This window comes from Pseudomonas sp. B707 (genome assembly GCF_022496685.1).
GTDB lineage: Bacteria > Pseudomonadota > Gammaproteobacteria > Pseudomonadales > Pseudomonadaceae > Aquipseudomonas > Aquipseudomonas paraglycinae.
This window is the reverse complement of record NZ_WTVE01000023.1, coordinates 1-57,671: the sequence shown is the minus strand read 5'-3', so window position 1 is coordinate 57,671 and position 57,671 is coordinate 1. Positions and strand designations below refer to the sequence as shown.

Genomic DNA, 57,671 nt, shown 5'->3' with positions numbered 1-57,671 from the left:
ATGCACGAAGCGCCCGGCGGCACAGGCTTCCTGTTCTCCTTCCTTGAACACCGCCAGTTCGTATTGCACCGAACTGTTGCCCAGCTTGCCGACCCGCAGGCCAATCTCGATTCGATCCGGAAAAGCGATCGACGCGAAGTAGTCGCAGGACGAACTCACCACAAATCCCACCACCTCGCCGTCATGGATATCCAGCCCTCCGACCTGGATCAGGTAGGTGTTCACCGCCGTGTCGAAGAAGCTGTAATAGGTAACGTTGTTGACGTGACCGTAGGCGTCGTTGTCATGCCAGCGCGTGGTGATCGGCTGGAAGTGTGGGTAATTGCTGCGTTGCGGCATCGGGTTGGACATCAGTGTCGATTCCTGAAGTGATCTGCTCAGTCTAAAGATAAAAACCCTTGCCGCGCGCCGCCAGCTCGCCGATCAATTGTGCCGGCCGCCAGTGATCACCCTGCCGGGTCTCCAGCGCCAGCAATCGCTTGTGAATATCGGCCAGCCCCTGATCGTCCGCCCAGGCCATCGGCCCGCCCCGCTCCGCCGGGAAGCCATAGCCATTCAGATAGACCTGATCGATGTCATGCGCCGACTCGGCAATCCCTTCCTGCAGGATCTTCGCGCCCTCGTTGACCAACGCCAGCAGGCATCGCTCAAGGATCTCCTCCGAGCCGATATCCCGCCGATGAAATCCCAACCCTTCGCTGACACTCAACACCAGCGCATCGACCTCGGGATCATGCTCGGCCTGACGACTGCCCGGCTCGTAGTGGTAATAACCGTTGCCGGACTTCTGACCGAAGCGACCCTGTTCGCACAAGCGGTTATCCACCTGAACCTCGGGCGCGTCCTGCCCCTTGCCGGCGAGCTCGCGGGCACGCCACTCGAGATCGATGCCGACCACGTCGTACATGCGAAACGGCCCCATGGCGAAACCGAAACTCTGCAACGCCGCATCGACCTGATGCGGATACGCCCCTTCGAGCAACATCTTGCGCGCTTCGAGCACATACGGATGCAGCATGCGGTTGCCGATAAAACCGTGGCAGTTACCCGACACCACACTGACCTTGCCCATGCGCTTGCCCAGCTCAAGCGCAGCCTCAAGCACAGCCGGTGATGTCTGCGCGCCACGGACTATTTCCAGCAACTTCATGATGTGCGCCGGGCTGAAGAAATGCAGGCCCAGCACTTGAGTCGGACGCCGTGTCGCGGCGGCAATGGCGTCGATGTCCAGCGCCGAGGTATTGCTCGCCAGCAGCGCTTCGGGCTTCAGCACGCCATCGAGCTCGCGGAAGATCTTCTGCTTGAGCTCAAGATTCTCGTACACCGCTTCGATCACCAGGTCGACATTGCGGATCGCCACATAGTCTGGCGCCGCACTGATACGGGCAATCCGCGCATCGGCCTCGGCCTGGTCGATCCGTCCCTGTCGCACGTTGTGCGCGTAGGTATCGGCCACGGTGGCCAGCGCCTGCTCGAGCATCTGTGGATTGTTATCGACCCACTGCACCGACACGCCGGCGTTGGCCAGGCACATGACGATGCCGCGGCCCATGGTGCCGGCGCCGATCACGGCGGCCTGCTGAATAGCGAAGGATGTCTGGCTCATGTTGTTCTCTTGTTGGCGATCCGAAGACAGCCATCACCATAGTCAGCCACCGGGCATTTTTGAAGTTCATTGCCGTGATGATCGACATTCACCAGATGGATTCGAGACCTCACAGATGCGCCTGAGCCCAGGCCCGAACCTCCGCGTAGGGATATTCTTCCAGCGCCGCAAACCCGGAAATGGCCCGGGCCTTTAGCTTGGTAAACAACGGTACGCTGATTCCGCACAGGAACCGGGTCAACCGCTCCGCCGACGGAGCGCTGCCAGCGTGCTGCTGGTGCCTGTGGATAAATTCTCCACACAACTCCGTAAAGTTTTTATCCACAAGCGCCGGCAATTCCGGCGGCGCCGGCAGCCGGGCGACTTGCCCGTGACACACCGAGCAATGTCCGCACTGCTGCGGTGCATTGTGATCGCCAAAATATTCGGCCAGCCGATATCCGAGGCATCGCTCGGTGGCGAACAGCTCGAGCATGGCGTGAATCCGCGCCACTTCGGTTTGCTCATGGCGGGTGAAATAGTCATGCAGTTCAGCGCTCAGGGCCTGGCTGTCGAAATCGCTGCGCTGGACGTTGTAGACCTCGGTCATTTGCTTGCTCTCAAGCTCGACCCAGCCCTTCTCCTGAAAGTAATCCAGCGCCTTCACCACCCGGTTGCGCTCGGCGGAATACTGCTCGTACATCGCCTCGAAATTCACCGTGGCCCAGGTGCGTGCGCGGCTTGAGGTCTGGATGATCGCGGCGACGAAATCCCTCCGTTCACCTTCGAAACGCTCAAGCAACGCCTCGGGTTCCAGCAGGTATTTGAAGCGATACTCGGCGTAGTACGCGTAGCGCGGGGCAATCAGTCCTCGCAGCTCCAGTTGCACCAGCAACGTCTTCAAAGGCAACGAACGAATGTTGCTCTGGTCCGCCAGCGGCCCGAGCAGAAATTCCCATTGGCCTTCGGGCGCGGCGGCCTGCAACTCGTCGAGCACATGACGAATGCCGTCCTGTTCCGGCGTGTCGCCATACACGAAGTTTTCCAGCACGTTGAGGCTGTCGCGGTTGGCCAGCACCAGGCAGTCGGAGGGCTGCCCGTCACGTCCGGCGCGGCCGATTTCCTGGCTGTAGTTTTCGATGGATTTGGGCAGGTCGAAATGCACCACGTTGCGGATGTCGCTCTTGTCGATGCCCATGCCGAAGGCAATGGTGGCGACGATGCAATTGGACTGCCCGCCCATGAAGCGCTTCTGGATCCCGTCCCGTTGCTCATGGGGCAAACCGGCGTGATAAGCCTCGGCCTGAATGCCATTGCGCTCAAGATGTTCGGCAATCTGCTCGGCGGTTTTCTGCAGCGTGACGTAGACGATGCTCGGCTGCCCCGCGCGCTCGCTCATCCACTCCACCAGCCGTCGGCGCTTGTCCTGCCCACGCACCGGCTCGACCAGCAGATTGAGGTTGGGTCGATAGAAACCGGTGGTCACCACATCTTCTGCCGCGATGGCGAATTTCGCCTGCATGTCGGCGATCACTTTCGGCGTTGCCGTGGCAGTCAGCAGCAGGGTTTGCGGGATGTTGAACTGGCGCTGGTAGTCCGGCAGTTTGAGGTAGTCGGGGCGGAAGTTGTGGCCCCATTCGGAAATGCAGTGCGCCTCATCCACCACCAGCAGCGAGATCGGCACCTGCTGCAAAAAATTGCGAAAGCGCTCGTTCTTCAAGCGCTCCACGGAAATCATCAGGATCTTCAGTTCGCCGGAACGGGCACGTGCCATCACATCATTGGCATCTTCGCGGCTCTGCGCCGAATCGATGCTGCCTGCCGAAATCCCGTGTCGTCGCAAAAACTCGAGCTGATCCTGCATCAGCGCCAGCAGCGGCGAGACCACCAGCGTCAGGTGTGGCAACAAGAGCGCCGGCACCTGGTAACAAAGGGACTTGCCGGAGCCGGTGGGAAATATCGCGGCGGCCGAACGCCCGGCGAGAACGGCGCTGATCGCAGTCTCCTGGCCGGGTCGAAACTGTGGATAACCGAAAACCTGTTCCAGGGTGTTGTGCATTCGCTGTCACTCCGTTGACCGCTGTGATGCCAACAGCCTAGCGGGCGATCGCAGCGCGTCGAGAAAAGGTCGGGGTCAAATCGATACGGGATGATACCCGACGACCTCCAGCCTTTGGCCAACGTCGTGACGGCGGGACTGTGACGGCGGGACTACGGCTGCAACACCGCCACTCGCAATTGCTCGTTCAATAGTTGCTCGTGCACGCCCTGGCTTTTGCTGGCCCACAGTGCATGGGCCGGGCTGATATCACCAGTGAATGCCGCCGCCAACTGACGCAGGTCGGCGACACTGCGCACCCGAGGACAGAACGCTTGCTCGTCGCAGTTCTGGCTGGCGTTGCGATAGGTGGTGAGCAAACGATCCCATAGGCCGTCACGCACCTGGCGGATCGACTTGAGCTGCACATGCGGCACGCCCAGACGTTGTTTCAGCCCGGACTCATCCAGGCCTTCGCTGGCCAGCAGTGCCTTGCCGAACATCAGCACTTCGGCGCGGGACGCCGTGTCGATGCTGGCCTGGGTCGTGAGTGCGTCCGGCCATTCGGTGCGCTCCACTTGCGTGAGCACCAGCCCATTGCCCGCCTCGGAGGCCAACGCCAAACGACAACCACTGGCCCATAGCAAAACGATCGAGGCCATTCGTAGCCACTGCATACCTAATTCCCTTTAAGTCTGTGTCGGACGTTTGGAAACACCCCACGGATTCTGGCGCGCACCATACAGATCTTTAACGGGAATCGCCCGACAAACACGTAGGAAATTTCGCCCATCAGGGTTTGGCTGTGAAAAAGCCGCAAAAACGCGTAGGGCAAATGCCCGAACCCCGGAAAAACCCCTACGAATTCTGTCCATTGTGGCTGTCTTGTCCCACTCGACGGCGCCCTTCTATAGTGGCCGGCGCGACTGAAAACACTGTGTCGGCCCGCCGAAGCGACTTCGTAAAGGACACACCTCAATCATGAACATGTTCACACCGCTGAATACTCGTTTTCGCCCTCTCAAGACCTGCGACGGCGACAACCCGGTCATGGTCATCGACACCGCAGCATCACCGGGTGATTTGCTCAATGCCGCCGATCAACGCCTGCGTGCCGCCAGTGATCTGCTGGAAACTCTTTACTGCCTGTGTTTCAAACAAGCCGACGTGAAAGATATCCCCAACATCGTCAATGCGCTTTATTTGTTGACGCAGGACGGCTGTGACTTGTTGGAAGTTGCCAGACAACGAATAAATAGTTAAAGCCAGCTGACCAACTTACAAAGCTCGCAACAACCCATCACTTCCATTACAACAAAGATCGGAACTAGCCTGTTTGCTCTTACATCAACCAAGAGCAACAACATGACTACGCTGACTATTTTCTTTTGCGGTACGGGTTCGACAAAGTTTGATGACACCCACGAAAACTATTGGGACGGTGAATTGGTTTCCACACTTGCCTCTCATCACGTTGGCCGCGAGTTCGCCGAATGGATCGTGGTCGATGGCCCCGGCACCAGCAACCTGCAAGCTGATGAACTGTTCACAAAATCCAAGGACTACGGCCTCAGCGGTACCTTGTTCGGCAAGGGTTGGGAGGAAAACGTCCTGCACGCGATGAACATCATCAAAGGCAAGTGCGACTGGCAGCGCGAAAAACTGACAGAGGCGGAATACAACCGCCTAAAAGCCGCCGGCATTCCGATTGAAGATGTAAAAGTCGAAGGTTCCTGGCTGTGGCGCAAATATAACTATGGCGATCGCAGCGTCACGCAACAGAAGTTACAGGAACAGATTATTAAAACCTTTCGCAAGGACGGTGTTATTCCAACAAAAGTCAATCTGGTGGGCTGGAGCCGCGGCGGTATCAGTTGCCATATGCTGGCCAATGCCATGTTCAACGACAGTGCACTGAAAAACATTCCAGTGAATATCTTTGCCATCGACCCGGTACCAGGTATTGGCAACTTTCAGGACCAACGGGTAAAGCTCAACAGCAACGTAAAAGAATATGTGGGTTTCTATGCGCGGGATGAGCGCTCCAAGGGCTTCAGTTGCGTCATCCCGCAAACCGCGACCGGCACCAAGACCAGCATCTTCCCCATGCCCGGCCGTCACGCCACCCTGGTCGGCAACGCCTCCGCCGACGGCAACAGTGGTCCAAAAGTGCCGGCCTCATCGTCCGCCACTTTGCCGAGGTCTGCCTGAAACGCTGGGGCACCGCCCTCGACAAAAACCTAAACCTCACCGACGCCGACCTGCGCAACCATGCCGCCACCATCGTCAACGCGGCAGCGAAATACAAGGCGATGGAGAAGTGCTCCTACACCTGGTTCACCGAGCTGGATCAGGGCGAACGGTACGTTTCGCTGGGGAGCAAAGGCGTTCCGTTTTCCACGGTGAAAGGCACGATCTACAGCCCGGCGACCGGGCTGACCACGAGTGTGCTGGATGTTGAGGGGTATCGGGCGATTCGTTGAAAACCGTGATTGAACTGTAGGAACGGCCTGCCGGAATCTGCATCCCGTTCCTACACGCAGCGGCGCCTTGTCTTCTATCGGCGCTTGTTAGCCCAAATCTATAGTTGTGAGTGTCGCTGCCCAATCAGCGATTCAGGTTTGGTCACCTGAAAAACAGAGATAACTGATACATGCCCTTGTATGCTGCTGAGCTCTTTCTGTCGGCACGTTTTATGGCGGGCTGTGTTTGGGACGCTTCGGCGTACCGGGTTATCTCTGCCGGTTTGACCAACTTGAACACAGTCCGCCTCCACCGCTTGGTCACGGTAGCAGCGGTTCATCGATGCCTGCAGAGATAGAAAAAATGAAATCATGGAACGAGCTCCACTCCGATCGCTACCGCCCACTCGACTCCAATCTAACCGACACCAGGCCCCTGGTCATCGACACCGAGGCCAACCCGCAAGACATCCTCGAATGCGCCGTCCAGCGCCTGCGCGCCTCAAGCGACCTGCTGCAAACCCTCTACTGCCTCTGCTTCAAACACGCCGACGTAGAAGACATCCCGCACATCACGCACGCGCTCTACCTTCTCACCAAAGACGGCTATGACCTGCTCCAGGTCGCCCAGCAACGAATGCTCAACTGGAAAGCGCCGGCCTGACGAATTCCTCGGCAGGCGTGTTCACAGCTAGAACTGTCTGCCCCTATCTCGAACACTGACGCTGACATCTCCGGCGCGAAACTTAAGGATCAGAATTTTGCAAACTATTATTGATTGCGTACGATGGGAGCCATTGTTCAACCAAGGGCTTGCCTTCATGACCACTGAAACCATTGATCACAGCACTCTCACGCGGCTGTTTGAGAACGGTTCGATCAGTAGCGCACATATCGTCGCCAAACCCGGTGGCTGGTCGATTCAGATTCAGCAAGGAAGCAAAGAATACTCATTGACCGCACAACGCAGTGGCCAGGTACGTCTGTTCAAGCGGCTTGAAACACTGGTGACCTACCTGCAAGGAGTGGGCATCAATCACTTCGATGTGGACGCCTCCAGTTACGACCCCCTACAGATAAAAACCTATGCTCGCCCTGATCGCGCCGAAGCGATGAAACAAGCTCATGAAGCAGCTGCGTATGAAGAATGGGTCAAGCAACAGGTACAAATCAGCATTGATGACCCAAGACCCAGCGTCAGCGATGAAGACGCTCGCAGGATATTTGCCGCCAAACGGGATGCCCTTCGTCAGCGAGCACGTTGATGAGGTTGGTCTGGCGCCAAGAAGCGCTGGATGACCGAGACAACATCATGGAGCGTATCAGCCAGGAAAATCCCGTTGCAGCGATTGAACTCGATGAGGCCTTCGAACTGAAAGGAGAAAGCGCTCGCCAGCACCCAGCCCTGTACCGAAAAGGTATCGCGGAAGGTACCCGCGAAATCGTCGTCACTCCAAACTACGTCATCATCTACGCAATCAAAGTTGATGTTGTGGAAGTACTACGAGTGCTGCATACCAGACGGCAATGGCCATGATGGCTGGAGAGAAAATGCTCAGGGGATTCGCGGCTCCTTAAGTAGCATTATTCTGGCTCTTTAACACGGATTGTGCGGGAATAATGGCAGTTGATCTGACAATGAGATCCAACCCGTCACCCACAAAAAAGCCGCCCTCAAGAGGCGGCTTTTTCATTCGCTACAAACCCAACCTTACAACTTAGGCCCGGCAGCCTTGATCGCGTCGCTCACTTCGAACTTTTTGAAGTTCTCGATGAACAGACCGGCCAGTGCTTTGGCAGCTTCGTCGTACGCAGCCTTGTCAGCCCAGGTGTTGCGTGGGTTGAGCAGGTTGGTTTCGACGCCCGGTACGGCCAGTGGCACGTCCAGGTTGATGGTGTCCAGGTGCTCGGTGGCTGCACCGATCAGCGCGCCGCTCTGGATCGCTGCGATCACCGCGCGGGTGGTCGGGATGTTGAAGCGTTTGCCGACGCCGTAGCCGCCACCGGTCCAGCCGGTGTTGACCAGGTAGACCTTGGAGCCGAAGCCGCGGATGCGTTTGATCAGCAGTTCAGCGTATTCGCCGGCCGGACGCGGGAAGAACGGTGCGCCGAAGCAGGTGGAGAAGGTCGACTTGATGCCGCTGCCCGAACCCATTTCAGTCGAGCCCACCAGAGCGGTGTAGCCGGACAGGAAGTGGTAGGCCGCTTGTTCTTCGTTGAGGATCGACACTGGCGGCAGGACGCCGGTCAGGTCGCAGGTCAGGAAGATCACAGCGTTTGGCTCGCCGCCCAGGTTCTTCTCGGAACGCTTGGCAACGTGCTCCAGCGGGTAGGCCGCGCGGCTGTTCTGGGTCAGGCTGACATCGGCGTAGTCGGCGTGCTTGGCGTCGTCGATCACGACGTTTTCCAGTACCGCGCCGTGCTTGATGGCTTTCCAGATGACCGGCTCGTTCTTCTCGGACAAGTCGATGCACTTGGCGTAGCAACCGCCTTCGATGTTGAAGACAACGCCTTCGCCCCAGCCGTGTTCGTCGTCACCGATCAGGTAACGGCTTTCGTCGGCGGACAGAGTGGTCTTGCCGGTGCCCGACAGACCGAAGAACAGGGTCACGTCGCCTTCTTCGCCGATGTTGGCAGCGCAGTGCATTGGCAGCACGTCAGCGGCCGGCAGCAGGAAGTTCTGCACGGAGAACATGGCTTTCTTCATTTCACCGGCGTAACGCATGCCGGCGATCAGCACTTTCTTCTGGGCGAAGTTGATGATCACGCAACCGTCGGAGTTGGTGCCGTCACGCTCTGGCACGCACTCGAAGTTGGCGACGTTCAGCACTTGCCACTCTTCGCGACCGGCCGGGTTGTACTGGGCCGGGTTGATGAACAGGCAACGACCGAACAGGTTCTGCCAGGCAGTCTGGGTGGTCATCTTCACGGCCAGGTAGTGATCTTCGGCCGCGCCTACATGCACGTGGGAAACGAAATGCTCTTGCGCGTTGTTGAATGCTTCAACACGAGCCCACAGCGCGTCGAACTTGTCGGCCGGGAACTTGCGGTTGATCGGGCCCCAGGCAATGGCAGCCTGGGTGGAAGGCTCTTCGACGATGAAACGGTCGACTGGCGAACGGCCGGTGCGGTGACCGGTGCGAACAACCAGAGCGCCGGTATCGGCAAGCTCGCCTTCACCGCGGTTCAGGGCTTCTTTTACCAGATCATCAACACTCAGATCGGTGTACACGGCGTTATTGGCTTGCGTCATGAGGTTCCCCGTCGGCCAGTGGCCGAGTGTGCTCCAAACGTTTTGTAGTAGAAAGTCGTGCACTACTACCGCGAAAAAAGTGGGCCGGATTATGCCAGAAAAGCCCAAAAAGAGTAGGGCCCTCCCGTCGTAACGGCGTAATTCCGTCGTTGAGCAGTGAATTTACCTGCGCTGAACCGTTTTAGTGCCGGGTATCTGACGGCGTCTCAACGCCCGCTCCAGCGAACAATTGAGCGATATCTGCCGCATCGAACAGGTAGCGCTGGTTGCAGAACTGGCAATCGATCTCGACTTTTCCACCTTGCTCGGCCACGAGCGCCTGCGCATCTTCCAGCCCCAGGCTGACCAGTGCATTGCCCGAACGCTCGCGGGAGCAGCTGCAGTGGAAGCGCAGTTTCTGCACATCGAACAGACGAACCTGCTCTTCATGGTAGAGGCGATGCAGAACCGTTTCGTTGTCCAGGCTCAACAGTTCATCAGCGGTCAGGGTGTTGCCCAGCGCGGTGATGTGCTGCCAGCTGGCTGCGCGTTCTTCTTCGTCTTTCAGGCGATCGGCCGGCAGTTGCTGCAGCAGCAGACCACGGGCACGACGGCCATCGGCGCACAGCTTGAAGCGAGTGCCAACCTGTTGGGACATGACGAAATAGTTGGTGAAACAGTCGGACAGGGTTTCGCCGTCGAGGTCGACGATGCCCTGGTAACGCTGGCCGGCGATCGGGTCGACGGTCAAGGCCAGGACACCGTTCGGCATTAGATCACCGAGGGTCGCGTCGGCAGGAATCTGCTCGGCGTGATAGCGCGCCAGGCCGCGGATTTCGCGCTCGCTGGAGCATTCGATCATCAGCAGCGGAATCGGGCCTTCGGAACGGGCCTGAAGAATCAGCAGGCCATCGAATTTCAGGGTGCCCACCAGCAACGAGGCGGCAGCCATCAGTTCGCCCAGCAATTGCGCAACCGGCTCCGGGTACGGGTGCTTGGCGAGCACTTCGGCATAGCTGCGCTCCAGCGACACCAGTTCGCCGCGCGTGTCGCTGTCATCGAAGATGAAGCGTTGGGTGTAATCGGTATCGAGGAAATCGGTCATAGGTCTGGGTATCTGAATGTGATGACAAAATGGTTACAAAGAATGAAAATCCCGCGCTTCTGGCATCCTTTTTGATGCCGATGTTCAGCCACGGGAGGCATTTTATGAACAATCCGGGTTTGTTCCAATCAAGGTGGAACCTCGGCCGGCTGGTTCTGTGCAACGTTGTGCCATTGGCACTACTGGCTTTCTGGTTATGGCCTACGGGTCAGATGCTGTGTGTGATTTTCGACGAGTGGCTGTTCCGCTCACTCAATGCACCGCTGGCCAGCAACCCCATATGGCTCCACATCTGGGCAATTGCAAGTCTGCGACCGTTCGACATCGTCGTCGGCCTGATTCTGCTGGCGCTGCTTATCAAGGGCGACTGGGTGTTCAGGGCGATTGACGTGCGTCGCGCCTTTTTCGGATTTTTTTCGATCCTGCTGCTGATGGTGGTGATCCGCGCGCTGTTTTCCAAGTTCGCCGATCACATGGGCTGGCAGCACAGCAGCCCGTCGATGGTGCTCGAAGGTGCCGTGCATATCAGCGATTACTTCCCGCATCTGGAGAAGACCTGGGAACTGAAGGACCGCTCGAGCCAGAGTTTCCCCGGTGACCACGCCTCGGTGCTGCTGATCTGGGCGCTATTCATGGGCGTGTTCAGCCGTACGGCTGGTCAGTTTCTGGTGATCTGGGGTCTGGCACTGCTGTTCATGTTGCCGCGTCTGGTCGCCGGTGCTCATTGGGGCCAGGACGATTATATCGGCGGCATGCTGCTGGCGGTGTGGGCACTGGGCTGGGGTTACTACACGCCGTTTGCTTATCACGCGGCGAACTTCTGGTTGAAGGTCACGGCGCCGGTTTTCCGGCTGCTGGGCAAACTGCCGATGGTTTCGCGGATGAGTGTGGTGTCCGCGCAGTAATCAACGGTTACTGAAAAAAACGCAGCCGCCGGCGCGTCTTGAACCCAGGCCGGCAGGCTGCGTTTTTTTATTCGCCGCTACTGTTCCCACGAAATTTAAACAGATCCCGGCGCTGCTTCTTGCTCGGTTTGCCGTCGGTGGTCACGCCCAAGGCGCCCGCCTTGCGCATCGCCGCAGCCGCTTCACGCTTGGCAATACTCGCCTCGGTCTCGGCATACAGCGTCTGCGCCTCAGGTGCACCGCGACGCACGATCGACAGGGCCTGAACCACAACGGTCTTCTCATCGAAGCCCGTGCGGATCTCGAACTCATCGCCAATGCGTGGCTCTTTGCCAGGCTTGCAGCGCTCTCCCCGACAATGCACCTTGCCGCTCTCGATGGCAGCCTTGGCCAAAGCGCGAGTCTTGAAAAAACGCGCGGCCCACAGCCACTTGTCGAGACGGACCTTGTCGTCCTCTTCCTGTTTTTGCGCCATATGAATTCCTCGTTCAGCCAGTAGTCGGAACTGTACTACCGATTCTGTCGGGCGCAAGAATCCGGCCCTCCAGATAAACTGTGATCTTCGCCGGTTCAACGGCATGGAGTGATCGAGTGACCAAATTTCCGTCTTCATTGACCTCGCCCAAATCCGGGTGCCTGGGCTGCCAGCAAAGCGAGCCGCTGGGCTTCGATTTTTCGTTCGCTTATCAGCCCATCGTGGATCTGCGTGACGAGTCGGTGTACGCCTACGAGGCACTGGTTCGTGGTGCGGCTGGTGAAGGCGCTTTAACCGTGTTGGATCAGGTTACAGAAGATAACCGCTACCGTTTCGACCAGCTCTGCCGGACTCGCGCCATCGAAGGCGCAGCCGAGCTTAATATGCAGACACACTTGTCGATCAACTTCATGCCCAACGCCGTCTATCGTCCAGAGTTATGCATTCGCAGCACCCTGGAGGCTGCCAGAAAACACAATTTCCCGATCGACCGGCTGATTTTCGAAACACTGGAAAGCGAGCACGTAGATAACTATCGCCATTTGACCAATATTCTGCGTGAATACCGCGAATTCGGCTTCAAGACGGCCATCGACGATTTCGGCGCCGGCTATTCGGGGCTCAATCTGCTGGCCGATTTCCAACCGGACCTGATCAAGCTCGATATGGCGCTGATCCGCGATATCGACCGTGACCGTGTTCGTCAGGCTATCGTTCGGGGGATTGTCACAATCTGTGCGGAGTTGGACGTTACAGTCATCGCCGAAGGCATAGAGAGTGCGGGTGAACGGGATTTCCTGGCGGACTGCGGAATATTTCTGATGCAGGGTTACTGGTTCGCCAGACCCGCATTCAAAGCGTTAGCCCAGTTGTCCCCTGAAGCGTGGACGCGTTAATCGTTGGTTTTTCCATTGAAGACATTTGACCATTTGACCGTTATCGGTCTGCGCGAGTGGGTGGCGCTTCCGGATCTGGGAGTCGCCGGCCTTCGGGCAAAAATCGACACCGGCGCCAGCACCTCCAGCCTGCATGCCACCGACATCGAGCCGTTCGAACGTGACGGCGAGAAGTGGGTGCGCTTCACCGCGCACCTGGGCACCGTCGTGCAGTTACGCCATCGGCGATGCGAAGCGCCGCTGGTGGCACGCAAGACTATCAAGAGTTCGAACGGTCAGGCCCAGGTGCGCTACGTGATCAGCACCACCCTGGCCTTGGGTGACCGGGTCTGGCCAATCGAGTTCACCCTCGCCTGCCGCAAGTCCATGCGCTATCGCCTGTTGCTCGGTTCCAAAGCCCTGATCGACGGCCAGCTGGTGGTCAATCCGGGCATCAAATATGTACAAGACAAGCCGGTGTTCCCGGTATCTACCTCCTCCACAGGTGTTGCATGAAGATCGCTGTGCTGTCGCGGAACCCGCGTCTGTATTCCACCCGCCGTCTGGTCGAAGCCGGAACCGAACGCGGGCATGAAATGGTGGTGATCGACACCTTGCGCGCCTATATGAACATTGCCAGCCACAAACCGCAGATCCACTACCGTGGCAAACCGCTGGAGGGTTTCGACGCAGTGATCCCGCGGATCGGCGCGTCGGTGACGTTTTATGGCTGCGCCGTGTTGCGCCAGTTTGAAATGATGGGGGTGTTTCCGCTCAACGAATCGGTGGCCATCGCCCGCTCGCGGGACAAGCTGCGTTCGTTGCAGCTGCTGTCACGACGGGGCATCGGCCTGCCGGTGACCGGGTTCGCCCACTCGCCGGACGACATTCCCGACTTGATCGACATGGTCAACGGTGCGCCGCTGGTGATCAAGGTGCTGGAAGGCACCCAGGGGATCGGCGTGGTGCTGTGTGAAACCGCGACGGCGGCAGAGTCGGTGATCGAGGCGTTCATGGGCCTGAAGCAGAACATCATGGTGCAGGAATACATCAAGGAGGCCGGCGGCGCCGACATCCGCTGCTTCGTGGTCGGCGACAAGGTGATCGCGGCGATGAAGCGTCAGGCCAAGCCCGGCGAGTTCCGCTCCAACCTGCACCGGGGCGGCAGCGCCAGCCTGATCAAGATCACCCCGGAAGAACGCATGACCGCGTTGCGTGCAGCCAAGGTCATGGGCCTGGCGGTGGCGGGTGTGGATATCCTGCGCTCCAACCACGGGCCGCTGGTGATGGAAGTGAACTCGTCACCGGGTCTGGAAGGGATCGAAACCACCACGGGCAAGAACGTGGCGGGAATCATCATCGAGCATCTCGAGAAGAATGGCGGGCCGAACATGACCCGCACAAAAGGCAAGGGATAAAAAACAGCGGCGAGCTACAAGCTGCAAGTGGCGAGTAAAAGCCGCTGTAGCTTGTAGCTTGTAGCTTGTAGCTTGTAGCTTGAGACTGCCGTTAAACGGCATCTCTTGGCAGCATCAATCCCAGCGGCAACCGGACCCGTGCTTCCAGCCCGCCACCGGAGCGGTTGCGCAGTTCGACATTGCCGCCGTGCATCGACGCAATCCGCTTGACGATCGCCAAGCCCAGCCCGGTGCCCTTCCCGCCCCGGGCACGATCGCCACGGGTGAACGGGTTGAAGATCGCCTCAAGTTCGGAAGGATCGATCCCCGCCCCACGGTCCATCACGCTCAGCACCACATACGGCGCACTGGTGTCACCGGATACATACGCCGCGACGTCCACGCTGCCGCCAGCATGATTCAACGCGTTGCCAATCAGGTTGTTCAGCAAGCGCTTCATCGACACCCGACGCAACGGAAACGGCTGGATCGGCTCCAGGCGCAGGCGCACTTTCTCTTCGGTCTGGTTATAGGGCGCCGCCACTTCACGCACCAGATCGCTGAGATCCACCTCCTCCACCGACTCGTCCCGACCATCACGAATGAAGGCGAGGAACTGGTCGAGGATCGCGTCCATGTCTTCGATGTCACGCACCATGTCGTCGGTCAGGTCGGTGCGATCGCCCATCAACTCCAGTGACAGCCGCAGACGGGTCAGCGGCGTCCGCAGGTCATGGGATACCCCCGCCAGCATCAGCTCACGCTCGCGACCGGCCTGCTCGACGTCTTCGGCCATCTGGTTGAAGGCGCGATAAACCTCGGCCATTTCGCTGGGGGTGTCGCTGATAGGCAGGCGCACGCTGCGGCCCTGGCCGAGTTGCCGGGCAGCGTAGACCAGACGCTTCAGTGGCTGGTTGAGCTGGCTGACAAAAATCCACGCAGACGCCGTGGACAGCAGGCCGATCGCCAGGAACCAGCCGAGCACGTTCCAGATTTTCTGGCCACGCAACGGGTGTGGATACAGCGGGACTTTCAGCCAGCCATCCCCCAGGCTCGGCGCGCGAACCCACAAGGCCGGCGGCGAGTGCATGCGCAAGCGCACTTCGGTGTCGGCACCCAGTTCCGCCTGCATCTGCCGCTGGTAGATTTCGCTGTACGGCCAGTGCTGTTCGCCTTCCGGCACACCGGCACCGACCACGCGGATCAGGGTCGCGGCATCGGCGATTTTCGCGCGGTTCTCTTCGTCGGCGGCCCAGTAGGCACGCAACGTCAGGGCGACGCCGTGACTGTATTGGCGATCCACCAGCACGTCCTCGTTCATCAACAGATAAACCAGGGTCAATGCCTTGGAAAACAATACGACGATGAGCACCAGCCACAGGGTGCGGGAGAAAAAACTTTGGGGGAACCAGACGGGGGTTTTCATGGATAACCGCTACACACTTGCAGGAGCGAGCAATGCTCGCATATTGCGGATTGCGAGTCTGCGCTGACGGCGTTTCCGACCGTTTCCCGCAGACCCGCTCCTACAAATCACCCATCACTTGGTGGAGTTGCCATCCGGCACGAACACGTAGCCGACACCCCAGACGGTCTGGATGTAGCGCGGCTTGGACGGATCGGGTTCGATCATCCGGCGCAGACGGGAAATCTGCACGTCGATGGAACGCTCAAGGGCATCCCACTCACGGCCACGGGCCAGGTTCATCAGCTTGTCGCGGGTCAGCGGCTGACGAGCGTTCATCACCAGGGCCTTGAGTACCGCAAACTCACCGGTGGTGAGCATGTGCACTTCGTCGCCGCGCTTGAGTTCGCGGGTAGCCAGGGACAGCACGTAATCGCCGAACGTGACGTTTTCTTCTTCACTGCCCGGCGCGCCCGGCACCGGCGCGGCCTGACGGCGCAGCACGGCTTTGACGCGAGCCATCAGCTCGTCCGGGTTGAAGGGCTTGGCCAGGTAATCGTCGGCGCCCAGTTCCAGGCCCTTGATACGGCTCAGTTCGTCGCCCTTGGCGGTAAGCATGATGATCGGAATCTGATTGTTCGCGCCCCGCAGGCGGCGGCAAGCGGTCAGGCCGTCTTCGCCCGGCAGCATCAGGTCGAGGACGACCAGGTTGAACACTTCACGCGACAGCAGACGATCCATCTGCTCGGTATTCGGTACGGCGCGGGCACGGTAGCCCTTGCTGACGAAAAAGCGTTCCAGCAGGCTGCTCAGCCCCGGATCGTCGTCAACGATGAGAATTTTTTCGCCTTCAGCAGTTTGTGCAGTGCTGCTCATTGGATGCTCCTTTTAGCTCGGCGCGCATTATGGCGTAGCTGCCGTTATACGCACCGTGTGCATTGTTAGCAGATTTTTCCTTCACTGCCAGAAAACCGGGGCTTGTGCCTACAGACTGCGTCGCCCCCGAATGACAGAACGCTGGTTATAATGCGCGGCCTTTTGTGTCAGGCAACGTCTGAATCGTTACCGCAGGTGGCCGTCCCTTATTTTCATGGGCGCCGCAGTAATTGTTCGATTTCACGGGTCAATGGGATGCCTTTTGACCCAGGCAGCGGCCAGCATCAAGCCGCCCCACCAGACTCCGGGCCTTTATTTACGCGCCTGCGAGACTGCTTTCACAATTTGTCAGGTGGTTTTATGGACAGCATCAACAGCCGCATCGCCGAGGAACTCGGCGTACGCCCACAACAGGTCGAAGCGGCCGTCGCGCTACTCGATGAAGGCTCTACCGTTCCCTTCATCGCCCGTTACCGGAAAGAAGTGACCGGCAGCCTCGATGACACCCAACTGCGTCATCTGGAAGAGCGTCTGCGCTACCTGCGAGAACTCGACGAACGGCGCATCAGCATTCTTTCCAGCATTCAGGAGCAGGGCAAACTCACCCCTGAGCTGGAGCGCGAAATCAAACTCGCCGACACCAAGACCCGCCTCGAAGACTTGTACCTGCCGTACAAGCAGAAGCGCCGCACCAAGGGCCAGATCGCCCTGGAAGCCGGCCTCGGCGAACTGGCCGACGGCCTGTTCAACGACCCGTCGCTGACCCCGGAAACCGAAGCCGCGCGCTTCGTCGACGCCGAAAAAGGCGTGGCCGATGCCAAGGCTGCACTGGAAGGCGCCAAGTACATCCTCATGGAGCGCTTCGCCGAAGACGCCAACTTGCTGGAAAAACTGCGCACCTACCTGAAGCAGGAAGCCACCCTCAGTGCCCGCGTGATCGCCGGCAAGGAAGAGGAAGGCGCGAAATTCCGCGATTACTTCGAACACGACGAACCGCTGAAAAGCATGCCGTCGCACCGCGCGCTGGCGATTTTCCGTGGCCGCAACGAAGGCATTCTCAGCTCCGCGCTGAAAGTCGGCGAAGAACTGCTGGGCACCCTGCACCCGTGCGAAGGCATGATCGGCCAGCACGTCGGCATCCAGAACCAGAACCGTCCGGCCGACAAATGGCTGGGTGAAGTGGTGCGCTGGACCTGGAAGGTCAAGCTCTACACCCACCTGGAAACCGACCTGCTCGGTGAGCTGCGCGACGGTGCCGAAACCGAAGCGATCAATGTGTTCGCCCACAACCTGCACGACCTGCTGCTGGCCGCCCCGGCCGGCCCGCGCGCCACCTTGGGCCTCGACCCGGGTCTGCGTACCGGTTGCAAGGTTGCGGTGGTCGACTCCACCGGCAAGCTGCTGGATCACGCCACGGTTTACCCGCACGTGCCGCACAACAAATGGGATCAGACCATCGCCATCCTGGCCGCCCTGTGCGCCAAGCACTCGGTCGATCTGATCGCCATCGGCAACGGCACCGCCAGCCGTGAAACCGACAAACTGGCGATCGAACTGATCAAAAAATACCCAGCGATGAAAATGACCAAAGTCATGGTCTCCGAAGCCGGCGCATCGGTGTATTCGGCATCGGAACTGGCAGCCAAGGAATTCCCGGATCTGGACGTGTCGATCCGTGGCGCGGTATCGATCGCCCGTCGTCTGCAGGATCCGCTGGCCGAACTGGTGAAAATCGATCCGAAATCCATCGGTGTCGGCCAGTACCAGCACGACGTGTCGCAGCTGAAACTGGCACGCGGTCTGGACGCCGTGGTCGAGGACTGCGTGAACGCCGTGGGCGTGGACGTGAACACTGCCTCCGTGGCGCTGCTGGCGCGGATCTCCGGCCTCAACGCGACCCTGGCGCAGAACATCGTGGCCCACCGTGACGAGCACGGCGCGTTCAAGACCCGCGCGGCCTTGAAGAAAGTCGCGCGTCTGGGCGAGAAAACCTTCGAACAGGCCGCCGGCTTCCTGCGTGTGATGAACGGCGACAACCCGCTGGATTCCTCGGCCGTTCACCCGGAAGCCTATCCGCTGGTACAACGCATCGCCGCTGAAACCGACCGCGACATTCGCTCGCTGATCGGTGACGCCTCGTTCCTCAAGCGTCTGGATCCGAAGAAATTCACCGACGAGACTTTCGGTCTGCCCACCGTCACCGACATTCTGCAAGAGTTGGAAAAACCGGGCCGCGACCCGCGTCCGGAGTTCAAGACTGCCGAGTTCCAGGAAGGCGTCGAGGACCTGAAGGACCTGCAACTGGGGATGATCCTCGAAGGCGTGGTGACCAACGTGACCGCGTTCGGTGCGTTCGTCGACATCGGCGTGCATCAGGACGGTCTGGTGCACATTTCGGCGCTGTCGGAGAAATTCATCAAGGATCCGCGCGAAGCGGTGAAGGCCGGTGACGTGGTGAAAGTGAAGGTCATGGAAGTCGACATCCCGCGCAAACGCGTCGGCCTGTCGATGCGCATGAGCGACACCCCGGGCGAGAAGATCGACGGTGCCCGTGGCTCGCGTCCGGGCTCGGCGCCACGCCAGTCGCAGGGTTCGGCGCCACGCAAGGAAAGCACCCCGGCGGCTCCAGCCAATAACGCGATGGCGTCGTTGTTTGCCAACGCCAAGCAGTTGAAGAAACGCTGATGGATATGCCAGCCGGGCTCGTCGAGAGCGCGTTTTTCAAGCTGTTGGGCTGCCGCCTGCACAGCCTGGAAACCGGGGTGGCGCAAGTCGCCCTGGCGCTGGAACCCGAACTGCGCAATCGCGGCGGCAAGCTGCACGGCGGCGCGCTGTTCAGTCTGGTCGATATCGCCATGGGGCTGGCCTGCTCCAGCACCCACGGCTTTGACCAGCAGAGCGCGACCATCGAGTGCAAGATCAACTACATCCGCGCCGTCTCCGAAGGCGAGGTGATGTGCACGGCGCGGGTGATCCACCCGGGCCGGCGCACGCTGGTGGTCGAAGCCGACGTGATGCAGGGCGACAAACTGGTCGCAAAAGCGCAAGGCACGTTCGCTGTCCTGTAGATGTTGTTCATCATTTTGAGTTAATTTCGGCGCTGTGATCGCAGCGTCGGAGTTTTCCTCGCCCGCGTCTGCCAGATTCAGGGACTGAAGTTGGCGTTTCCAATGGGGCTTTCATGGCCCGAAAACCAGGCGAAAACGCCAGTTTCAACTTCACCCTTGTAGACCGTCCTGCCCACCCCCATATTGGGGCGACTGACGCGTGAAGGAATCCAAATTGAGCGAACTTCTCAACCGCCGCCTGGCTCTGCTCGGCGAGCGCGCTAACCTCTCTCTGCTTGAGCAGTGCCTTCACGGTATCGAACGTGAATGCCTGCGCGTGAACGGCGAAGGCCGCCTGGCCCAAACGCCGCACCCTGAAGCCCTGGGTTCCGCGCTGACCAACGAACAGATCACGACCGACTATTCCGAGTCGCTGCTGGAGTTCATCACGCCTGCCCTGCCAGACCCGGCCGATACCCTGGCGAGCCTGGACAAGATTCATCGCTTCGCCTACAGCAAGCTCGGCAACGAGTACCTGTGGAGTCCATCGATGCCGTGCCCGTTGCCGGCCGAGGAAGATATCCCGATCGCCTATTACGGCACCTCCAACATCGGTCAGCTCAAGTACGTCTACCGCAAGGGCCTGGCCCTGCGTTACGGCAAGACCATGCAGTGCATCGCCGGGATTCACTACAACTTCTCCCTGCCGGAAAAACTCTGGCCGTTGCTCAAGGAAGCCGAAGGCTTCATCGGCACCGACCGGGATTTCCAGTCGTCGTCCTATATCGCGCTGATCCGTAACTTCCGCCGCTACAGCTGGCTGCTGATGTACCTGTTCGGTGCCTCGCCGGCGCTGGACGCGGGTTTCCTGCGCGGTCGTGCGCACCAGTTGGAACAGCTGGATCCCGACACCCTGTACCTGCCCTACGCCACCAGCCTGCGCATGAGCGACCTCGGTTACCAGAGCAACGCCCAGGCCGGTCTGACCCCTTGCTACAACGACCTGGCGAGCTACACCGACAGCCTGCGCAAAGCGGTGGCCACGCCGTACGCGCCGTACGTCGAAGTCGGCACGCACCAGGATGGCGAGTGGGTGCAACTGAACACCAACATCCTGCAGATCGAAAACGAGTACTACTCGAACATCCGCCCGAAACGCGTGACCTACACCGGCGAGCGGCCGATCCAGGCCTTGATGGCCCGTGGCATTCAGTACGTCGAAGTACGCTGCCTGGACATCAACCCGTTCCTGCCGATGGGCATCGACCTCACCGAGTCGCGCTTCCTCGACGCGTTCCTGCTGTACTGCGCGCTGAACGAAAGCCCGCTGCTGACCAACAACTCCTGCGGCAACGCCACCTCCAACTTCCTCAGCGTGGTCAAGGAAGGTCGCCGTCCGGGCCTGCAATTGCAGCGCGACGGCCAACCGGTGGAGCTGAAGGAATGGGCCGCCGAACTGCTGGAAAAAATCGCTCCGCTGGCGGCGCTGCTGGATCAAAGCCACGGCGGCGATGCCCACAGCAAGGCGCTCGATGCGCAACTGGCCAAGGTCAAGGATTCGTCCCTGACGCCTTCGGCTCAGGTGCTGGCGGCGATGGCCACGCACAAGGAAAGCTTCGCGCAATTCTCCCTGCGCCAGAGCCAGGCCCACGCCGAGTTCTTCCGCAGCGAACCGTTGGCGGCTGAGGAACAGGCGAAGTTTGAAGAACTGGCGCGTTCGTCGCTGGCGCAACAGGCTGACCTTGAGCAGAACGAGGTGGGCGATTTCGACGTGTTTGTCGGGTCGTATCAGGCGAGTATTTTGGCGATCAGCAACTGATTGATCGGCGTTGGATCGCAGCCCCCTCACCCTAGCCCTCTCCCGGTGGGAGAGGGGACTGACCGCAGTGTTTATCAGAGCTACGCCGACTTGAAATACCGAGCCGAACTCCGATTGTGAAAAGCCCTCGATCGGCTCCCTTTCCCCCTCGCCCCCTTGGGGGAGAGGGCTGGGGTGAGGGGGTAAGGATTTCAAGTCCGAACCGATAATCCGAAAAGCCCCCACTCTCCCACGCTTAGATTTTTCCGCTCATAAGCTCATTCTAAAAAGTTATTTATTTTTAGATTCTTAGATCATTTAGTCTCCTTTCACGCCGACGCTCGGTCGCCTGATATGGAGCTCTTCAATGAAACTGAATTTCCCGCTTCGCCTGCTGGCCGTGGCCTCTCTGGCTGCTGCGAGTTTCCTGGCTCAGGCCGCCGACCTCACCGTCGCCTACCAGACCACCGTTGACCCGGCGAAAGTCGCCCAGGCCGACGGCGCCTATGAGAAAGCCACCAAGGCCGACATCAACTGGCGCAAATTCGATAACGGTGCCGACATCATCGCCGCCATCGCCTCCGGCGACGTGCAGATCGGCTACCTCGGTTCCAGCCCGCTGACCGCTGCAATCACCCGCAAAGTCCCGGTGGAAACCTTCCTCATCGCCACCCAGATCGGCGCCGCCGAAGCACTGGTCGCCCGCGACGGCTCCGGCATCAAGACCCCGCAGGATCTGGTCGGCAAGAAAATCGCCGTGCCGTTTGTGTCCACCGGTCACTACAGCCTGCTCGCCGCGCTGAAGCACTGGAACATCGACCCATCAAAAGTCACCGTCCTCAACCTCGCCCCGCCAGCGATCATTGCTGCGTGGAAACGCGGTGACATCGACGCCACCTACGTTTGGGATCCGGCGCTGGGTGTGGCCAAGGAAAACGGCAAAGTGCTGATCACTTCCGGTGAACTGGCCAAGTTCGGCGCACCGACCTTCGACGCCTGGATCGTGCGCAAGGACTTCGCCGAGAAGCACCCGGAAATCGTCACCGCCTTCGCCAAGGTCACCCTCGACGCCTACGCCGACTACCGCAAGGATCCGAAAGCCTGGCTGGCCAATCAGAGCAACGTCGACAAGCTGGTGAAACTCTCCGGCGCCAAAGCCAGCGACATCCCATTGCTGCTGCAAGGCAACGTCTACCCGCTGGCAGCGGATCAAGTCAGCGACCTCGGCGCTCCGACCACCAAAGCCATCACTGACACCGCTGCGTTCCTCAAGGAGCAAGGCAAGGTCGAAGCGGTACTGCCGGACTACGCGCCGTACGTCAGCGCCAAGTACATCACCAATTGATCGGGAGTTAACTGCGATGGCCTTGCTACAGCTGGAGCGCATCAGCGCACAGTATCCCGGCAGCCCGGAACCGGTACTGTCCGACATTTCCCTGACCCTCGGCCCTCAGCAATTGCTGGTGGCCCTCGGCCCGTCCGGCAGTGGCAAGACTTCGCTGTTGAACCTGATTGCCGGTTTCGTCGAACCGAGCGCCGGCCGCATCACCCTCGACAACGTGCCGGTCAAAGGTCCGAGCGCCGAACGCGGCGTGGTGTTCCAGGACGACGCCCTGTTGCCCTGGCAGGACGTGCTGGCCAACGTCGCTTTCGGTCTGGAACTGGCCGGTGTGGCCAAGGACAAACGCGAACAGCGCGCTCGGGAAATGCTCGCACTGGTCGACCTTTCCGGTTTTGAACACCGTCGCATCTGGCAGCTTTCCGGCGGCCAGAAGCAACGCGTTGGCCTGGCCCGCGCCCTCGCCGCCGATCCGCGTGTGTTGCTGATGGACGAACCCTTCGGCGCCCTCGACGCCTTCACCCGCGAACAGATGCAGGAGCTGTTGCTGCAAGTCTGGCAACGCACCGCCAAACCGGTGTTCCTGATTACCCACGACATTGAAGAAGCGGTGTTCCTCGCCACTGACCTGATTCTGCTCGCGCCGAATCCGGGGCAGATCGTCGAGCGCCTGCACCTCGACTTCGGCCAGCGCTACGCCGCCGGCGAATCGGCGCGGGCGATCAAGTCCGATCCGCGCTTCATCGAAACCCGCGAACACGTGCTGGCCAAAGTGTTCTCGCAACGCAGCGCCGTTCAGCGGCAGGAGCGCGCATGAGCAGTTACGACGTTTCCGCCACCGCCGTGAAACCCGCCGCCACATCGGTGGTGATTCCCGTGCGTCGCAGCCTCAGCACCCGCTGGATCAGCCTGCTGACCCTGTTCGCGTTGCTGGTGATCTGGTGGGCCGTCACGGCCACCGGTCTGATCGAACCGCTGTTCCTGCCGCCACCGTCCGCCGTGCTGCAAAAAGGCTGGTTGCTGGCGACCACGGGCTACATGGATTCGACGCTGTGGCAGCACCTGGGCGCCAGTCTGAGCCGCATCGGCCTGGGCCTCGGTTTTGCGATTCTGACCGCGGTGCCGGTGGGCATTGCCATCGGTGCCAACCGCATCGCCCGTGGCGTGCTCGATCCGCTGATCGAGTTCTACCGGCCGATTCCGCCACTCGCCTATCTGCCGCTGATCGTGATCTGGTGCGGTATCGGCGAGTTGTCGAAAGTGCTGCTGATCTACCTGGCGATTTTTGCCCCGATCGCGATTGCCACCGCCACCGGCGTGCGCACCGTCGACCCGGCCAAATTGCGCGCCGCGCAGTCACTGGGCGCCACTCGCGCACAACTGATCCGCCATGTGATTTTGCCAAGCGCCCTGCCAGACATTCTGACCGGTGTGCGCATTGGTCTGGGTGTCGGCTGGTCGACTCTGGTCGCTGCCGAACTGATCGCGGCCACCAGCGGCCTGGGCTTCATGGTGCAGTCGGCGGCGCAGTTCCTGGTCACCGATGTGGTGGTGCTGGGGATTCTGGTCATCGCCCTGATCGCCTTCGCGATGGAGATGGGCCTGCGCGCCCTGCAACGCAAACTGGTGCCGTGGCACGGCCAGGCCCACTGATTTTTCAGCACTGACTACCCCGACAGTTTCGGGGCCCCGGAATTGAAGAGAACCACCATGAGCAGCCTGAACATCACCCCTTTAAGCTCGGCCCTCGGCGCACAGATCAGCGGCGTCGACATCAGCCAGCCGCTGAACCTGGAACAGCGCGACACCATCGAGCAGGCACTGCTCAAATACCAGGTGCTGTTCTTCCGTAATCAACCGATCGAGCCGTCGCAGCAGGCGCGTTTCGCCGCTTACTTCGGCGATCTGCACATTCACCCGATCTACCCGAACGTGCCGGAACAGCCGGAAGTGCTGATCCTCGACACCGCCGTCACCGACGTGCGCGACAACGCGATCTGGCACACCGACGTGACCTTCCTGCCGACCCCGGCCATGGGCGCGGTGCTCAGCGCCAAGCTGCTGCCGGAATTCGGTGGCGACACATTGTGGGCCAGCGGGATTGCCGCGTATGAGGCGCTGTCGGCGCCAATGAAAGCGCTGCTTGAAGGGCTGACTGCGACTCACGATTTCACCCGATCCTTCCCGCTGGAGCGCTACGGCACCACGCCGGAAGCACTGGCGCAGTGGGAAGCCGCGAGGCGCAAAAATCCACCGCTGTCGCACCCGGTGATTCGCACGCATCCGGTGAGCGGACGGCGTTCGCTGTTCGTCAACGAAGGGTTCACGTCGAAGATCAATGAGCTGTCGGAGACCGAGAGCGAAGCGGTGTTGAAGTTCTTGTTCGCGCATGCGACGCGGCCGGAGTTCACCATTCGCTGGCGCTGGCAGAAGGATGACATTGCATTCTGGGATAACCGCGTGACCCAGCATTACGCGGTGGATGACTACCGGCCGGCGCGGCGAGTGATGCAGCGGGCTACGGTGTTGGGGGATGTGCCGTTTTTTCGCTGAGCCTTTAACGCCAGAGCAAAATCAAGAGCCCCCTCACCCTAACCCTCTCCCGGAGGGAGAGGGGACTGACCGAGGTGTTTTGTCGCTATACACCGACCTGAAATATCGAATCGAACTCAGGTTTGAAAAGCACGGAGATTTGCTCCCTTTCCCCCTCGCCCCCCTGGGGGCGGTCCGACGTTTCGGGAGGGCTGGGGTGAGGGGGTGGATCTATCTGACCCACCCCAGTTTCGATCACTCCGCCGTCGAAGGCTTCTCCCAAAGATTGATCCCGCCCTCCTGGGCAAACCGGTCAATCTCCGCCAGTTCCTCCGCACTGAAGCTCAGGTTCTTCAACGCCCCGACGTTCTCGACAATCTGCTCTGGTCGGCTCGCACCGATCAGCGCCGAAGTCACCCGCGGATCCCGCAGCGTCCACGCCAATGCCAGTTGCGCCAGGCTCTGGCCACGACGTTTGGCGATTTCATTCAACGCCCGCACATGAGCAATGTTGGCCTCGGACAAGTGCGAAGACAGCAACGAGCCACCGCCCGGACGATTGACCCGCGCATCCGCCGGCACGCCGTTGAGGTATTTGTCGGTCAGCAAACCTTGCGCCAGCGGAGTGAATGCAATCACGCCGGTGCCGAGTTCGTCGGTGGTGTCGAGCAGGTCCTTTTCCACCCAGCGGTTGAGCAGGTTGTACGCCGGTTGGTGAATCAACAGCGGCACTTTCCACTCTTTGAGCAACGCGGCGATTTCGCGGGTTTTCACCCCGGAGTACGACGAGATACCGATGTACAACGCCTTGCCCTGCTGCACCGCAGTGGCGAGGGCGCTGGCGGTTTCTTCCAGCGGGGTGTCCGGATCGAAGCGGTGCGAATAGAAGATATCCACATAGTCCAGGCCCAGGCGTTGCAGGCTCTGGTCGAGGCTCGCCAGCACGTATTTGCGCGAACCACCACCCTGGCCGTAAGGACCGGGCCACATGTCCCAGCCGGCCTTGCTGGAGATGATCAGTTCATCGCGGTACTGCTTGAAGTCTTCGCGTAGCAGACGGCCGAAGTTGATCTCGGCGCTGCCGTAGGGCGGGCCATAGTTGTTGGCCAGGTCGAAGTGGTTGATGCCCAGGTCGAACGCCGTGCGCAGCAACGAGCGCTGGGTGTCGATCGGCGTGCTGTCGCCGAAGTTGTGCCACAGGCCCAGGGACAGCGCCGGCAGCACCAGACCGCTGCGTCCGACGCGGCGGTAAGGGATGGAGTTGTAGCGATTCTCGGCAGCGGTGTAAGTCATCGAATCCTCTCTTGTCGGTCTTGAATCGGGTGTCGATTGCTACGCAAATCTATTGCCGGGCCGGGCGAGGCCAAGGTTCTGGCGCAAGGTCCGGCCCTCGTATTCGGTTCTGAACAGCCCACGCCGTTGCAGTTCCGGGACCACGCCATTGGCGAAGTCTTCGAGCCCGCCGGGCAGGTGCGGCACCAGCACATTGAAGCCGTCCGCCGCGCCCTGCTCGAACCACTCCTGCAAGCGGTCGGCAATCTGCGCCGGAGTGCCGACGACGCTGTAATGCCCGCGACCGCCAGCGATTCTGCGACCCAGTTCGGCCAGGGTCAGATGCTCCCGGCCGGCCAGTTCGGTCAGCAGTTTCTGTCGGCTTTGCTGGCCGCTGTCAGTCAGCGGCAATTCCGGCAGCGGCCCGTCCAGCGGGTACTTCGACAGATCGAAGTTGCCCAGCATACGCCCAAGCAGGGCGACGCCAACCTCGGGTTCGACCAATTGCTGAAACGTTTCACATTTTTCCTGCGCTTCAGCTTCCGTCTGCCCGACCACGACGAACACGCCGGGCATGATTTTCAGCGAATCGGCGCTGCGTCCGTACTTCGGCAAGCGTCCCTTGAGGTCGGCGTAAAACGCCTGGGCGCTGGCCAGTGAGGTCTGCGCGGTGAACACCACTTCGGCCGTCTGCGCCGCCAGTTCACGCCCGGTTTCCGACGAGCCGGCCTGCACGATCACTGGCTGCCCCTGTGGCGAACGCGCGACATTCAGCGGGCCTTTGACCTTGAAGTGCTCGCCGACGTGATTCAGCACGTGCAGTTTTTCCGGGTCGTAATACGCGCCGCTGGCTTTGTCGCGAATGAAGGCATCGTCCTGCCAACTGTCCCAGAGACCCGTGACCACCTGATGAAATTCCCGGGCGCGGCTGTAGCGTTCGGCATGGCCGATGTGTTCGTCGCGGCCAAAATTCTGCGCTTCGGCGGCGTTGTCCGAGGTCACCAGATTCCACCCCGCTCGCCCGCCCGACAGGTGATCGAGCGAAGCGAACTTGCGCGCCACGTGGTACGGCTCGTTGTAGCTGGTGGTGGCGGTGGCGATCAGGCCGATGTGCTCGGTCACTGCGCTCAACGCCGAGAGCAACGTCAGCGGTTCGAAGTGATCCGAACGGGCCATGCGGCTGGCGATGTCCTGGGTCGGGGCGGCGACGCTGTCGGCGACGAACAGAGTGTCGAACTTCGCCGCCTCGGCAATCTGCGCCAGGCGTTTGTAATGGGCGAAATCCAGCCCGGCGTTGGCCGGCACTTCCGGGTGACGCCACGCGGCAACGTGGTGCCCGGTGGCCATGAGGAACGCGCCGAGTTTCAGCTGTCTGCTCATCTCAGAAGTCCTTGCGCAGTTGCACGCCGAAGTAGCGCTCGTCGTCGCGGGGCACGGCGCGGTAGATGTAGTTGCCACCGCTGGCGAGCAATGGCGAATACGACTCGTCGGTGAGGTTCTTGCCGAGTAATGCCACGCGCCAGCCATTGGTGTAATCGGCCAGGGCCACACTGGCATTCCAGAGGCCGTAGGCGCCCTGTTTGGTGTCGGCGTTCTGGCTGATGTCGTACTGCACTTCGCTCTGCCAGCTGTAATCGGTGCCGAGTTCGATATCCAGGCCGTTATCCAGCGGGATCGTGTAGTCGGCCCGCACGTAGCTTTTCCAGTCCGGGCTGAACGGCAGCGGCTTGCCGTTGACGTTGCACGACGCCGCCGCGCCCGCCGGGCAGGCGAACTCGTCGATACGAGCGCGGGTGTAGGCCAGCGCGCCGGAGAACTTCAGTTGCTGGGTCGCCTGCAGGGCGAAATCAAGTTCCACGCCCTCGGTGCTGACGCTGCCGGCGTTGATCAGGCGCGTTACGACTTGCCCGGCGACAGTGTCGAAAAAGTTCGCCTGGTAGTTGTCGTAGTCGCTGTGGAAAACCGCGAGGTTGGTGGTCAGGCGATTGTTCCAGCTCGAGGCTTTGATCCCCGCCTCCCAGGTATTGGAAGTCTCCGGTTTCAGCGCTTCGGTATCGCGCGGCTGCATGTTGAAGAACACGTTGTAGGCCGGGCCTTTGTAGCCGCGCGAGTAGGTCAGATAAGTAGTGACGGTATCGCTCAGGTCGTACTGCAAACCGAGCCGACCGGACCAGCCATCCTCGTCCACCGAACCGGAGCTGCGGGTGGCCGGTTGAATGCCGCTGACGGTGGTGGCGGAAGTGGAAACGCGACGGTGATCGTATTCAAGATCGTCGTGGGTGTAGCGCAGGCCGGCGATGCCACGGAAGTCCGAGGTAAAGTTCAGCGTGCTCTCGCCGAACACTGCGTAGCTGTCGCTGGTGGTGCTGTAATCGGCGACGCCGCGATCAGTGCGCGTGGTGGTGGTCAGCGTGCGCTGATAGGTTTCCTCGTCCTTGCCGTGCATGTAGAACAGGCCGCCGACGTATTCGAGGAACTCGCCTTTCGGCGACGCCAGACGCAGCTCCTGCGAGTACTGGTCGAAGGCCAGATCGCCCTTGTCCGCCGTGCCGGGGAACGCGGCCGTCACCGTGCCGAGGCGGTCGCCGTCCTGATACTGGGTGTTGTCCCAGCCGCGCCACGCGGTGATCGAGGTCAGGGTGTAATCGCCCAGTTGCCAGTCGAGCTGGCCGGACAGGCCCTTGTTGGTGTCCTCGACGTGGGAACGGGTGTCGGTGTTGATGTCGCGATTGTGGCTGGTGGCGCCGACCGGGCTCAACGCATTCGCGAAGGCCGGGGTCAGAGCCTTGGTCACGACGCCGTTGGGGCCGTCATCGTGGGACTGCATGTAGTCGGCGATCAGGGTGAAGGTGACGTCGTCGTTCGGGGTGAATTCCAGTTTGCCGCGCACGCCGCGATGGTTGTAGCCGTTGACCTCCTGACCGTTGTGCTGGTTGTCGACGTTGCCGTCGTAAGTGCCGAACAAGGTGCTGATCGAGCCCTTGAGCGTGTCCGGAATCAGGCTGCCGCCGATGCCGAACCGGGTGCGGCTTTCGTTGCCGCTGTAATACGACTGATCGATGTAGCCGTGGGTCTGGGCTGTTGGCGCCTTGCTGGTGATGTTCAGCACGCCGGCCGAGGCGTTCTTGCCGAACAGCGTGCCTTGCGGGCCGCGCAAGACTTCGACGCGTTCCAGATCCAGCAAATCCAGAGTCGACTGACCAGGACGCGCATAAACCACACCATCAATCACCGTGGCCACCGTCGGCTCGACGCCCGGCGAGGTGGAAATCGTCCCCACGCCACGCACGAACAACGAGGTGTCCTTGTTCGATGCACCGGTGCGGAAATTCAGCGACGGCACTTGCTGGACGATGCTCGCCACGCTGTTGCGGTTATCGCGTTCCAGCTGCTCGCCGTCGATCACCGACACCGCCACCGGTACCTTTTGCAGCGACTCTTCGCGGCGGGTGGCGGTGACCGTGACGGACTTGAGTGTCGGCTCTTGATCGGTGCTTTCAGCGGCGAACGCGGCGGGCAGCGGCAGCGCAGCCAGCCCGGTGAGTAGCCAGCCCGCAGCGCGGATCGATTGCGTCAGTTTGTGTGTCGCCCCAGGAATGTTGTGCATGTTTGCCCGCTCGAAAAGTTGCCCTGAACCGCTGCCGTTCTGCGACGACAGCGCCTGTCTCGGTGTCTTGGGCATTCGCTCGAGCGAGTAGCAGACAACGCGCCTTGTTAGCGCTAACATCGCCAGTATTGGCAAGCCGGACATAGACCGTCCAATACTGAAAAATTACTTTTATATGCGTTTTGGTTTTTAAGAAGGATCGAGCCTTGAGCGAAGAAAAGCCCCGCAAACGCCGTGGCGCCGGTCGCGTGACCCTCAACGCGGTGGCGCGCCAGGCCGGTGTTTCGGCGATCACCGTGTCGCGCTACTTCAACCAGCCGGAACAGGTCTCGCCGGAACGCCGCGAACGGATCGCTGCGGTGGTCGCCGAACTGGGTTATGTGCCGAATCTGGTGGCCGGCGGGCTCGCCTCGGCGCGGGGGAAAATCGTCGGCATGGTGATCCCGAACATCTCCGGGCCGATCTTCGCCAACACCATTCAGGGCTTCAGCGACACCCTCAGCCGTCACGGCTATCAGCTACTTCTGGCCTCGAGTTACTTCAGCACTGAACAGGAAGAAAACGCCGTGCGGGCGTTCCTCGGCTGGTCGCCGGCGGCGCTGGTGGTGACCAGCCACTTCCACAGCGCGGGCACGGAAAAGATGCTCGCCGAGGCGGATATTCCGGTGGTCGAAACCTGGGATTACCAGCCGGAGCGCGAGCCGATGCAGATCGGCTTTTCGCACTTCGAAGTGGGTGTCAGCACCGCTCGTTATCTGCACGGCAAAGGCTATCGGCGAATCGCGTTCGTGCAGAACAGCGCACCCGGCGACTTCAGCGCACTGGAGCGCCGCGACGGTTATGCGGCGACCGTGCGTGAGCTCGATTTGGAGCCTTGGGTGTTCGCACCGGACGCCGATCGCGCCCCGTTCGAGGCCGGCAAGCAAGCGATGGAAGCGCTGATGAATGCCTCACCGCGCCCCGACGCGATCATCTTCGCCAACGACAACCTCGCCGCCGGCGGCCTGCTGGCCGGACAACGCGCCGGCCTCAACATCCCCGAAGACTGCGCCGTCCTCGGCTTTGGCGACTACCCGTTCGCCGAGATGCTGCTGCCGAGCCTGAGCACGATCAAACCGCCGGCGCTGGAGATCGGCGTACTGGCAGCGACGCGGGTGCTGGAAAGCCTTGGCGTGTTGCCGAGCGATGAGGTGCAGCGGCTGAACCTGCTGCAGTGCACGGTCATTGAGCGGGAAAGTACCTGACGAATATGGCGTGGGCGGGTTTGGCTATGCTCTAAATGAAACCGAGGTGGCGCCTTCGCGGGCTTGCCCGCGAAATCGTCCGATCAAACACCGCACATCCCGCAGGCACATCCATGCACACCGCAATCATCATCTTCTTCGGCCTGATCCTGCTGGCGCTGATGTTTTACATCGGCGAGCGCATCGGCTTCAGTCGGCAGACGCTGGCCTATGGTTTCGCGGCGTTGTGGCTGGCGTTGACGGTGATCAATGGTGCGGTCGGTGTGGTCCACGCCGGGCAGCCGTTGGGTTCGGAGATTGCGATCGGCAGCGCCGTTTATGGCGTGCCGCTGGCGGCGATGGTGTTGTTCATGGTGCTGAGCGCCGAGACCTGAATCGTCCCGGCGCCCTGCCCCGATCAACGCACCAGATGCAGGAACTGCATGTGCCGTTCGTACTGGTCGAGGATGTCGTTGATGATCTGCTCTTTCGTGTAACCGACCAGATCGTAGTCCTGACTGCCCTCGCTCAAGTGCACTTCAGCGCGGTAGTAGCGGCGATTGTTGAGCTGCTTGGAGCCCATGCCGCCACGGGCGAACGACGGCGTGAAGTAGCCGCGCATCTGCACCTGGTAGATGAACGGGTGCTGTTCACCGTGACCGATTTCCAGGCTGACGCTGTCGTGCGCCGGATCCGGTTGGGTGACCACGTTCAGGCCTTTCTCGGCGAACACGGCCGTCACTTCTTCGATGGCCGGTTTCACCGTGGTGTCCATGAAGCGGTACACCTCGTCGCGCGATGGGAAGTGCACGGCCTGGCTCAGACGCTGACGCCAGCCGCCCTTGCCCCGCCGTGAACCGGACACCGGCGCCAGCGAATGCAGTTGCGCGATCTGCTTCTGCGACTCCAGGTAGAACGCCTTGTGCAGGCCCCACATCATCAGCAGCAGAATCAGCGAGAACGGCAAGGAGGTGAGCACTACCGCCGACTTCAGCGCATCGATGCTGCCGGAGAACAGCAGCGCACTGGTCACCAGCGCGGTCATCGCACCCCAGAACACCCGCAGCCATTTCGGCCCGTCTTCATCCGGGTTGCCGCCCTTGGCCGACAGGGTCGAGAGCACCACGGTGCCGGAGTCGGCGGAGGTGACGAAGAACACGAAGCTGATGAACACCGTTACCGCGATGACAGTCTTGCTCCACGGATAGGTTTCCAGCAGCAGGTAAAGGGTCATCGACGGGTTGTCGAGGGCCGACATGCCAAGTGCCGACATACCGTGATTGAGCACCTGGTCGATGGCGCTGTTGCCGAAGATCGACATCCACGCCAGGGTGAAACCGAGCGGAATCAGCAACACGCCGAAGACGAATTCGCGGATGGTCCGACCACGGGAAATCCGTGCGATGAACAGGCCCACGAACGGCGACCACGCGATCCACCAGGCCCAGTAGAACACCGTCCAGCCGCCGAGCCAGTCGCTCGGTTTGTCGTAGGCGTAGAGGTCGAAACTCTTCATCGGCAACGCGCCGAGGTAGTCGCCCAGATTCTGGATCAGGGTGTTGAGCAAATGCTGGGTAGGGCCGGCGAACAACACGAACAGCAGCAGCGCACAGGCCAGCAGCATGTTGATGTCGGACATGACCCGCACGCCTTTATCCACACCCGAGACGGCGACGATGATCGCCGCGCCCATCATCAGCGTGATCAGGCCGACCTGAATCCACTGGGTGTGGGCGATGCCGAACAGATAGTCCAGACCGGAGTTGAGATGGAGCACGCCGAAGCCCATGTCCGCACCGAGGCCGAACACCGTGGCGATGATGCCGAAGCCGTCCACGGCGTAGCCGATGGGGCCGTTGATGCGCTTGCCGATCAGCGGGTACAGCGCCGAGCGCAGCGCCAGCGGCAGGTTATGCCGGTAGGCGAAATACGCCAGCGCCATGCCGACAAAGGCGAACACGCCCCAGCCGTGCAGGCCCCAGTGCAGAAAGAGAATCTGCATCGCCTGACGCGCCGCCTCCGGGGGGCCAGCCTCGCCTTGGGGCGGCTGAAGCATGTGGGTCAGCGGTTCGGACACGCAGAAGAAAAACAGCGTGATGCTGATCCCGGCGGCGAACAGCATGCCGGCCCAGGACAGGTAACTGAATTCGGGTTCGTCGTGGTCGGCACCGAGCTTGATCTTGCCGTAGCCCGATAACGCGGTGACCACCACGAAGACCAGATACAGGGTCATCGCGAGCATGTAGTACCAGCCGACCGTATTGGCCGCCCAGTTTTGCGCTTCGAGAAGCCAGGCGCCGGCCTGTTCCGGCATGGCGATGACCGTCAGCCCAAACAGCAGGATCACCGTCGCGGCGAACCAGAACACCGGCGGATTCATGCGCACCAGACCGCTGGCGGGGGTGGACGATGCACTCATGAACGGTGCACCTCAAGGGGTTGGAAAATGGCTGAAATGATCGGACTCAGCAAAGGCAAGCCTCCTGTTGTGAGCGGGCAGCGAACCGCCGGTTTAACTTGAATGAACGTTCAAGTTAAACATGGATAGTACGCTCAGGACTAATCGCAGGGCTCAGCGGTACCTTTCGTACGCTAGCTCAAGGTTGGGTATGACGGGGGTTTGGGCGGATTCGTTCAGTGGAAAAATCAAAGTCAAAAGCGCCCTCACCCTAACCCTCTCCCGGGGGGAGAGGGGACTGATTGGGGGATGCTTGAGAGTTTCGCCGACCTGATCTTGCTGTACCGAATCCATAATCGACTGGTTTTTTCAGATCGATGTATAGGCCCCCTCACCTCAGGGAGAGGGACTGATTAGGGGATATTCAAGAAATACGCCGACGTGAAAGTGCTTCGCTGAATCCATAATCGACTCGGTGTTTCAGGTCGATGTACAGCGCCAGACACCTCGGTCGGCTCCCTCTCCCTCCGGGAGAGGGCTGGGGTGAGGGTGGCTTTTGATGTTTTACTTCTGCGTCCCGTCATCATGCTGCAGGTTGGCCTGAGTCAGGTTGCACCCGGCCGGCACGCTGCGGGTCAGCCACACATTGCCGCCGATGGTCGAGCCTTTGCCAATGGTGATCCGTCCGAGGATCGTCGCCCCGGCGTAAATCACCACGTCGTCCTCGACGATCGGATGGCGTGGATGGCCTTTCTGCAACTGGCCGTCCTCGTCCGCCGGGAAGCGTTTGGCGCCGAGGGTTACCGCCTGATAAATCCTGACGCGCTCGCCGATGATCGCGGTCTCGCCGATCACCACACCCGTCCCGTGGTCGATGAAGAAACTGCGGCCGATCTGCGCGCCCGGGTGAATATCGATGCCGGTCGCCGAGTGGGCGATTTCCGAACTGATCCGCGCCAGCAACGGCAGGCCCGCGCGATACAAATGGTGAGCCAGACGATGGTGAATCACCGCCAGAATCCCCGGATAGCACAGCAGCACTTCATCGACGCTGCGCGCCGCCGGATCGCCGTGGTAGGCCGCCAGCACATCGGTGTCGAGCAGGCTGCGCAGGCCCGGCAGCGCGAGGGCGAAATCCTGGATGATCCTGATCGCCTGCGCCTCGACTTCAGTGTCGGCCTGAGCACTGTGACGGGCGACGTAACGCAGTTCGAGTCGTGCCTGGGCCAACAACGCATTCAGCGCGACATCGAGGGTATGACCGACGTAAAAATCCTCGCTCTCTTCACGCAGATCCACCGGCCCCAGCCGCATCGGAAACAGTGCGCCGCACAGGGCTTCAAGGATCTGCGCCATCGCATCGCGGGACGGCAATTCGCGTCCGCCCTGCTCTCCGGAAGCACGGCCATTTTGTGCCCGCCACTGATCCCGCGCAGTACGCAGCTGGCTGACGATGGTCTGCAATTGCCAATGGCTGGAACGCTCGCTCACGGTAAAGACTCCTCACGGGCGGCCGGACTGTCTGGCCGCGTCAACGGCGACTACTTTACGGCAAGCCCACCGGGGCGAATTAAGAACCGATAGTGCTGGCTTAAGCACATTTGGCTATAAGCGATTGGCGGTTGCCCCGGTAAATCGGCGTGCCTATAGTCCTGACATCTCCTTGCATCAGTACGGAACCATGTCCACACAACCGATCAAACAACAGCTGGACCGCTTTAACCGCCTCGACCTGCTCGGCCAACCGACCCCACTGGAAAAACTCGAGCGCCTGTCCACCTGGCTCGGCCGCGATGTCTACATCAAGCGTGATGACCTGACGCCGCTGGCCATGGGCGGCAACAAGCTGCGCAAGCTCGAATACCTCGCCGCCGATGCCCTCGCCCAAGGCGCGGACACCTTGATCACCGCCGGCGCACTGCAATCGAACCACGTTCGCCAGACCGCAGCGCTGGCCGCGAAACTGGGTCTGGGCTGCGTGGCCCTGCTGGAAAACCCGCTGGGCACCGATGACAGCAACTACACCGGCAACGGCAATCGCCTGCTGCTGGACCTGTTCGACACCAAGGTCGAGCTGGTCGACAACCTCGACAACGCCGACGAACAACTGGCCGCCCTCGCCGTGCGCCTGCGCAGCAACGGCAAGAAGCCGTATCTGGTGCCGATCGGCGGCTCAAACGCCCTCGGCGCGCTGGGTTATGTGCGTGCCGGCCTGGAACTGGCGGAACAGATCAAGGACACCGGCCTGCAATTTTCCGCCGTGGTCCTGGCCTCGGGCAGTGCCGGCACTCACAGCGGTCTGGCGCTGGCGTTGAGTGAAGCCCTGCCACAACTGCCGGTGATCGGCGTGACGGTGTCGCGCAGCGAAGAAGATCAGCGCCCGAAAGTCCAGGGCCTTGCCGAACGCACTGCCGACCTGCTGGGCGTGGCGCTGCCGGACAGCTTCAAGGTCGAGTTGTGGGACGAATACTTCGGCCCGCGCTACGGCGAGCCGAATGCCGGAACCCTGGCGGCGGTGAAACTGCTGGCGAGTCAGGACGCCGTGCTGCTCGATCCGGTCTACACCGGCAAGGCCATGGCCGGGTTGCTCGACGGCATCGGTCGCGGGCGTTTCGACGACGGTCCGATCATCTTCCTGCACACCGGCGGCGCCCCGGCGCTGTTTGCGTACAAGGATTTTCTCTGACGCGCTCGTTCCCACGCTCTGCGTGGGAATGCATCCCGGAATACGAAAAACACATATTCCACACATGAATAACAAACGGAAAATTCATTATTTTCCATTCTAAAAGAACCGTCATATAGTCTCGCCGCAGGCGAATTTCGCGAGAGACGCATAAGCTGCTTTAAGGCAGGATAGCGCTGTCGTCCAATTCCCGGATTCGCCAACTTTCTTTAAGCGTCTTCCATAAGAAAACACAGGGGCTTGTCATGATTCTTTCCGCACTACGTCGAAATCTGCTGGTAGGTTCGCTGGGCCTGGCACTGAGCGCCGGTCTGATCAGCAACGCCGTTGCCGGTGAGCAACTGCAACAGATCAAGGACAAAGGCGTTATCAACGTCGGCCTGGAAGGCACTTACCCACCGTTCAGCTTCGTCGATGCCGACGGCAAGCTGTCGGGTTTCGAAGTCGAGCTGTCCGAAGCCCTGGCCAAGAAGCTGGGCGTGAAGGCCAAGATTCAGCCGACCAAATGGGACGGCATCCTCGCGGCCCTGGAATCCAAGCGTCTGGACGTTGTGGTCAACCAAGTGACCATCTCCGACGAGCGCAAGAAGAAGTATGACTTCTCCGAGCCCTACACCATCTCCGGGATTCAGGCGCTGGTGCTGAAGGACAAGGAAGCTGCGCTGAACATCAAGTCCGCCGCTGACCTGTCCGGCAAGAAAGTCGGCGTAGGCCTGGGCACCAACTACGAACAATGGGTCCGCGCCAACGTGCCGGGGGCCGACGTGCGCACCTACGACGATGATCCGACCAAGTTCGCCGACCTGAACAACGGCCGTACCGACGCGATCCTGATCGACCGTCTGGCTGCACTGGAATACGCCAAGAAAGCGCCGAAAACCGTCGCCGCCGGTGAAGCCTTCTCGCGTCAGGAAGCCGGTATCGCCCTGCGCAAAGGCGAGCCTGAACTGCTGGCCGCCGTGAACAAGGCCCTCGACGAACTGCGTGCCGACGGCACCCTTGAGAAGCTGTCCAAGAAATACTTCAACGCTGACGTCACCCAATAATGGAAGAAGCTTTCCAACTCGCTCTGGACTCCGCGCCCTTCCTGTTGAAGGGCGCGTACTACACGGTAATCCTCAGCCTGGGCGGCATGTTCTTCGGCCTGCTGCTGGGCTTTGGCCTGGCGTTGATGCGCCTGTCGCGCTTCAAGTCGGTCAGCTGGCTGGCCCGCATCTACGTGTCGTTCTTTCGCGGCACGCCGTTGCTGGTCCAGCTGTTCGTGATCTATTACGGCTTGCCGCAAATGGGTCTGGAACTCGACCCGCTGCCGGCGGCGCTGATCGGCTTCTCGCTGAACATGGCCGCCTACGCCTGTGAAATCCTGCGGTCCGCGATCGGTTCGATCGAACGCGGCCAGTGGGAAGCCGCTGCGAGCATCGGCATGACCCGCGCGCAGACCCTGCGCCGGGCCATCCTGCCGCAGGCCATGCGCACGGCCTTGCCGCCGCTGGGCAACAGCTTCATTTCGCTGGTCAAGGACACCGCACTGGCCGCCACCATTCAGGTGCCGGAGCTGTTCCGTCAGGCACAGCTGATTACCGCCCGGACTTTCGAAGTCTTCACCATGTATCTTGCCGCCGCGCTGATCTACTGGATTCTGGCCACGGTGCTGTCGCACTTCCAGAACAAGTTGGAAGAGCGGGTCAATCGGCACGACCAGGAGTCCTGACCCCATGATTGTCGTGGAAAAACTGACAAAGCAGTTCAAGGGTCAAGTCGTGCTCAACGGCATTGATCTGGAGGTGAAGGAAGGCGAGGTCGTGGCAATCATCGGCCCCAGCGGCTCGGGCAAGACCACGTTCCTGCGTTGCCTGAACTTCCTCGAGCAACCCACCAGCGGCCGGATCAAGGTCGGCGAGATCGAGATCGATACCAGTCGCCCGCTGAACCAGCAGCAGAGCCTGGTGCGCAACCTGCGCCAGCACGTGGGCTTCGTGTTCCAGAACTTCAACCTGTTCCCCCACCGCACCGCGCTGGAAAACGTCATCGAAGGCCCGATCGTGGTCAAGAAGACGCCTCGCGATGCAGCCATTGCCCTGGGCAAGAAGCTGCTGGCCAAGGTCGGCCTGGCGGGCAAGGAAGACGCCTACCCACGGCGCCTGTCCGGTGGCCAGCAACAGCGCGTGGCGATCGCCCGGGCGCTGGCGATGGAGCCGGAAGTGATCCTGTTCGACGAGCCAACCTCGGCCCTCGATCCGGAGCTGGTAGGTGAAGTGCTGGCGACCATCCGCGGCCTCGCCGAGGAGAAACGCACCATGGTGATCGTCACCCACGAAATGGCGTTCGCCCGTGACGTGGCCAACCGCGTGGTGTTTTTCGATAAAGGCGTGATCGTCGAACAAGGTGAAGCGAAAGCGTTGTTTGCCAATCCGCAAGAAGAACGCACTCGACAGTTCCTCAGCAAGTTCAGAAACAACGGCTGACCTGCAAACTTCCCCGAATACAAACTTCCATGGACGGAAGTTTCGCTTACACCCTCCCCAAATAAAAACTTAATCAAGTGACTGCATTACATATATATGTCCTGCAACAGTCTCCCCCGCGATTAAAGTTCGTCCCCTCCAAATTTCCAGCTGTACAAACCGACCGACGGCAGAGCAATAAAATCCGGCAAAAGCTGTGGCCCGATTCGCTATGGAGAATAGGTAGAGTGCCTTATCCGCGTAGGAAGCTTCTGATAAATCCGTAATTCTTCAATTAAATAATCCTGTCCGTTGACATGCCATTCGGCGAACTTTTATCTAGTCACTCATCGCAACCCGCTACATCAACAAGACCCAATAACGACTGGCCGAAAGATCCTGTTCTTATTACCAGGCAATTCTGGCCTTTTGAACTTTCAGAAACGGATTTCGCTGCAAGGCTTCAAGGAGAGGATTTCATGACCCGCACTTCGCACATCCCCGAACTGGCCGCGCCGAGCCTGGCGCCATCCCAAAACCACGGCATCAACCTCGCAGCAGCGGCTCATCTGCTGGTCGATGTGCCGCCCTACCCGGACATGGACATCGGCGATCTGATCGAACTGTTCTGGAACAACTGCTATGTCGCCTCTCACGTGCTGACAGCGCAGGACGTCGCCACCCCCGTCAATCTGCGTGTGCCGGAGAGCTTTATCGCCAGCGGTCCGTCTCGCATCCACTACCGGGTCATGCGGGTGGGTCACGGGCCATCGCTGTCGGCGGCGGCGCGCGTCACGGTGAAACTCGACTGCCCCGGCGGGCAGCCCCCCGCGGTGTGTGGTGACGAAAACCAGCAACTGGCCCCTGTGACCCTGCCCGAGACCATTCGCCGTCAGGGGGTCAACGCGAACCAGATCAAGCGTGGCGTACCACTGACCATCGAGCCGTACCTGAACATGGCTGAAGGCGATGCCATCACCCTGCGCTGGGGCGATGTACGGATGGATCTGGCGCGCATCACCACGGCCGATATCGACAAGCCGATTCAGGTCTGGGTGCCGCCGGCGATCATCACCGAGGCCGGCGAGGACCTGCGGCTGGATGTGACCTACTGCATCCTCGACCGGGTCGGCAACAACTCGCGCTGGGCGCCGCCGCGAACACTGAAGATCGGTTGTGTGAATCCCTACCTCAAGGTGCCGCTCAAGGAAACGCTGAAGGCCGCAGAGCACCGAAAAAAAATGACACACCTCGCTCGGCGAGAGGCGTCCTCCCTCGCCGCCGCGAACTTAACCAGACGGACCACGCCCCCTTCTATACATATTCCTAAAAGTTAGTTTATTTAAATTTTATACGCGCTTAGGGTATATGAACCGGACCACCGGACATTCTTTCGTTCGCCGCACTTTTGCGGCGTTTTTCATGAGATGTGAGGTAGGTAACATGGTCCGGAACACAATCACCCCAGTGCGGATCGCCAGGGCATTGCGTGTAGCCAAGGAGCGGCACTGATGTCCAGTCTGGCAGACGCAAACGTCCAGAGTGACCTGGATATCGCCCCGTTGTTGTTGCCCGCACAAGTGCTGCGCAACGACGCTCAAGCCATCAAGGCCGCCCATGAGCTGGCGCAGGTCGCCCGCGTGCAGGCCGCCAAACGTGACCGTCAGCGCAAGCTGCCGTGGTCGGAAATCGAACAGTTCACCCGCAGCGGCCTCGGCAGCATCGCGATTCCGCGCGAGTACGGCGGCCCGCAGGTTTCCTTCGTGACCCTGGCCGAAGTGTTCGCGATCATTTCCGCGGCCGACCCGGCACTGGGACAGATCCCGCAAAACCAGTTCGGCATCATCAACCTGATCCTCGGCAGCGCCACCGAACAGCAGAAAAAACAACTGTTGCAGAGCGTGCTCGAAGGCTGGCGCATCGGTAATGCCGGGCCTGAACGCGGCACCAAGGACACCCTGGAACTGAAAGCGCGCATCACCGCTGACGGCGATGACTACGTGATCAACGGCCAGAAGTTCTATTCCACCGGCGCCCTGTTCGCCCACTGGGTGGCGGTCAAGGCGCTCAACGATGACGGCAAGCAAGTCCTGGCCTTCGTCCGTCGCGGCACGCCGGGATTGCGCATCGTCGATGACTGGTCCGGTTTCGGCCAGCGCACCACCGCCAGCGGCACGATCCTGTTGAACAACGTGCGGGTCGATGCCGGCCTCGTGGTGGACAACTGGAAGATCAACGAAAAGCCCAACACCCAAGGCGCGGTGTCGCAGCTGATTCAGGCCGCGATCGACGCCGGCATCGCCCGTGGCGCGATCGATGACGCCATCGAATTCGTCAAGACTCGCGCCCGGCCGTGGATCGACGCCAACGTCGAACGCGCCAGCGACGATCTCTACGTGATCGCCGATATCGGCAAACTGAAAATCGAACTGCACGCCGCTGAAGCGCTGCTGCGCAAGGCCGGGCAGGTGCTGGATCAGGTGCACGCCGCGCCACTGACCGCCGAATCCGCCGCCCGCGCCTCGATTGCCGTGGCCGAAGCCAAGGTGCTGACCACCGAGATCTCGCTGCTGGCCAGCGAAAAACTCTTCGAACTGGCCGGCAGCCGCGCGACCCTCGCCGAATTCAACCTCGACCGTCACTGGCGCAACGCCCGGGTGCACACCTTGCACGACCCGGTGCGCTGGAAGTACCACGCGGTCGGCGCCTATCGCCTCAACGGCAAGTTGCCGGCTCGCCATTCCTGGATCTGACGACCCGAACACTTTTGACCAGATCTCTGGAGAAACACATGACTCTTTCCCATCCCGTCGCGCTCATCACCAGCGACGAGCAAGCCCTGATCGTCGCCAGCGACCTGGCCGAAGATTTCCAGCGTGACAGCAACCTGCGCGACCGCGAACGCCGCCTGCCGCTGCCGGAGCTCGACGTGTTTTCCCGCTCCGGCCTGTGGGGCATCAGCGTGCCCAAGGAGTACGGCGGCGCCGGCGTATCCAACGTGACCCTGGCCAAAGTCATCGCCCTGATTGCCCGGGCCGACGGCTCGCTGGGGCAGATTCCACAGAACCATTTCTATGCCCTGGAAGTGCTTCGGGTGAACGGCAGCCACGAGCAGAAACAACGGCTGTACGCCGAAGTCCTCGCCGGTCAGCGCTTCGGCAACGCCTTGGCAGAGCTGGGCACCAAGACCGCCCACGACCGTGTCACCAGCCTGAAACGCGACGGCAGCGGTTATCGCATCAACGGTCGCAAGTTCTATGCGACCGGTGCGATCTACGCCCAACGGATTCCAACGTCCGTAGTCGATGAAAACGGCGTGCAGCAGTTGGCCTTCGTCCCGCGCGATAGCAAAGGCCTGACCGTGATCGACGACTGGAGCGGCTTCGGCCAGCGCACCACCGGCAGCGGTTCGGTGGTGTTCGAAGACGTGTATGTCGCTGCCGAAGATGTCATCCCGTTCCAGAGTGCTTTCGAGCGCCCGACCCCGGTCGGCCCGCTGGCGCAGATCCTTCACGCCGCCATCGACACCGGCATCGCCCGCGCCGCTTACGAAGATGCACTGCACTTCGTGCGCAGCAAGACCCGGCCATGGATCGATTCGGGTAACGACAAAGCCACCGAAGACCCGCTGACCCTCAAGAGCTTCGGCCACCTGAGCATTCGCCTGCACGCCACCGAAGCCCTGCTCGAACGCGCCGGCGAATTCCTCGATGCGGCCCAGGTCGAGACCAATGCCGAGACGGTTGCAGCGGCCTCGATTGCCGTCGCCGAAGCACGGGCGATCAGCACCGAAATCTCCCTGGCCGCCGGCAGCACCCTGTTCGAACTGGCCGGCAGCCAGGCCACCCTGATCGAGCACGGCCTCGACCGCCACTGGCGCAACGCCCGGGTGCACACCCTGCACGACCCGGTACGCTGGAAGTATCACGCGGTGGGCAATTACTACCTCAACGATGAAAACCCTCCGCTGCGAGGGACCATCTGATGAGCAAGAAAAAGATCCTGCTCAATGCGTTCAACATGAACTGCATCGGCCACATCAACCATGGGCTGTGGACCCATCCCCGCGACACCTCGACCCGATACAAGACCATCGAATACTGGACCGAACTGGCGCAACTGCTGGAGCGCGGGCTGTTCGACGGGCTTTTCATCGCCGACATCGTCGGCGTGTACGACGTCTATCAGAACTCGGTGGACGTCACCCTGAAAGAGTCGATCCAGCTGCCGGTCAACGATCCGTTGCTGCTGGTATCGGCGATGTCCGCGGTAACCAAAAACCTCGGTTTCGGCCTGACCGCCAACCTCACCTACGAGCCCCCATATTTGTTCGCCCGACGCATGTCGACCCTCGATCACCTGAGCCGTGGACGGGTGGGCTGGAACATCGTCACCGGCTATCTGGACAGCGCCGCCAAGGCCATGGGCCTCAGTGAACAGGTCGAGCACGACCGGCGTTACGACCAGGCCGACGAGTACCTCGAAGTGCTCTACAAACTCTGGGAAGGCAGCTGGGAAAACGGCGCGGTGCTCAACGATCCGCAGCAGCGGATCTACGCGCAGCCGGACAAGGTGCACAAGGTCGAACACAAGGGCGAGTTCTATCAGGTCGAGGGTTATCACCTGTGCGAGCCGTCGCCGCAGCGCACGCCGGTGCTGTTCCAGGCCGGCAGTTCGGATCGCGGTCTGCTGTTCGCCGGGCGGCATGCCGAGTGCGTGTTCATCAGCGGTCAGAACAAGCCGTCGACCAAGGTGCAGGTGGACAAGGTCCGCGCCAGCGCCGTCGAGGCGGGGCGCAATCCCGAGGACATCAAGGTGTTCATGGGCCTGAACGTGATCGTCGGCGAGACCGAAGAAGCGGCCTGGGCCAAGCACGCCGAATACCTGAGCTACGCCAGCGCCGAAGCGGGCGTGGCGCACTTTTCGGCGTCCACTGGCATCGACTTTTCCCAATACGAAATCGACGAGCCGATCCAATACGTCAAAAGCAACGCGATCCAGTCCGCCACCAAGAACCTGCAGAACAACGACTGGACCCGGCGCAAGTTGCTCGACCAGCACGCACTCGGCGGGCGCTACATCACGGTGGTCGGCTCGCCGCAACAAGTGGCGGATGAACTGGAATCGTGGATCGCCGAAACCGGCCTCGACGGTTTCAACCTGACCCGCATCGTCACCCCGGAAAGCTATGTGGATTTCATCGATCTGGTGATTCCGGAGCTGCAACGACGCGGTTCGTACAAGACCGCATACGACAGCGGCAGCCTGCGGGAAAAACTGTTTCACGGCGAAGCGCATTTGCCGCAGCAACACACCGGCGCCCACTACCGACACTCCTCCTCGCACTGACTGGAAAACCACCATGACCAAGAAGCTCCTGTCCCACCCAGTCAAAGCACTGGCCCTGGCCTTCGGCCTGTTCAGCTCGGCGGTGTTCGCCGCCGATGCTCCGTTGAAAATCGGCACCACCGCCGCCTTCGCGATTCCGCTGGAAGCGGCCGTCGAAGAGGCCTCCAAACAAGGCCTGAAAGTCGAGCTGGTGGAATTCACCGACTGGATCGCGCCGAACGTCAGCCTCGCCGCCGGTGACATCGACGTGAACTACTTCCAGCACATCCCGTTCCTGGAAAATGCCAAGGCCGCCTCCGGTTTCGACCTGGTGCCATTCGCCCCGGGGATCATCAACAACGTCGGCCTGTACTCGAAGAAATACAAAAGCTTCGACGAGCTGCCGGAAGGCGCCAGCGTCGCCATTGCCAACGACCCGATCAACAGCGGACGCGGTCTGCAACTGCTGGCCAAGGCCGGTCTGATCACCCTCAAACCGGGCGTCGGCTACAAGGCCACCGAAGACGATATCGTCGCCAACCCGAAGAAGATCAAGATCCTGCAAGTCGAAGCCGTGCAACTGGTGCGCGCCTACGATGACGCCGATCTGGTCCAGGGCTACCCGGCCTACATCCGTCTGGCGAAGACCTTCGATGCGGGCTCCGCGTTGCTGTTCGACGGCCTCGACCACAAGGAATACGTGATTCAGTTCGTGATCCAGCCGAAGAGCAAAACCGACCCGCGCCTGATCAAGTTCGTCGACATCTACCAGCATTCGCCGGCCGTTCGCGCCGCACTGGATAAGGCCCACGGCAAGCTGTACCAGGCCGGCTGGGAAAGCTGAGGATGACCGCGGCCATTCAACGGCGACTGGATCTTCCAGAGCCACCCGCGCTGGCACAGCGCACCGAACTGCATCCCGAACTGAACCGCGCTCATGTGCGTTTCGTCGGGCTCGGCAAAACCTACGACGGCAAACAAGGCCCGGTCGCTGCCCTGCAAGGCATCGACCTGGCGATCCAGCGCGGTGAAGTGTTCGGCATCATCGGCCGCAGCGGCGCCGGCAAGTCGTCGCTGATCCGCACCATCAACCGCCTCGAACAACCGACCTCGGGCCGGGTGCTGATCGACCAGGTGGACATCGGCGAATACGACGAGGATCGCCTCGTCGCCCTGCGGCGGCGGATCGGCATGATCTTCCAGCACTTCAACCTGATGTCGGCGAAAACGGTGTGGCAAAACGTCGAACTGCCGCTGAAAGTCGCCGGCGTTCCGAAGGAACAGCGGGAGAAAAAGGTTCGTGAACTGCTGGAACTGGTGGGCCTGCAAGCCAAGCACACGGCGTATCCGGCGCAGCTGTCCGGCGGGCAGAAACAGCGTGTCGGCATCGCCCGCGCGCTGGTGCATGACCCGGACATTCTGCTCTGCGACGAAGCCACTTCGGCACTGGATCCGGAAACCACCCAGTCGATCCTCGGCCTGCTGCGCGAGATCAACAAACGCCTGGGCCTGACCATCGTGCTGATCACCCACGAGATGGCGGTGATCCGGGAAATCTGCGACCGCGTCGTCGTGCTCGAACATGGCCGCATCGTCGAGCAAGGCCCGGTGTGGGAAGTGTTCGGCAATCCACAGCACGAGGTCAGCCAGACCCTGCTCGCACCGTTGCAACACGCTTTGCCCGAGGAGCTGCAAAGCCGTTTGCAGGCGCAACCGTCGTCGTCCGATGCGTCAGTTGTGCTGCGTTTGCAGTTCACCGGCAGCCAGCAGGATGAGCCGGATCTGGCCGCGCTGTTCGCCGCGCTCGGTGGGCGGGTGAAATTGCTCCAGGGTGGCGTGGAACGGATTCAGGGCCACGCGCTCGGGCAACTGCTGCTGGCGGTAGCGGGCTCAAAGCTGAACGCCGAGGAATTGCGCCAGCGTGCCAGCCAGTGGGCACAACGCACGGAGGTGCTGGGTTATGTGGTTTGATCGCTTGCTGCAGGGTTTTATCGACACGTTTCTGATGGTCGGCGTGTCGTCGCTGATCGCGTTGCTCGCCGGGATTCCGATGGCGGTGATTCTGGTCACCAGCGACAAGGGCGGGATCTACGAAGCACCGGTGCTCAATCGCGCGTTGGGTGCATTCGTGAACCTGTTTCGTTCGATCCCGTTCCTGATTCTGATGGTCGCCCTGATTCCGTTCACCCGTTTGATCGTCGGCACCACCTACGGCGTGTGGGCGGCGGTCGTGCCGTTGACCATCGCGGCCACGCCGTTCTTTGCGCGGATCGCCGAAGTGAGCCTGCGTGAAGTCGACTACGGCCTGATCGAAGCCGCGCAGGCCATGGGCTGCCGGCGCTGGCACATCGTCTGGCATGTGCTGTTGCCCGAGGCGCTGCCGGGGATCGTCGGCGGTTTCACCATCACCCTGGTGACGATGATCAACTCCTCGGCCATGGCCGGAGCGATTGGCGCCGGCGGTCTGGGCGACATCGCCTATCGCTATGGCTATCAGCGCTTCGACAGCCAGATCATGCTGACGGTGATCGTGCTGCTGGTGGCGCTGGTAGCGCTGATTCAGCTGGGTGGCGATCGTCTGGCTCGAGGGTTGAACAAGCGCTGAATGGCATGGCGTATAGTCGGCAAAATCCTTTGCCGGCGCAGTTCGACCATGAAGCAGACCCCCACCGATCTGGAACAGATCACCTCTACCACCCTCGGCCACTACAACTCGGTGGCCGAGGACTTTCGTGAAGGCACCCGCGATCACGATGTCAGCCAGAACATCGACGCCCTGTTGCGGCACATCCAGGCTGAGGCGCCGTTTTCCATCCTCGATTTCGGCTGCGGGCCGGGGCGCGATTTGCAGACATTCACCCGGATGGGACACGTCGCCGTCGGCCTCGACGGCGCGGAGAAATTCGCGCAGATGGCGCGAGAAGACAGTGGCTGTGAAGTGTGGTGCCAGGACTTTCTGAAGCTGGATCTGCCGGCAGAACGCTTCGACGGGATCTTCGCCAACGCGGTGCTGTTTCATGTGCCGTTGCAGGAATTGCCTCGGGTCTTGAAGCAGTTGCACGGGACATTGAAACCGGGCGGCGTGCTGTTCAGCTCCAATCCGCGTGGGGATAACCGTGAAGGCTGGAACGGGCCGCGTTATGGCTCGTATCACGATCTTGAAGCCTGGCGCGGGTTGTTGACCGCTGCCGGGTTCGTCGAGCTGGAACATTACTACCGACCGGCGGGGCTACCGCGTGAGCAGCAGCCCTGGCTGGCGAGTGTCTGGCGCAAGACCTGAGACTCAGGGCCCCGTCTCAACCTGAAAGTAAGCTGGCGCTTGCTCGGGCGAGCGCACAGTGATGCTCCGTGCGGGCAATGTCAGCCCCTGCACCTCACGCGCCTGCACATCAAAATTGGCCAGCAATCGCGTGCCGTCTTCAAAGGATGTCTGCTGAACCAGCCGGTCCGCACTCAACCATTCGAAACCGGTGAGCGCCTGAGTTGCCAGACGTTCATGCAAAGGCCGGAAGAACGCATCCTGACGGGCAATCTGCGGCAATCGCTGCGCAAGCGTATCGACACTGAGGTGATACAGCGGCGCAACGTTGTAGAGAAGCTGAGCGAGCTCGTTGTCCGCCCGAACGTTGGTCAATTTCAGGCTATCGAACAGCCAATGGTGGGACGTGATCACCGAGCCATGAAAAACCGCTTGGTACAGCGGTAAACGGCTGGCCGGATCAAAGTGAATACGCCGCAACGACTCTTTGATCGGCACAGGTTTGAAGAAAACCTCTGGCTGCTCCGGCGGATACCACTTGCCTGCGAAGTATCTGGATTTGGGGCTCTTGCTCATCTCGACATCACCCCAACCGATCACCGGTGTCTGCATGCCATGGGCGAACAACACGCCTTGCGCGGTCGTTGCGTTGCCATCTTCTGAACCGGTGGGCAGTTTCAATACTTCATTGATCCAGCGTGATGCGCCGATGTTGCCTTCAGCATTTTGTGCCTGGGTCATCGTTGCTCCGGGACGGTAGCTGTCGAACAGCATGCCGGTGGCATAGGCATCGAGAAACCAGCTGTTGAAACCGGCGGCGTCGCGAATCGCTTCGACGCGCTGCTCAAGCAGCGGTCGCACGCAACGGGGGTCGGTGTAATGCCCAGATTGCTGGAAACCGCTTTTCAACGTTCCGTCGCCCTTCACGATTGCGCACTCAAGATTCGCCTTGTCCCCCAGATGTGCCGTGGTCCAGTCAGGGTTCTCGCTGCGGCTCAGCGCCGTCTCATAGGAATCGTACGGCGCGATCAGATAACCCGCCGCCACGCCGGCCTTGATCGTCTCGGGGTGCCAGAGGCCACCCTCCCAGCCTTCACCCAGTCCCAACCACAAACGGGACAGCCCGGCGTTCTGTAATTGCTTGATCGTATCCAGTGACAAGGTGCTGCCCCAGCGTTCGGGTTCGGGCATCAGCGCCTCACCGAGGTCGGCTGCCACTTGTGCGCGTACATCAGCGTAACCTCTGACCAGAGCCTGCATGTCCGGCACGGCCCGGGCCTGCCAGGTCTTGCGCGCCAGGGTATTCAGGGCGTGGTTGAGACCGCGCAACAGCACTTTTTTCTGATAACCGTTCAACTCCCCGCCAATGGCAAGGATCTGCAACGCCTCACGATCCATTCCCGCTTTCAGCCCACTGGCCAGCGAGCCACCACCGCGCAAGGTGTCAAGCAGCACGGGCCAACTGCGCACATCTTTGGCCCCCAGCAGATCGTTGCCCCAAAGGTACAGATGATTGGCACCCAGCAGCCGCTTCGCCTGAGGCGTTTTCTCGAATTTGCTGCTCAGAGTTTCATAGCGACCGTTATCGATCAGCCATTGCCGGTAGCGTTTGGCACCAGCCAACGGGTCGTCCGCCCCGAGGAACAGCGTGAACGTCAATGGTGCGGACGGATCGAGTGAGGTGAAGCGATGCCGGGCGGAAAGTGCCAAAGCCTCGCTTTGGGCACTGAACAACAGCCGATTGTTGAAGGGATTGGTCATCAGCCAATGCAGGCTGAATCCGTCATGCTCAACACCCCAGAGCGGCAGGCTCAGATCCTGAGTGGTATTGAATTCGCCCTGACTCAAAAGGAATTCCTGCCACACCGGATCGCCACGCGGCACATAGTGCCCCTCGGCCAGGGGCCAGATCAGTCCCTTGCCCATCACGCTGGCGGGCTGACGAAGAAATTCCAGTTCCGCGGGTTCACGCGCGGTGATCGAGAAGGACAGATCATGTTGATCCAGGCTCGCGCTTAGGATCCAGGCCCCGTCATCCCATTGCCAATCGATGCGATCACCACGCCTGATCAAGTGGCTGACCTTATGTGCGGCAACGCCCGCCGAGACCTGCACCGTCGCATCGTTTGCAGGCGTGACACGGACAGCCAGCGTTGCCGGATCGAGTTGCACGTGCCACAACGAGTTTTCCAATAATGTGTCGGCCCAGGACAGGGACGACAGGCATAAACCGGCAATCAGCAATAGCGCGCGCAGCCAGCAGGTAACGGTAAGCATCAGACGTCCCTTCTCCTAAAGGAGGAGGGACGTTAACCGAATACGCCGACGCTGTAAGTCAGGCCCTTCGCAAATATGTAACAAGCGCAATCACTTTGCCGATGGCGAAGCGTCCTTCTTCGGCTCGCGAATCTTGTACCAGGCCACGTACAGCGCTGGCAGAAACAGCAGCGTCAGCAGGGTCGCAATCACGATCCCGCCGATCATCGCGTAGGCCATCGGCCCCCAGAACACTTCCCGGGCGATCGGGATCATGCCCATGCTCGCCGCGGCGGCGGTCAGCAGGATCGGGCGACGGCGGTGTTCGGTGGCTTCCACCACCGCATCCCACGGCGCGTAGCCTTTGCGCTCGAACTCGTCGATCTGGGTCACGAGGATCACCGAGTTGCGGATGATGATGCCGATCAACGCCAGGATCCCGAGGATTGCCACGAAGCCCATCGGCGTACCGGTCGGCACCAGCGCCAGCACCACGCCGATCAGCCCCAGCGGCGCGACACTGGCCACCAGGAACAGCTTCTGCACGCTGTGCAGCTGGATCATCAGGAAAGTCGCCATCAAAAACAGCATCAACGGCAGCACTTTCGCAATCGGCCCTTGGGCCTTGCCACTCTCCTCGACCGTACCGCCGGTGGCGACCTTGTAGCCAACGGGCAGTTTTTCGGCGAACGCGTCGATGGACGGCTTCAACAGTTTCACCAGATCGGTCGGCTGAATCACGTCACGCACCGACGCCTTGATGGTGATGGTCGGAAGGCGATCACGACGCCACACCAGCGGCTGTTCCAGCTCATAACGAACCGTGGCGAAGGCCAGCAGCGGAATCGACGTGCCGTTGGGCGTGACGATCTGCAGGTTCTGCAGGGTTTCCGGCGTACCGCGTTCCGAACTCACTGCGCGACCGACCACATTGATCAGGTAGATGTCGTCGTTGACCTGGGTCAGCGGCGCGCCACTGACGATGCTGTTCATCAGGTTCGCCACGTCTTCGGACGACAGCCCGAGCTGGCGCGCCTTGTCCTGGGCGATGTCGATTCGCAGGACCTTGCCCGGCTCGTTCCAGTCGTAAATGATCTCGCCGATGTGCTCGTTCCTGTCCAGTTCAGTCGCCAGGTCGATGGCGTGCTTGCGCACCTGGTCGATGTCCTTGCCGCTGATCCGGTACTGGATCGGACGCCCCACCGGCGGACCCATTTCCAGCGCCTGCACGTAACTGCCGATGCCGACGAAGTCCTTGTGCAGCCGTTCGCGCAGGCGCTGGCTCAGGGCCTCGCGGGCTTCGAAGTCTTTGCTGACGATCACCAGTTGCGCGTAGTACGGGTTCTGCAATTGTTGGTCGAGTGGCAGGTAGAAACGGATCGCACCCTGACCGATGTAGGTGCTCCAGCGCACGATGTCCGCGTCGCCCTTGAGCGTGGCCTCGAGCTTGTCGACGGCCTTGCGGGTCTCGTCGATTGACGCGTTTTGCGGCAGGTTGAGGTCGACCAGGATTTCCGGTCGATCCGAGGACGGGAAGAACTGATTCTGCACAAACCGCATGCAGAACACTGCCAGTACAAACAACAGCACGGTGATGCCGATGGCCCACCAGCGATTGCGCATGCACCACAGCAAACCGCCATTGAACGCCCGGCCAACGCGCCCCGGTTCGGCCTCATGGGCTTTCACGTTGGTACTGAGAATGTGCACGCCGATCACCGGGGCGAAGAACACCGCCACAATCCAGGACACGATCATCGCCACGGCAATCACCGCGAACAGCGTGTAGGTGTACTCGCCGGCAGAACTGGCGTTGAGCCCGATGGGGACGAAACCGGCGACCGTCACCAGCGTACCGGTGAGCATCGGGAACGCGGTCGAGGTGTAGGCGAACGTCGCGGCCTCCTCCTTGCTCTCGCCCATTTCCAGGCGCGTGACCATCATTTCCACGGTGATCATCGCATCGTCCACCAACAGGCCCAGGGCGATGATCAGAGCACCGAGGGAAATCCGCTGCATGGTGATGCCGCTGTACTCCATGAACACAAACACCATCGCCAGCACCAGCGGGATCGAGCACGCCACCACCAGCCCGGCGCGCACGCCGAGGCTGATGAAGCTGACCACCAGCACGATCACCACTGCTTCGAACAACGCGCTGGTGAAGCCGCCAACGGCTTCCTCCACCACCACGGCCTGATCGGACACTGTGTGCACACCCACGCCAACCGGCAGATCCGCCGTCAGTTCATCGATGCGCTTGTGCAGGGCCTTGCCAAACTCCTGGACGTTGCCGCCCTTCTGCATGGCAATCGCCAGCCCGATCGCCGGTTTGCCGTCGAAACGGAATTCCGGCGTGGCCGGATCGGTGTAACCGCGAGTGATGTCGGCGACGTCTGCCAGGCGATAGAAGCGGTCGTTGAGCTTGAGATTGACCTCGGCCAGGTCTTTCTCCGAAGCGAACTGCCCCGAAGTCCGCACGGAAATCCGCTCCGGGCCCGCCTCAATGACACCGGCCGGAGTCACGGCGTTCTGCGATTGCAGGCTCTGCACCACCTGGCGCTGATCAATGCCCAGCGCCGCGAGTTTGCGGGTGGAGAAGTTCAGGTAAATCACTTCGTCCTGCTGGCCGATCATTTCGATCTTGCCCAACCCCGGCACATTGCGGATCTCGGCCCGCGCCTGTTCCACGTAATCGCGCAACTGGCGCATGGTCAGGCCGTCGGCGGTGAAGGCGTACACCGAGCCGAACACGTCACCGAATTCGTCGTTGAATCCCGGCCCCTGAATCCCTTGAGGAAACTGCCCGCGAATGTCGTCGATCTTCTTGCGCACCTGGTACCAGATTTCCGGAATATCCTTGGCGCTGGTGGTGTCGCGCAGGTACACGTACACCGTCGATTCGCCGGGGCGCGTGTAGCTTTTCACGTAGTCGAGGGAATCGAGTTCTTCGAGTTTTTTCTCGATGCGGTCGGTGACCTGCTTGAGGGTTTCTTCCTGGGTCGCGCCCGGCCATTTGGTCTGGATCACCATGGTCTTGATGGTGAACGACGGGTCTTCCTCGCGCCCCAGATTGAAGTAGGAGAACACCCCCATGAGCAATGCGACGAACATCAGATACCAGACGAAAGACTGATGCTTGAGGGCCCATTCGGAGAGATTGAAAGAGCCTTTCATTGACTGTCCTCGTCAAGTTTCACGGATTGTCCGGGTTTGAGACTGTTGACGCCGGCGCTGACCACACGCTCGCCGTTCTTCACGCCCCCCGCAAGTACAACGCTGCTATCGGTGCGGCTGATCACGCTGACGTCGCGCGGGTTGACGGTTTTGCTCTGGGTGTCGATGACCCAGATCCGCGCTTTTCCGTCGACCTCCTGCAACGCGGTGACGGGCAATTCGATACGCGGCTTGATCGCCGAGCTGAGGGTGACGCTGATCGCGGTGCCGAGGCGAAAGCCGTCGGGCGTATTGGCCAGGGTCAACCGTGCGCGGCGGGTGCGCGTCGCACTTTGTGCCTGGGGTTCGATCTCGCGCAGGGTGGCCGTGGTGTTGATGCTCGGGTCGAGCTGCCCGGCCACCAGAAACACCACGTCAGGAGGTATCTCATCGACCAGGGTGTCCGGCAGATCGATCACGGCTTCCTTGATATCCGGTTGCGCCAGGGTCACCACCTGCTGGCCCGCCGTCACCACTTGTCCGGCCTCGGCGTTCCACGCGGTGACCACCGCCTTGTGGTCGGAGCGTAGCTGGGTGTAATCGAGTTGATCCTTGCTCTGGTTGACCGCCGCCCGCGCCTGATCCAGCGAAGCCTGGGTGGTTTTCAGGTCCGTCATGGCAATGTCCAGTTGCGCCTGCGCGCCGACACCACGGTCGAACAGCGCTTGCTGACGGCGGGCATTGGCCTGGGCGTTGATCAGCTGTGCCTGAACCCTGGCCAGGTCGCCCTGGGCCGAACGCAACTGGTTCTGCTGGTCGGTCGGATCGAGGGTAGCGAGCAGCGTGCCCTTCTGCACCTCGGTACCGACATCGACGTTACGACTGGCAATGCGCCCGCCGACACGAAAACCGGTGTTGCTTTCATAGCGTGCCTGAATGCTGCCGGCGAAACGCCCGAGGTTTTCCTCGCTCATCGCTTCGACCTTGACCGACAACACCGGCCGTACCGGCTCCGGCGGTGGCTCGCTTTTCGAGCAGGCGGCGAGCAACACGCCAATGGATAACAGCCCCAGACGCTTCATGGCTGTGCTCCCGGTTGCAGATCCTTGTAGGTGTTTTCGGCAATTTCGACCTTCATGCCCGGATGCAGCAACTGCCCACCCGCGACAATGACTTTTTCCCCGCCCTTGAGGCCCTCGCTGATGATGACCTTGCCGATCAGATAGCGGCTGACGGTGACGTTGTGCAACTGCGCTTCGCCTTTATCGTCGACCATCCACACGGCTGGATCGCTGACGTTCTTGGTCAGCGCCGACCAAGGCAATTCAACCGCCGACTTGCCGGTGCCCTTGGCCGTGGCGCTCACCACCGAGCCCAGTTGCATCCCTTGCGGCAGGCTGTCGAGGCTGACTTTGACCTGCACCGTGCCGGATTGCGCGGACACCGCCGGGGTGATTTCGCGCACGGTGCCGGTGGTCTTGATGGCGGGGTTGTCGAGCAGGCTGACGACGATCGAACGCTCCGCCGGACGTTCGGCCAGCAGGGATTCATAAACGTTGAACACGGCGTCGCGGTCGCCGTCACGGGCCAGGCTGAATATCGGCGCCGTAGCCTGAACCACCTGGCCGACTTCGGCCTGACGCTCGGTGATGACGCCGGGTGCATCGGCGATCAGCGAGGTGTAGCTCAATTGATCCTTGGCATTGGCCAACTGCGCCTGGGCTGCACTCAAGGCACTCTGGCTGCTGCGCAAGGCGGCCTGCGCGGAATCGTATTCGCTCTGGCTGGTGTAGCCCTTGGGCAACAGTTTCTGCTGGCGAACGAACGCGGCGGCGCTCTGTTTGACCCGCGCCTGCTCGGCCACTACCTGAGCCTGGGCGGAATCGACGTTGGTCTGCAAATCCTTCGGATCGAGCTTGGCCAGCACTTGTTTGGCCGAGACACGATCACCGACATCGACCATGCGCTGGATGATCTTGCCGCCGACCCGGAACGACAGTTCGGTCTGCACCCGTGCCTGAACATCGCCGGTGAGGGTCACGGCGGCGGCGTAATTGGCGGGGTTGACCTCCTGCACGAAGACCCGGGGCAGGTATTCCGCAGGGGCCTTTTTCTCGCCGCAGGCGCTCAATAAAGCGAACAGACTCAGCATGACCGCTGTTTTCAATCCGGGACTCGCCATGCAGACTCCTTCCTGTGTACGAACGTGCAAGTGACGATACGACTGTGAGCTTAGAACAGGGTTCAACCTTCGTCCGGGCGATATATGCATTTCTGTGCAGCGAGTATCCTGATCCGGATTTCGGGGCACCCAAGAAGGATTTTCATGCTCAAGACCCTCGCGGTGGCCAATTACCGCTCGATCAATAAATTGGTGATTCCGCTGGGCCGTCTGAACCTGATCACCGGCCCCAACGGCAGCGGCAAGTCCAACCTTTATCGGGCGCTGCGGCTGCTGGCGGAAACCGCTCAGGGCGGCGTGGTCAATGCGCTGGCCCGTGAGGGTGGTCTCGACTCGACCTTCTGGGCCGGACCGGAAACCATCAGCCGGCGCATGCGCAACGGCGAGGTGCCGATCCAGTCCACCGTGCGCCAAGGTGTGAAACGCCTGCGCCTGGGCTTTGCCGGGGAGGACTTCAGCTATTCGATCGCCCTGGGATTACCGGAGCCAAGCCTCTCGTACTTTTCCCTCGACCCGGAAATCAAAAAAGAATGCATCTGGGCCGGACCGCTCTATCGTCCGGCCAGTCTGCTGGTGGATCGCGACGGGCCGATGATCCGTACCCGTGAAGGTCGTGGCTGGGATGTTCTGGCGCAATACACGCCGAACTTCGACAGCCTGTTCGATCAGGTCGGCAGCCTGCGTACCTCGCCGGAAGTTTTCCAGATGCGTGAGTTCATCCGCCGCTGGCGCTTCTACGACCACTTTCGCAGCGACGCCGACGCCCCGGTGCGCCAGCCGCAACTGGGCACGCGCACGCCGGTGCTACATCACGACGGGCGCGATCTGGCGGCGGCGTTGCAGACCATCCGCGAGATCGGCGATCCCGAGGCGCTGCAGGCGGCGATCAGCGATGCGTTTCCCGGTGCACGGCTGAACATTGCGCCGCTGGCAGGCGGACGCTTCGCTATCGAGTTCTTTCAGGAAGGATTGCTGCGGCCGTTGTCGGCGGCGGAACTGTCGGATGGCACGTTGCGCTATCTGCTGCTGGTCGCCGCGCTCCTGACGCCACGCCCGCCGTCGCTGATGGTGCTGAACGAACCGGAAACCAGCCTGCATCCGGATCTGCTGCCGGCGCTGGCGCGCTTGATTATCCGGGTGTCGGAGCAGTGTCAGGTGTGGGTGGTGTCCCATGCCCGGCGATTGATTTCGGCGTTGCAGGAAGACCCGGAATGCAATTGCATCGTGCTGGAAAAAACCCTCGGCCAGACGGGGATCGTCGGGCAGAGGGTTCTGGATGAGCCGGCGTGGAATTGGCCTGATTAGGTGTGTCAGTTGGAGAGCCCCTCACCCTAACCCTCTCCCGGAGGGAGAGGGAACCGATTGGGGAAAGCTCAAGAGTTACGCCGACCTGAAAGTGCTTCTGTGAATCCATAATCGACTCGGTGTCTCAGGTCGATGTAACTCTCAAAACACCTCGGTCGGCTCCCTCTCCCTCCGGGAGAGGGCTGGGGTGGGTAAAGACCGGGTACATCCTTTACGTTTGAGACCGGGGACATGGTTTACAGGTATCAATCATGGTCAGGAGGTGCTGACCATGCCCTGGAATCAAGAGTCCCCGATGGATCAACGAGTGAAATTAGTCAGTGACTGGCTCAGTGGCAGCTACACCAAGAGCCAATTGAGCCGGCGTTATGGGGTCAGCCGGCCAACCGTCGATAAGTGGCTGGATCGGTATGCAGCGCTCGGTGTGGATGGCTTGAAAGAGCAATCCCGCAAGCCTTTGAACTGCCCTCATCAAACCCCGGATGAAATCATCGCCACATTGCTGGCCAAGAAAAACGAGCATCCGGATCGAGGTCCCAAACAGATCATTGATCGCCTGCGAAAGTCCGATCCACAGATCCCATGGCCGGCCGCGAGCACTGCTGGTGAGTGGTTGAAGAAGGCTGGCTTGGTCATTGCGCGGCGCCCTTATCCTTTGCGCCCGCGTGCTCCGACGCATTTACGCCCGGCCGATGAACCCAACCAGACCTGGTGTGCCGACTTCAAAGGGCAGTTCAGGATGCAGGACGGCAATTGGTGCTATCCGCTGACCATTACCGATCAGATGAGCCGCTATCTGCTGCTCTGCCGGGCGCTGCCCGGCACGCACAGCGAGCCGACGCGACAGGGATTCGAATGGGCTTTCCGGGAGTTTGGATTGCCGGACGTAATCCGCACAGATAACGGGGCGCCTTTCGCATCGACCGGTTTGGCGCGGCTGTCGAAGCTGTCCGTCTGGTTCATCAGGCATGGCATCCATATCGAGACAATCACACCAGGGCGTCCTGACCAGAACGGTCGACACGAACGGATGCACCGCACCCTCAAAGCAGCGGTACTGCGAACACCTGCGGAAAATCTCGTACGCCAGCAGCTGGCCTTTGAAGAGTTCGTTCAGGACTTCAACCATGATCGACCACACACCGCACTGGGCATGAAACCGCCGGCTTCCGTATACAGACCTTCGTTGCGCCCGTATCCGGGCTACTTGCCCGCGGTCGAATATGGCCCTGAGGTTGAGGTACGCAAGGTTCGTTCGAACGGCGAGTTCAAGTGGAAGGGGCAACGAATGTTTTTGGGCGAGGCGCTGATCGGCGAGGACATCGCGCTGAAGGAAGTGGCTGATGACGTGTGGGAGCTGTACCTTTGCAACTTCTGTTTAGGCAGGCTTGAGCGCGGTGCCAACCGCGTATCAAGCCTGTAAAAGGTGTAAACGATGTCCCCGGTCTAATGTGTAAAGGATGTACCGGTCTCTACAGTGAGGG

Annotated in this window: 49 protein-coding genes and 1 pseudogene (1 of these 50 running past the window's edge); 32 read left to right on the top strand and 18 right to left on the bottom strand. The window is 60.9% G+C overall.

The features are described from left to right. From GQX66_RS10675 to GQX66_RS10660, 4 genes are all read right to left on the bottom strand, one after another. A protein-coding gene (locus tag GQX66_RS10675; protein WP_085746347.1) for a thioesterase family protein crosses the window boundary here: on the bottom strand, positions 1 to 351 show its 5' portion. It extends 81 nt beyond the left edge of the window; 351 of the gene's 432 nt are visible here — the first part of the coding sequence; its start codon is at positions 349 to 351; its stop codon lies beyond the left edge, outside the window. Positions 352 to 382: 31 nt separating this feature from the next. Beyond that, complete coding sequence (locus GQX66_RS10670; protein ID WP_085746346.1) at positions 383 to 1,606, bottom strand: 3-hydroxyacyl-CoA dehydrogenase; 1,224 nt, start codon at positions 1,604 to 1,606, stop codon at positions 383 to 385. Positions 1,607 to 1,715: 109 nt separating this feature from the next. Then, a complete protein-coding gene (locus GQX66_RS10665) occupies positions 1,716 to 3,644 on the bottom strand; it encodes an ATP-dependent DNA helicase RecQ (protein WP_085746345.1) in 1,929 nt (642 codons plus the stop codon). Between the two features lie 152 nt (positions 3,645 to 3,796). Continuing rightward, positions 3,797 to 4,300, bottom strand: coding sequence for a hypothetical protein (locus tag GQX66_RS10660; RefSeq protein WP_007952668.1), 504 nt, complete (start codon positions 4,298 to 4,300; stop codon positions 3,797 to 3,799). Between the two features lie 304 nt (positions 4,301 to 4,604). Here GQX66_RS10660 and GQX66_RS10655 point away from each other — a divergent pair, with 304 nt between their 5' ends. From GQX66_RS10655 to GQX66_RS10635, 5 genes and pseudogenes are all read left to right on the top strand, one after another. Next, complete coding sequence (locus tag GQX66_RS10655; protein ID WP_085746344.1) at positions 4,605 to 4,886, top strand: hypothetical protein; 282 nt, start codon at positions 4,605 to 4,607, stop codon at positions 4,884 to 4,886. A 102-nt stretch (positions 4,887 to 4,988) separates the two neighbouring features. Beyond that, positions 4,989 to 6,106: pseudogene (locus tag GQX66_RS10650) on the top strand (hypothetical protein). Positions 6,107 to 6,449: 343 nt separating this feature from the next. Continuing rightward, entirely contained in the window at positions 6,450 to 6,749 is a 300-nt protein-coding gene (locus GQX66_RS10645; protein WP_240868753.1) for a hypothetical protein, read from the top strand. Positions 6,750 to 6,906: 157 nt separating this feature from the next. Then, positions 6,907 to 7,350: a hypothetical protein gene (locus GQX66_RS10640; RefSeq protein WP_039764743.1), complete on the top strand. Its 444-nt coding sequence runs from the start codon at positions 6,907 to 6,909 to the stop codon at positions 7,348 to 7,350. Next, positions 7,350 to 7,622 (top strand): type II toxin-antitoxin system RelE/ParE family toxin, encoded by a 273-nt coding sequence (locus GQX66_RS10635; protein WP_085608617.1) that lies wholly within the window; start codon positions 7,350 to 7,352, stop codon positions 7,620 to 7,622. Before GQX66_RS10640 ends, GQX66_RS10635 begins: the two co-directional genes overlap by 1 nt. A 174-nt stretch (positions 7,623 to 7,796) precedes the next feature. Here the strand turns inward: GQX66_RS10635 and GQX66_RS10630 are convergent, their stop codons facing one another. After that, positions 7,797 to 9,338 carry a phosphoenolpyruvate carboxykinase gene (locus GQX66_RS10630; protein WP_007952682.1) on the bottom strand — a complete coding sequence of 514 codons (1,542 nt, stop codon included), beginning with the start codon at positions 9,336 to 9,338 and terminating at the stop codon, positions 7,797 to 7,799. 181 nt (positions 9,339 to 9,519) lie between these two features. Next, positions 9,520 to 10,422 (bottom strand): Hsp33 family molecular chaperone HslO, encoded by a 903-nt coding sequence (hslO, locus tag GQX66_RS10625; RefSeq protein ID WP_085608616.1) that lies wholly within the window; start codon positions 10,420 to 10,422, stop codon positions 9,520 to 9,522. A gap of 104 nt (positions 10,423 to 10,526) precedes the next feature. On the opposite strand from hslO, the gene GQX66_RS10620 reads away from it, so the two are divergent. Next, a complete protein-coding gene (locus GQX66_RS10620) occupies positions 10,527 to 11,327 on the top strand; it encodes a phosphatase PAP2 family protein (RefSeq protein ID WP_085746342.1) in 801 nt (266 codons plus the stop codon). Positions 11,328 to 11,394: 67 nt separating this feature from the next. Here GQX66_RS10620 and GQX66_RS10615 read toward each other — a convergent pair whose 3' ends face one another. After that, entirely contained in the window at positions 11,395 to 11,802 is a 408-nt protein-coding gene (locus GQX66_RS10615; RefSeq protein WP_007952687.1) for a S4 domain-containing protein, read from the bottom strand. Between the two features lie 116 nt (positions 11,803 to 11,918). On the opposite strand from GQX66_RS10615, the gene GQX66_RS10610 reads away from it, so the two are divergent. From GQX66_RS10610 to rimK, 3 genes are read left to right on the top strand one after another with little or no spacing between them, the layout of a single operon-like run. Next, complete coding sequence (locus GQX66_RS10610) at positions 11,919 to 12,698, top strand: EAL domain-containing protein (RefSeq protein WP_129974190.1); 780 nt, start codon at positions 11,919 to 11,921, stop codon at positions 12,696 to 12,698. 48 nt (positions 12,699 to 12,746) lie between these two features. Then, the gene (locus tag GQX66_RS10605; RefSeq protein ID WP_170844915.1) at positions 12,747 to 13,193 is read left to right on the top strand and encodes an ATP-dependent zinc protease; all 447 of its coding nucleotides are present in this window, start codon (positions 12,747 to 12,749) and stop codon (positions 13,191 to 13,193) included. After that, positions 13,190 to 14,095 (top strand): 30S ribosomal protein S6--L-glutamate ligase, encoded by a 906-nt coding sequence (rimK, locus tag GQX66_RS10600; protein WP_007949201.1) that lies wholly within the window; start codon positions 13,190 to 13,192, stop codon positions 14,093 to 14,095. The genes GQX66_RS10605 and rimK overlap by 4 nt, the downstream gene beginning before the upstream one ends. Positions 14,096 to 14,186: 91 nt before the next feature. Here the strand turns inward: rimK and GQX66_RS10595 are convergent, their stop codons facing one another. Together GQX66_RS10595 and ompR are read right to left on the bottom strand one after the other, a co-directional pair. Then, positions 14,187 to 15,500, bottom strand: a complete 1,314-nt coding sequence (locus GQX66_RS10595) for an ATP-binding protein (RefSeq protein ID WP_007952691.1) — start codon at positions 15,498 to 15,500, stop codon at positions 14,187 to 14,189. 114 nt (positions 15,501 to 15,614) lie between these two features. Then, positions 15,615 to 16,355 carry a two-component system response regulator OmpR gene (gene ompR / locus GQX66_RS10590; protein WP_007952694.1) on the bottom strand — a complete coding sequence of 247 codons (741 nt, stop codon included), beginning with the start codon at positions 16,353 to 16,355 and terminating at the stop codon, positions 15,615 to 15,617. 360 nt (positions 16,356 to 16,715) lie between these two features. On the opposite strand from ompR, the gene GQX66_RS10585 reads away from it, so the two are divergent. The 7 genes from GQX66_RS10585 to tauD all read left to right on the top strand — a co-directional run bounded on the left by GQX66_RS10585 (position 16,716) and on the right by tauD (position 25,092). After that, on the top strand, positions 16,716 to 19,040 hold the full coding sequence (locus tag GQX66_RS10585; RefSeq protein ID WP_240868750.1) for a Tex family protein: 2,325 nt from the start codon (positions 16,716 to 16,718) through the stop codon (positions 19,038 to 19,040). After that, on the top strand, positions 19,040 to 19,423 hold the full coding sequence (locus tag GQX66_RS10580) for a PaaI family thioesterase (protein WP_102687497.1): 384 nt from the start codon (positions 19,040 to 19,042) through the stop codon (positions 19,421 to 19,423). Before GQX66_RS10585 ends, GQX66_RS10580 begins: the two co-directional genes overlap by 1 nt. A gap of 214 nt (positions 19,424 to 19,637) precedes the next feature. Then, positions 19,638 to 21,221, top strand: a complete 1,584-nt coding sequence (gene gshA, locus GQX66_RS10575) for a glutamate--cysteine ligase (protein ID WP_085746339.1) — start codon at positions 19,638 to 19,640, stop codon at positions 21,219 to 21,221. Positions 21,222 to 21,567: 346 nt separating this feature from the next. Continuing rightward, positions 21,568 to 22,545 (top strand): taurine ABC transporter substrate-binding protein, encoded by a 978-nt coding sequence (tauA, locus tag GQX66_RS10570; protein WP_007952702.1) that lies wholly within the window; start codon positions 21,568 to 21,570, stop codon positions 22,543 to 22,545. A gap of 16 nt (positions 22,546 to 22,561) precedes the next feature. Beyond that, entirely contained in the window at positions 22,562 to 23,356 is a 795-nt protein-coding gene (gene tauB, locus GQX66_RS10565; RefSeq protein WP_011331959.1) for a taurine ABC transporter ATP-binding subunit, read from the top strand. Next, positions 23,353 to 24,192 carry a taurine ABC transporter permease TauC gene (gene tauC, locus GQX66_RS10560; protein ID WP_064382739.1) on the top strand — a complete coding sequence of 280 codons (840 nt, stop codon included), beginning with the start codon at positions 23,353 to 23,355 and terminating at the stop codon, positions 24,190 to 24,192. Before tauB ends, tauC begins: the two co-directional genes overlap by 4 nt. 57 nt (positions 24,193 to 24,249) lie before the next feature. Further along, a complete protein-coding gene (tauD, locus tag GQX66_RS10555; protein ID WP_240868747.1) occupies positions 24,250 to 25,092 on the top strand; it encodes a taurine dioxygenase in 843 nt (280 codons plus the stop codon). Positions 25,093 to 25,326: 234 nt separating this feature from the next. Here tauD and mgrA read toward each other — a convergent pair whose 3' ends face one another. The 3 genes from mgrA to GQX66_RS10540 are packed head-to-tail and all read right to left on the bottom strand — an operon-like array spanning position 25,327 to position 29,950. After that, entirely contained in the window at positions 25,327 to 26,364 is a 1,038-nt protein-coding gene (mgrA, locus tag GQX66_RS10550; RefSeq protein WP_085746337.1) for an L-glyceraldehyde 3-phosphate reductase, read from the bottom strand. A gap of 39 nt (positions 26,365 to 26,403) precedes the next feature. Then, positions 26,404 to 27,723 (bottom strand): LLM class flavin-dependent oxidoreductase, encoded by a 1,320-nt coding sequence (locus GQX66_RS10545; protein ID WP_240868744.1) that lies wholly within the window; start codon positions 27,721 to 27,723, stop codon positions 26,404 to 26,406. A gap of 1 nt (position 27,724) precedes the next feature. Further along, a complete protein-coding gene (locus GQX66_RS10540; RefSeq protein WP_240868742.1) occupies positions 27,725 to 29,950 on the bottom strand; it encodes a TonB-dependent receptor in 2,226 nt (741 codons plus the stop codon). A gap of 206 nt (positions 29,951 to 30,156) precedes the next feature. Between GQX66_RS10540 and GQX66_RS10535 the strand changes: the two genes are divergently transcribed. Next, a complete protein-coding gene (locus GQX66_RS10535; protein ID WP_240868729.1) occupies positions 30,157 to 31,194 on the top strand; it encodes a LacI family DNA-binding transcriptional regulator in 1,038 nt (345 codons plus the stop codon). A 113-nt stretch (positions 31,195 to 31,307) separates the two neighbouring features. Beyond that, positions 31,308 to 31,568, top strand: coding sequence for a hypothetical protein (locus tag GQX66_RS10530; RefSeq protein WP_007952727.1), 261 nt, complete (start codon positions 31,308 to 31,310; stop codon positions 31,566 to 31,568). A 23-nt stretch (positions 31,569 to 31,591) separates the two neighbouring features. Here GQX66_RS10530 and betT read toward each other — a convergent pair whose 3' ends face one another. Next, the gene (gene betT, locus GQX66_RS10525) at positions 31,592 to 33,553 is read right to left on the bottom strand and encodes a choline transporter BetT (RefSeq protein ID WP_240869031.1); all 1,962 of its coding nucleotides are present in this window, start codon (positions 33,551 to 33,553) and stop codon (positions 31,592 to 31,594) included. Between the two features lie 582 nt (positions 33,554 to 34,135). Then, positions 34,136 to 35,062: a serine O-acetyltransferase EpsC gene (gene epsC / locus GQX66_RS10520; RefSeq protein WP_007952730.1), complete on the bottom strand. Its 927-nt coding sequence runs from the start codon at positions 35,060 to 35,062 to the stop codon at positions 34,136 to 34,138. A gap of 190 nt (positions 35,063 to 35,252) precedes the next feature. Between epsC and GQX66_RS10515 the strand changes: the two genes are divergently transcribed. The 12 genes from GQX66_RS10515 to GQX66_RS10460 all read left to right on the top strand — a co-directional run bounded on the left by GQX66_RS10515 (position 35,253) and on the right by GQX66_RS10460 (position 47,309). Continuing rightward, the gene (locus GQX66_RS10515; RefSeq protein WP_007952732.1) at positions 35,253 to 36,257 is read left to right on the top strand and encodes a D-cysteine desulfhydrase; all 1,005 of its coding nucleotides are present in this window, start codon (positions 35,253 to 35,255) and stop codon (positions 36,255 to 36,257) included. Positions 36,258 to 36,502: 245 nt separating this feature from the next. Continuing rightward, positions 36,503 to 37,303, top strand: a complete 801-nt coding sequence (gene tcyJ, locus GQX66_RS10510; protein WP_085746332.1) for a cystine ABC transporter substrate-binding protein — start codon at positions 36,503 to 36,505, stop codon at positions 37,301 to 37,303. After that, positions 37,303 to 37,968 carry a cystine ABC transporter permease gene (gene tcyL / locus GQX66_RS10505; protein WP_085746331.1) on the top strand — a complete coding sequence of 222 codons (666 nt, stop codon included), beginning with the start codon at positions 37,303 to 37,305 and terminating at the stop codon, positions 37,966 to 37,968. Before tcyJ ends, tcyL begins: the two co-directional genes overlap by 1 nt. A gap of 4 nt (positions 37,969 to 37,972) precedes the next feature. Next, positions 37,973 to 38,722, top strand: a complete 750-nt coding sequence (tcyN, locus tag GQX66_RS10500; protein WP_085746330.1) for an L-cystine ABC transporter ATP-binding protein TcyN — start codon at positions 37,973 to 37,975, stop codon at positions 38,720 to 38,722. A gap of 458 nt (positions 38,723 to 39,180) precedes the next feature. Beyond that, a complete protein-coding gene (locus GQX66_RS10495) occupies positions 39,181 to 40,038 on the top strand; it encodes a hypothetical protein (RefSeq protein WP_240868726.1) in 858 nt (285 codons plus the stop codon). A gap of 174 nt (positions 40,039 to 40,212) precedes the next feature. Further along, entirely contained in the window at positions 40,213 to 41,454 is a 1,242-nt protein-coding gene (locus GQX66_RS10490) for an SfnB family sulfur acquisition oxidoreductase (RefSeq protein ID WP_085746329.1), read from the top strand. Between the two features lie 38 nt (positions 41,455 to 41,492). Beyond that, positions 41,493 to 42,686 carry an SfnB family sulfur acquisition oxidoreductase gene (locus GQX66_RS10485; protein WP_240868723.1) on the top strand — a complete coding sequence of 398 codons (1,194 nt, stop codon included), beginning with the start codon at positions 41,493 to 41,495 and terminating at the stop codon, positions 42,684 to 42,686. Continuing rightward, complete coding sequence (locus tag GQX66_RS10480; protein ID WP_129973805.1) at positions 42,686 to 44,050, top strand: LLM class flavin-dependent oxidoreductase; 1,365 nt, start codon at positions 42,686 to 42,688, stop codon at positions 44,048 to 44,050. The genes GQX66_RS10485 and GQX66_RS10480 overlap by 1 nt, the downstream gene beginning before the upstream one ends. Before the next feature lie 13 nt (positions 44,051 to 44,063). Further along, positions 44,064 to 44,873, top strand: coding sequence for a MetQ/NlpA family ABC transporter substrate-binding protein (locus GQX66_RS10475; protein WP_007952748.1), 810 nt, complete (start codon positions 44,064 to 44,066; stop codon positions 44,871 to 44,873). Between the two features lie 2 nt (positions 44,874 to 44,875). Next, positions 44,876 to 46,000: an ATP-binding cassette domain-containing protein gene (locus tag GQX66_RS10470; protein WP_129973806.1), complete on the top strand. Its 1,125-nt coding sequence runs from the start codon at positions 44,876 to 44,878 to the stop codon at positions 45,998 to 46,000. Beyond that, positions 45,990 to 46,634, top strand: a complete 645-nt coding sequence (locus tag GQX66_RS10465) for a methionine ABC transporter permease (protein ID WP_007952752.1) — start codon at positions 45,990 to 45,992, stop codon at positions 46,632 to 46,634. The genes GQX66_RS10470 and GQX66_RS10465 overlap by 11 nt, the downstream gene beginning before the upstream one ends. A 48-nt stretch (positions 46,635 to 46,682) precedes the next feature. Continuing rightward, entirely contained in the window at positions 46,683 to 47,309 is a 627-nt protein-coding gene (locus GQX66_RS10460) for a class I SAM-dependent methyltransferase (protein WP_240868715.1), read from the top strand. Positions 47,310 to 47,312: 3 nt separating this feature from the next. Here the strand turns inward: GQX66_RS10460 and GQX66_RS10455 are convergent, their stop codons facing one another. From GQX66_RS10455 to GQX66_RS10440, 4 genes are all read right to left on the bottom strand, one after another. After that, complete coding sequence (locus GQX66_RS10455; RefSeq protein ID WP_240868712.1) at positions 47,313 to 49,565, bottom strand: glycoside hydrolase; 2,253 nt, start codon at positions 49,563 to 49,565, stop codon at positions 47,313 to 47,315. 90 nt (positions 49,566 to 49,655) lie between these two features. Beyond that, entirely contained in the window at positions 49,656 to 52,721 is a 3,066-nt protein-coding gene (locus GQX66_RS10450) for an efflux RND transporter permease subunit (protein WP_240868709.1), read from the bottom strand. Then, positions 52,718 to 53,782 (bottom strand): efflux RND transporter periplasmic adaptor subunit, encoded by a 1,065-nt coding sequence (locus GQX66_RS10445; RefSeq protein WP_240868706.1) that lies wholly within the window; start codon positions 53,780 to 53,782, stop codon positions 52,718 to 52,720. The genes GQX66_RS10450 and GQX66_RS10445 overlap by 4 nt, the downstream gene beginning before the upstream one ends. Then, entirely contained in the window at positions 53,779 to 54,882 is a 1,104-nt protein-coding gene (locus GQX66_RS10440; protein ID WP_085608591.1) for an efflux RND transporter periplasmic adaptor subunit, read from the bottom strand. The genes GQX66_RS10445 and GQX66_RS10440 overlap by 4 nt, the downstream gene beginning before the upstream one ends. Positions 54,883 to 55,026: 144 nt before the next feature. Here GQX66_RS10440 and GQX66_RS10435 point away from each other — a divergent pair, with 144 nt between their 5' ends. Both GQX66_RS10435 and GQX66_RS10430 read left to right on the top strand, forming a co-directional pair. Further along, entirely contained in the window at positions 55,027 to 56,187 is a 1,161-nt protein-coding gene (locus tag GQX66_RS10435; RefSeq protein ID WP_240868703.1) for an AAA family ATPase, read from the top strand. Positions 56,188 to 56,458: 271 nt separating this feature from the next. After that, positions 56,459 to 57,610: an integrase core domain-containing protein gene (locus tag GQX66_RS10430; RefSeq protein ID WP_074690342.1), complete on the top strand. Its 1,152-nt coding sequence runs from the start codon at positions 56,459 to 56,461 to the stop codon at positions 57,608 to 57,610. The last annotated feature ends 61 nt before the right edge of the window (positions 57,611 to 57,671 follow it).

Bases quoted from the DNA above. Each gene is read 5' to 3' on its own strand.
- GQX66_RS10670 (WP_085746346.1), bottom strand. From the start codon at position 1,606: ATGAGCCAGACATCCTTCGCTATTCAGCAGGCCGCCGTGATCGGCGCC.
- GQX66_RS10665 (WP_085746345.1), bottom strand. From the start codon at position 3,644: ATGCACAACACCCTGGAACAGGTTTTCGGTTATCCACAGTTTCGACCC.
- GQX66_RS10660 (WP_007952668.1), bottom strand. From the start codon at position 4,300: ATGCAGTGGCTACGAATGGCCTCGATCGTTTTGCTATGGGCCAGTGGT.
- GQX66_RS10655 (WP_085746344.1), top strand. From the start codon at position 4,605: ATGAACATGTTCACACCGCTGAATACTCGTTTTCGCCCTCTCAAGACC.
- GQX66_RS10645 (WP_240868753.1), top strand. From the start codon at position 6,450: ATGAAATCATGGAACGAGCTCCACTCCGATCGCTACCGCCCACTCGAC.
- GQX66_RS10640 (WP_039764743.1), top strand. From the start codon at position 6,907: ATGACCACTGAAACCATTGATCACAGCACTCTCACGCGGCTGTTTGAG.
- GQX66_RS10635 (WP_085608617.1), top strand. From the start codon at position 7,350: ATGAGGTTGGTCTGGCGCCAAGAAGCGCTGGATGACCGAGACAACATC.
- GQX66_RS10630 (WP_007952682.1), bottom strand. From the start codon at position 9,338: ATGACGCAAGCCAATAACGCCGTGTACACCGATCTGAGTGTTGATGAT.
- hslO (WP_085608616.1), bottom strand. From the start codon at position 10,422: ATGACCGATTTCCTCGATACCGATTACACCCAACGCTTCATCTTCGAT.
- GQX66_RS10620 (WP_085746342.1), top strand. From the start codon at position 10,527: ATGAACAATCCGGGTTTGTTCCAATCAAGGTGGAACCTCGGCCGGCTG.
- GQX66_RS10615 (WP_007952687.1), bottom strand. From the start codon at position 11,802: ATGGCGCAAAAACAGGAAGAGGACGACAAGGTCCGTCTCGACAAGTGG.
- rimK (WP_007949201.1), top strand. From the start codon at position 13,190: ATGAAGATCGCTGTGCTGTCGCGGAACCCGCGTCTGTATTCCACCCGC.
- GQX66_RS10595 (WP_007952691.1), bottom strand. From the start codon at position 15,500: ATGAAAACCCCCGTCTGGTTCCCCCAAAGTTTTTTCTCCCGCACCCTG.
- ompR (WP_007952694.1), bottom strand. From the start codon at position 16,355: ATGAGCAGCACTGCACAAACTGCTGAAGGCGAAAAAATTCTCATCGTT.
- GQX66_RS10585 (WP_240868750.1), top strand. From the start codon at position 16,716: ATGGACAGCATCAACAGCCGCATCGCCGAGGAACTCGGCGTACGCCCA.
- GQX66_RS10580 (WP_102687497.1), top strand. From the start codon at position 19,040: ATGGATATGCCAGCCGGGCTCGTCGAGAGCGCGTTTTTCAAGCTGTTG.
- tauA (WP_007952702.1), top strand. From the start codon at position 21,568: ATGAAACTGAATTTCCCGCTTCGCCTGCTGGCCGTGGCCTCTCTGGCT.
- tauB (WP_011331959.1), top strand. From the start codon at position 22,562: ATGGCCTTGCTACAGCTGGAGCGCATCAGCGCACAGTATCCCGGCAGC.
- tauC (WP_064382739.1), top strand. From the start codon at position 23,353: ATGAGCAGTTACGACGTTTCCGCCACCGCCGTGAAACCCGCCGCCACA.
- tauD (WP_240868747.1), top strand. From the start codon at position 24,250: ATGAGCAGCCTGAACATCACCCCTTTAAGCTCGGCCCTCGGCGCACAG.
- mgrA (WP_085746337.1), bottom strand. From the start codon at position 26,364: ATGACTTACACCGCTGCCGAGAATCGCTACAACTCCATCCCTTACCGC.
- GQX66_RS10545 (WP_240868744.1), bottom strand. From the start codon at position 27,723: ATGAGCAGACAGCTGAAACTCGGCGCGTTCCTCATGGCCACCGGGCAC.
- GQX66_RS10540 (WP_240868742.1), bottom strand. From the start codon at position 29,950: ATGCACAACATTCCTGGGGCGACACACAAACTGACGCAATCGATCCGC.
- GQX66_RS10530 (WP_007952727.1), top strand. From the start codon at position 31,308: ATGCACACCGCAATCATCATCTTCTTCGGCCTGATCCTGCTGGCGCTG.
- betT (WP_240869031.1), bottom strand. From the start codon at position 33,553: ATGAATCCGCCGGTGTTCTGGTTCGCCGCGACGGTGATCCTGCTGTTT.
- GQX66_RS10515 (WP_007952732.1), top strand. From the start codon at position 35,253: ATGTCCACACAACCGATCAAACAACAGCTGGACCGCTTTAACCGCCTC.
- tcyJ (WP_085746332.1), top strand. From the start codon at position 36,503: ATGATTCTTTCCGCACTACGTCGAAATCTGCTGGTAGGTTCGCTGGGC.
- tcyL (WP_085746331.1), top strand. From the start codon at position 37,303: ATGGAAGAAGCTTTCCAACTCGCTCTGGACTCCGCGCCCTTCCTGTTG.
- tcyN (WP_085746330.1), top strand. From the start codon at position 37,973: ATGATTGTCGTGGAAAAACTGACAAAGCAGTTCAAGGGTCAAGTCGTG.
- GQX66_RS10495 (WP_240868726.1), top strand. From the start codon at position 39,181: ATGACCCGCACTTCGCACATCCCCGAACTGGCCGCGCCGAGCCTGGCG.
- GQX66_RS10490 (WP_085746329.1), top strand. From the start codon at position 40,213: ATGTCCAGTCTGGCAGACGCAAACGTCCAGAGTGACCTGGATATCGCC.
- GQX66_RS10485 (WP_240868723.1), top strand. From the start codon at position 41,493: ATGACTCTTTCCCATCCCGTCGCGCTCATCACCAGCGACGAGCAAGCC.
- GQX66_RS10480 (WP_129973805.1), top strand. From the start codon at position 42,686: ATGAGCAAGAAAAAGATCCTGCTCAATGCGTTCAACATGAACTGCATC.
- GQX66_RS10475 (WP_007952748.1), top strand. From the start codon at position 44,064: ATGACCAAGAAGCTCCTGTCCCACCCAGTCAAAGCACTGGCCCTGGCC.
- GQX66_RS10470 (WP_129973806.1), top strand. From the start codon at position 44,876: ATGACCGCGGCCATTCAACGGCGACTGGATCTTCCAGAGCCACCCGCG.
- GQX66_RS10465 (WP_007952752.1), top strand. From the start codon at position 45,990: ATGTGGTTTGATCGCTTGCTGCAGGGTTTTATCGACACGTTTCTGATG.
- GQX66_RS10460 (WP_240868715.1), top strand. From the start codon at position 46,683: ATGAAGCAGACCCCCACCGATCTGGAACAGATCACCTCTACCACCCTC.
- GQX66_RS10455 (WP_240868712.1), bottom strand. From the start codon at position 49,565: ATGCTTACCGTTACCTGCTGGCTGCGCGCGCTATTGCTGATTGCCGGT.
- GQX66_RS10450 (WP_240868709.1), bottom strand. From the start codon at position 52,721: ATGAAAGGCTCTTTCAATCTCTCCGAATGGGCCCTCAAGCATCAGTCT.
- GQX66_RS10445 (WP_240868706.1), bottom strand. From the start codon at position 53,782: ATGAAGCGTCTGGGGCTGTTATCCATTGGCGTGTTGCTCGCCGCCTGC.
- GQX66_RS10440 (WP_085608591.1), bottom strand. From the start codon at position 54,882: ATGGCGAGTCCCGGATTGAAAACAGCGGTCATGCTGAGTCTGTTCGCT.
- GQX66_RS10435 (WP_240868703.1), top strand. From the start codon at position 55,027: ATGCTCAAGACCCTCGCGGTGGCCAATTACCGCTCGATCAATAAATTG.
- GQX66_RS10430 (WP_074690342.1), top strand. From the start codon at position 56,459: ATGCCCTGGAATCAAGAGTCCCCGATGGATCAACGAGTGAAATTAGTC.